Genomic DNA, 57,671 nt, shown 5'->3' with positions numbered 1-57,671 from the left:
TCCTTGGCCTGCAGGTCCGTCTTGCCCGGGATGAGCCGCAGCGTGCCGCCCTCCCACTTGCCCGCCAGCGGGGGCGCCTCGGTCTCTCCGGCGGCCTCCCGGAAGATCTCCATCAGCTCTTCGCGCGTCATGTTCAGGTCTCCAAGGTCGACGATCTCGTTCGGATCACTCTTGCGCCGCACCACCGGGGCCACGCTGCGCACCGCCCTGGCGCGAGCGGCCGGCGCGGCCTCTGGAACGCTCACCCCGCCGCGCGGCGTGAACTTGTCACACAGGGGCGCCGAGGGCGGGAACAGCCCGCGCCCCGGGTAGATGCGGCACGGCCCCACCCACCCCCGGTGATCCACCGAGTGCGGGCTCCACATCTTGCAGTTGCCGCAGACCCGCTCCTCGGGCTTGAAGACGGGCAGCGCGGGCGTCGAGTCTTCCGACATCAGCGGTTCTCCTGGGCCACCGGCGGGCCCTTGCGGACGCCCAGCTCGCGCAGGAGCGCGTCCGCGTCCTCCACCTGATCCAGCATCCACAACACATAGCGCACGTCCACGCTGACGTTGCGCGCCACGTCCGGGTTGTAGCCGAAGTCGTTGGCCACATTCTCCCAGACGCGATCGAAGTTCACGCCCACCAGCTCGCCCTTGCCGTTCACCGTGGGGCTGCCCGAGTTGCCACCCGTGGTGTCCGCGTCCGCCAGGAAGTCCACCGGCACGTCCTTCAGCCCTGGATCCACCCACTTCCCGAAGTGCTTCGCCTGCACCGCGGCGAGCAGCTTGTCCGGCACGACGAAGGGCTCGGCGCCCGTGTTCTTGGCCAGCACACCCGCGAGGGTAGTCTGCGGCGTGTAGACGACTCCATCGCGCGGCGCGTAGCCCTGCACCTTGGCAAAAGTGACGCGCAGTGTGCCGTTGGCATCCGGAGCCACGGGCTTGCCCGCGTGGGCCAGCACCGCCCGGCGCCACTCGGGGCGCAGGCGCCTCGAGGCGCCATCCCGGCGGTCCTTCAGCTCGTCCAGCGCGGCCACCTCGGTGGCCAGATCGAGCCCGAAGGCCAGCAGCGGATCCTTGCGCGCCTGGAGCTGGGCCTCGGTCTCAGCGAACATGGCCATCCGCTCGGGGAGCGTGAGCAGCTTCGTGCCCGCGTACAGGGCGTCGATCTTCGCGGCCACCTCCTTGTCCGTGGCCTTGGCGCCGAAGTGCTTGTCCACGGCGGCGATGCGCGCCTCGGGTCCCAGCGCCTGGGCACGCCGCACGAAGGCCTGGAGCAGCCGCTTCTCCGCGGGCAGGAAGAGGTTCTTCTGCTCGCGCTCGAGCTGATCCTTGATCCGGGGGTGCTCGCGATCCATGAAGGCGGGCTCGCGCTCCAGGTCCGGCTTCGCCCGCTCGCGCGCCAGGCGCGACAGCGTCACCGCCATGGAGACGCCGCGCGCACCAGCCCGGAGGTTTCCGAGCAGGAACTCGCGCTCCCACGTCTTGTCCATGTCCTCCACGCGGGAGAGCAGCTCGACGCGCGCACTCAGCGCTGGGGCGAATTCGGGCTTCTTCTCGGCCCAGCGCACCACGGCCTCCTCGGCCTCGCGCTGCTTCTCGATGATGTGCCCACGCTTGAGCCCCGCGAGCTGCCCTTCGGCGTTCTTGTGCCAGTTGTGCAGGCCCTTGAGGATCGAGGCGACGGAGATCTTCCCGGCTGGGTCCTTCTCGCCTTCTTCCTCGAGGATGCGGATGGACTCGCCGACCGCGTCGATGATGCGCGGGTAGTAGCGCGACTGGCTCTTGGCCATCTCGTCCGCCAGCAGGGTGCGGAAGGTGATGCCCGGGTAGCCGAGCACCATCACGAAGTCCCCGGGCTTCACGCCCTGGGTGGCCAGCGGGAAGAAGAACTCCGCCTTGTAGGGCACGTTCTTCTCGCTGTACTGCGCCGCCGAGCCGTCTGGCGCGGTGTACGCCCGGACGATGGCGAAGTCGCCGGTGTGGCGCGGCCACATCCAGTTGTCCTCCTCGCCGCCGAACTCGCCCACCGCGCGAGGCGGCGCATACACGAGCCGCACGTCCGTCAACTCCACCGAGTCCACGAGCACGTACTGGACGCCGCCGTCGAAGGTGGCCACCTGGCAGCGCGTGGCGGGGCGCTTCTCGCACTCGGCGACGAGCTCCTTCTGCTTGTGCTCGATGGCCTTGTAACGCGCCAGGTCATCCGCGCCAGCGGGCACCGCGGCCAGCACGTCCTTGGTCACATCCGTGAAGCTGCGCGGCACCTGGATGCGAGCGCCCTTGCCGGGTAGCTCCGCCTCGCGGCTGGTGGCCAGATAGCCCTGGGTGATCAGATCGCGCTGCGGGGAGCTGTGCTCCTGGATGATGGAGAAGGCGCAGTGGTGGTTGGTGATGACGAGGCCGGTGGAGGAAATGAAGGCCCCAGTGCACCCACCCACGTTCACAGCGCCCGCCAGCAACCCCGTTCCCCGCTTGGGGTCCCACAGCCGCTGGGGAGGAACCTGGAGCCCCTGGGCCTTGAGCCAGGTTGGATTCAGTTCGAGGACCTGTTGAGGGGTCCACTTTCCCTCGCCGGCGAGCGCTGGGGCTGCAACCAGAGCCAGGAGCAGGAGCGTCTTCTTCATGGGGCCTTTCCCTACCCCGTCCGAGGCCCGCAGGCGACCGTTCGTGTGCGGACCGGGCTTTTTCGGCGGAAGATGGTGCGAGCAGGCGTGTTGCCAAGGCTGGAGGAAGACGCGATGCAGACCGCGAGTGGAGCCAGGCTGGACATGGGGCGAGTGCTGCTCCTGCTCGTCTTCCTGGGAGTCGGCTGGTTCTTCTGGGACTCGCCCGTCCTGCGGCCGGTCAAGCTGCTGGTGGTGATGATGCATGAGAGCGGGCATGCGATCGCCTCGCTGATCGTCGGGGGTTCGGTGCAGAGCATCACCCTGCGCTCCGACGAGTCCGGGGCGTGCCTCTCGGCGCTGCCGCCAGGGGTGGTGCGGCAGATCATCGTCTTCTCGGCGGGCTATCTGGGGAGCGCGGTAATGGGGGCGGTGCTGCTGCTGGCGACGTTCCGCTTCCGGCTGCGGCGGGTGGTGCTGGGCGCGGCGTGCGTGTGGCTGGCGGTGATGGGAGTGCTGTACGCGCGGGATTCCTTCACGCTGGCGTTCTGTGTGGGTACCTCGGTGGTGCTGGGGCTGGCGGCGAAGTTCCTGCCGGAGGGCGTGGTGGAGGTGGTGAACCTGTTCCTCGCGGCGTTCACCGCGCTCTACGCGCTGTTCGATTTCCGCAGTGACTTGTGGGACAGCCGGGTGCGCGCGGGCAGCGACGCGGCCCTGCTGGCGGGCCATACGTGGGTACCCGCCATTGTCTGGGCGGGGCTGTGGACGCTGCTGGGCATCTCGCTGCTCGGGTGGGCCGCGTACAAGTCGCTGCACGCGGACAGCCGGCCCACGCAGATGCGCATGCCTCCGCTGACCTCCGCCCGGCGGTCCTGACGCTCCTTCGCCGGGCGGCGAGTCACCGCCGTGCGCGCCTGAGCTGCTCTGAAGGCAGAGCGCCTCACTTCCGCGGGCGCATCCGGTAGGCCACGAACGAGGCCACGTCCGGGAACGCCAAGTACGGGTTGGTGCGGCGCACCTCGCCCATCGCCGCCACCGGCACCTGCCCGTAGTCGTGCCCTGGCCATAGCCGCGTCTTGTCCGGCACCTTCAGCAGCACCTGGCTCAGCGAGCGGTACATGTCCTCCGGACTGCCCCCTCGCAAGTCACACCGCCCGCACCCGTTGATGAAGAGCGTGTCCCCCGACACCAGCGAGTCCCCCGCCAGCAAACAGTGCGAGCCCGGCGTGTGCCCCGGCGTGTGCAGCGCCAGGAAGTTCCTCCCTCCCACCGGGACGACATCCCCTGGCCCCAGCGGCCGCAGCGCATCTCCCGCCAGCTGGCGCAGATCCTCCGAGAACTCCACCTCCTCGCGCTGCGCGTAGACGGGGAGATCGTGGCGCGCCAGCAGCTCCGTCAGCCCGTTGGTGTGGTCCTTGTGACAGTGCGAGACGAACGCCCCCACCAGCTGCTTGCCCTCCTCCGCTACCGCCCGCTCGATGGCCGCCACGTCCCAGGCCGGATCCACCACCAGCACCTCGGGCGAGCCCTCCATCCCCACCAGGTACACGAAGTTGTCCATCGGCCCCAACTTGAGCTGACGGACGTATGGCGTCTGCATGGGTATGTCTCCTCCCCCAGGTTTCCCCCAGGCGCGCCCCTACTCTAATGCGGGTAAGCTCGCCTTGAAGGTGTGAACCGCTTCGCTCTTGAATAGCCCGTCCGCCACGCCCCTGGAGGCCCTTCGTGAAGAGATCGCTGCTGACGCTCGCTTGTACCCTGATTGCCAGCACGAGCGCCGCCGCGCCCCCTCGCTCCACCTTCCGCTACACCGCGCCCAAGGATGAGGAGCGCCCCGTCATCGCCGACGCCCTCATCGCCCCCCAGGGCAGCGACTTCGCCATGCGCCTGCGCTTCGACAAGGAGCCCTGGGGCGAGCAGTGCAAGACGCACTGCGCCAACGCCATCGTCCTGCTCGACACCGACGCCAACACCACCACCGGCATCCAGCTCGGCAAGAACCACCCGGAGACCGGCGCCGACATGGCCGTCATCATCCAGGGCGTCCGCGAGTACAAGGGCACCAGCTCCAGCGCCCAGCTGCGCGTCAAGGTGCGCCAGCTCACCGGCGAGTCCAAGTCCGTGGAGGACGGTGACGCGCTGGCCGATCTCAACAACCACCAGGATCCCGAGCGCATCCAGCTCGACGAGAACACCGTCTACCTGCTCATCGACGCCACCGGCCCCACCCTGCCCTCGGCTCGCAAGGTGCGCGTCATCTACCACCCGCCCGCCGCCAAGCCGCTCCAGGCCACGATCGCCGGCACGCTCAGCGGAGGCTCGAGCTCCGGGGTCCGCATCTTCCGCGGCAGCGGCACCAGCAAGGGCTGGGGGAAGGCCAAGGAAGCCGGCACCCGCCTGGACGCCCCTCCGAAGACCGGCGACAACCACGGCTAGTCGCGCCTCTCCCACACGTTCCGTCCCGATCACCCACCGGCCAGGCAAGCAGCGCGGACATGTTTTCCTCGCCTCGGGAGTTGCTTCTCGTAGCGGAAACACCTGAACGCCTGTATAGATATTCGGATCACGAGAGGCCGCAAACCCTCGAATTCGTTCCCTTTGTCAGTCGGCCATGGTAGGCGGGCCGCCAGACACACACCGCGTCCGGGAGCGTGGAGTGCGCGAGGCGCGCGCCGCGTTCGGGAAACGGATGTCCCTTTGCCTGAACACATGAGCATGCTCGCACAAGCCGATTCCAAGACACGCAAGAAGCAGGGAGCCTCGGGCGACGGAGGCAATGGGGGAGGCACCGCCGCGGCCGGTGGTGGCGGCGGTGGCGACTTCACCGCGGCCCCGCTCGCCGAAGAGGCCCGCCGCCGGTACCTCAACTACGCCCTCTCGGTCATCACCTCGCGCGCCCTGCCGGACGTGCGTGACGGCCTCAAGCCGGTGCAGCGCCGCATCCTCTATGGGATGTACCACGACCACCGGCTCACCCAGGACGCCAAGTACCAGAAGTCGGCCAAGGTGGTCGGCACCATCATGGGCCAGTACCACCCGCACGGCGACACGGCGATCTACGACGCGCTGGTGCGCATGGCGCAGGACTTCTCGCTGCGCTACCCGCTGGTGGACGGCCACGGCAACTTCGGCTCGCTGGACGGCGACGCCGCGGCGGCCATGCGTTACACCGAGTGCCGCATGGCCGGCATCGCCAGCGAGCTGCTGGGCGAGCTGGGCAAGAAGACGGTGGGCTTCCGCCCCAACTACGACGGCACCCTGTTCGAGCCCATTGTCATCCCCGCCCGCGTGCCGCAGCTGCTGATGAACGGCACCACTGGCATCGCGGTGGGCATGGCCACCAACATCCCTCCGCACCACCTGGGCGAGCTGTGCGACGCGCTGGTGATGCTCATCCAGGACAAGGAGGCGACGGTCCGCGACTTGATGAAGTTCATCAAGGGCCCGGACTTCCCCACCGGTGGGCAGATCCTCAACTCCAAGCAGGAGCTGCGGGAGATCTACGAGACGGGCCAGGGCAGCATCCGCATCCGCGGCGAGTACAACACCGAGGAGAACAAGAAGGGCGCCCAGTTCATCATCATCACCTCCATCCCCTACACGGTGAACAAGAGCACCCTGGTGGCCAAGATCGGCGACCTGGTGCGCGAACGGAAGCTGCCGCTGCTGCTGGACGTGCGCGACGAGTCCACCAAGGAGGTGCGCATCGTCCTGGAGATCAAGAAGGAGGCCAGCGCCGAGCTGGTGATGGCGTACCTGTTCAAGCACACGCCGCTGCAGACGACGTTCGGCGTGAACCTCACCTGCCTGGTGCCCACGGAGAACCCGGAGGTGGGCGCGCCCCGCCGGTTGGATCTCAAGACCATCCTCCAGCACTTCCTGGACTTCCGCTTCGACGTCGTCACCAAGCGCTTCCAGCACGAGCTGGCCGAGCTGCAGAAGCGCGTCCACATCCTCGAGGGCTTCGAGAAGGTCTACGACGCGCTCGATGAGATGATCCGCATCATCCGCGCCTCCGAGGGCAAGCAGGACGCGGCCAAGAAGCTGATGGCCCGCTTCAAGCTGGATGAGGTCCAGGTGGACGCCATCCTGGAGATGAAGCTCTACAAGCTGGCCCGGCTGGAGATCCTGGTCGTCCAGGAGGAGCTCAAGGAGAAGCGCGCCGCGATCAAGCGGATCGAAAGCATCCTCAAGGACAAGAAGAAGATCTGGAGCACCGTCAAGGACGAGCTGGATCAGATCAAGGCCGCCTACGCGGACAAGCGCCGCACCCGCATCGGCGGCGCGGGCGCCGAGGAGGTGGAGTTCAACGAGGAGGCCTTCATCGCGGACGAGGACGCCCACGTGGTCCTCACGCGTGACGGCTGGATCAAGCGCGTGAAGGAGGTCAAGGATCCGTCCACCACCCGCCTGCGCGAGGGCGACGCGGTGATGACGGTGCTGGCCGGCAGCCTCAAGGCCAACCTGGTGCTCTTCAGCAACCTGGGCGCCGCCTACGTCACCCGCTTCAATGACGTGCCGGCCTCCACCGGCTACGGCGACCCGGTGCAGAAGCTGTTCAAGTTCGACGACAACGAGCGCATCGTCGGCGCGCTGTCGCTGGACGGGCGGCTTTCCCGGCCCGAGAAGCTCATCGCCGTCACCAGGGACGGCCTGGGCCTGCGCTTCGCGCTCGAGGGCCACACCGAGGTCTCCACCCGCTCCGGCCGCCGCTACGCCAAGACGGGCGAGAAGGACGAGATCATCGGCGTGCAGCCGGTGGGCGAGAAGGATCTGCTCGCGGTGCTCACCGAGAAGACCAACGCCCTGGTCTGCAAGGCCAACGAGGTGAACGAGCTGCAGGGCCCCGGCAAGGGCGTCATGGTCATCAAGGTGGAGGAGACCGACCGCGTGGTGGAGTTCCTCGCGGTGCCGCCGGGCCAGAAGGACAAGGCCATCGAGTTCGAGACGCAGAAGGGCCGCAAGCTGAGCCTGCACCCCGCCAAGTACGAGGTGACAGGCCGCGGCGGCAAGGGCCACGAGATGTCGCGGAAGGATGCGGTCAAGGAGGTGGCTCGGCCCGTCACCTTCATCCCGCTGCCCGAGCAGAAGAAGGAGTAGTCGAGGGACGCCATGGCGACGAAGAAGGAAACGTACACAGGTGCAGACATCCAGGTCCTCGAGGGCCTGGAGCCGGTGCGCAAGCGCCCGGCCATGTACATCGGAGGCACCGACAGCACGGGCTATCACCACCTGCTGTGGGAGATCCTCGACAACTCGGTGGACGAGGTCATCAACGGCTACGCCACCACCGTGGAAGTCACCCTCCACAAGGATGGGCGCACCATCACCGTGGTGGACAACGGGCGCGGCATCCCCGTGGACATCATGCCGAAGTACAAGAAGCCCGCGGTGGAGGTCATCCTCACCACGCTACACTCGGGCGGTAAGTTCGAGCAGGGCAACTACATCCACTCGGGCGGTCTGCACGGCGTGGGCAGCTCGGTGGTCAACGCCCTGTCGCGCAAGATGATCGTCGAGATCAAGCGCGATCAGAAGAAGCACGTGCAGACGTACGGGCGCGGCAAGCCCGCCAGCCCCCTGCGCGTGGAGGGCCCCGCCCGCGGCACCGGCACCTCCACCACCTTCGAGCCGGATCCGGAGATCTTCGGCGAGAAGCAGAAGTTCGACGCCGAGCTCATCCGCGAGCGCCTGGAGGCCAAGAGCTACCTCCACAAGGGCATGACGGTCGTCTGGAAGGACGACACCGCCCATCCGCACGTCCACATCACCTACAAGCACGACGGCGGCATCGCCGAGTACCTCAACAAGTGGGTGGCCGAGCGCGCCAAGCCCGTGGTGCCCGCCGGGAGCACCGGCTTCTACCACTCGCGTGACAACGGGGTGCGCCTGGAGGCCGCCCTGGTGTGGACCGAGGCCACGGACGAGAACATCCGCTCCTACGTCAACGGCATCCCCACCGCGCAGGGCGGCACGCACGAGGCGGGCCTGCGCGGCGCGGTGGTCAAGGCCGTGCGCAACTACATCGAGACGCATGAGCTGACGCCCAAGGGGGTCACCCTCACCGCGGAGGACATCCGCGAGGGCCTGACGGCCATCCTCTCCGTCTACGTGGTGGAGCCCCAGTTCCAGGGCCAGACCAAGGGCCGCCTCAACAACCCGGAAGTCACCGCCCAGGTGGACGGCGTGCTGCGCCCCGCGCTGGAGAAGTGGCTCAACGACAACAAGACCATCGCCGAGGCGGTGGTGGCTCGCATCATCCTCGCCGCCCGCGCCCGAGAGGCCAGCCGCGCCGCCTCCGCGGCCGTGAGCCGCAAGACGGCCGTCAGCCACCGGCTCAACCTCCCCGGCAAGCTCGCCGACTGCTCCTCCACGGATCCGGGCACCAGCGAGCTGTTCATCGTCGAGGGTGACTCGGCAGGTGGCAGCGCCAAGCAGGGCCGCGACAGGCGCACCCAGGCCATCCTCCCGCTGCGCGGCAAGGTGCTCAACGCCGAGCAGGCCTCCACCGACAAGGTGGCCGGCAACAAGGAGCTGCAGGACATCGTCAGCGCGCTGGGCTGCGGCATCGGCTCGGACTTCGACATCTCCAAGCTGCGCTACGGCCGCGTCTTCCTGATGATGGACGCCGACAGCGACGGTCACCACATCGCCACCCTGCTGCTCACCTTCTTCTACCGGCACCTGCGCCCGCTGATCGAGAGCGGCGCCGTCTACATCGCCCAGCCGCCGCTCTACAAAGTCGAGCTCGGCAAGGAGACGTACTGGGCGCTGGATGAGGCGGACCGCGACCGCATCATCAAGGAGAAGACCAAGGGCAACGCCAAGCCCAACATCATGCGCTTCAAGGGACTGGGCGAGATGACCGCCGACGAGCTGAAGACCACCACGCTCGATCCCAAGAACCGCAAGAGCCTCCGGGTGACCATCGACAACGCCCTGGAGACCGACCGGGTCATCAATGACCTGCTCGGCAAGGACGTGAGCGCGCGCTTCAAGTTCATCATGGATCGCGCCGGAGACGTCCAGGAGCTCGACGTCTGATCCGTTCCGGAGCGGGAGCCGGATCCCCTCCGGCTCCTCTCCGTCATCGGGAGGATGCTCTTCCGGCAGCCGGGAATGGTGTCCCGGGGGCAGGCTCGGGTAGCATCCGCCGCTGTGTCTACCGCACGCCTGCTCCTCGTCCTTGCGCTGGCCCTGAGTCTCAGCGCTGAAGCCTCCTCGTCCTCGCGCCGCTCCAAGAAGAAGCCGGGCCCCGCCGTCACCAAGCCCGCGCCCGCTCCGGAGCCCACGCCCGAGACCGAGCCTACCGCCACGACGCCGGAGCCCGCCGCCAAGCCGGAGCCCGCCGCCCAGGCTCCCGCGCCGAAGAAGCTCGAGGACGGGACCGTGGTGCTGGCCATCGCTCGCAGCAGCAACGCCGAGCCGGCCGCCGCCCAGATTCAGGAAGAGCTGACGCGCCGGCTGGGCAACCAGCCCGACGTGCAGCTCGTGGATCTGGCCGCCGCCTTCCCGCCGCCCGCGCCCGCCTCGCTCAAGGAGGCCGACGCGCTCTACGAGCAGGGCAAGACGGCCTACGACAACCTGGATCCGGACACCGCCGCCGCGAAGTTCAGCGCCGCCGCGGAGGCCTACGAGAAGCACCCCGGAGACATGAAGCCGCAGCGGCTCTCGAAGACCTTCGTCTACCTGGGCGCCTGCCAGTTCCTCAATGGCGACAAGCAGGGCGCGAAGGCGTCCTTCCTCCGCGCGCTGGCCGCGGATCCGAGCGCGCAGCCGGACACCAACCTGTTCGGCTCGGACGTGCAGACGTCCTTCACCGACGCGCAGCAGGAGTTCAACGCGCAGAAGCCGGGCACGCTCGTCATCGACTCGAAGCCCTCGGGCGCCCGGGTGACGGTGCGCGGCGAGGATGTGGGCGTCACCCCGCTCAAGGGCGTGGAGGTCCACCCCGGCCGCCAGCCCGTGGTCATCTCCCTGCCCGGCTACGTGCCCTATGCCTCCTATCCCCAGGTGGCCTCCGGCAAGGCCTCCGAGCTGAAGCCCCAGCTCGAGATGCTGCCCGCCCTGGCCGAGCTGCACACCGCCGCCACCCGCGCCACCTCCGAGAAGGCCTTTGACTCGAAGACCCTGCCTCCCGACGTGGCCACCCTCGCGGACAAGGTGGGCGCGCGCTACGTGGTGCTCGCCGCGGTGCAGCAGAAGAAGACCAACCCCGCCGAGGCCGAGCTGCAGGTGTGGGATGTGCGCACGAAGAACCGGCTGCGCGGCGTGGACCTGGAGATGAAGGCCCGGGAGGGCGAGTCCAGCATGGCGGGCGTGGCGGACCGGGTGCACGGCTTCCTGACGGGCAAGCTGGTAGCGGAGCCCTCCACTCCCTTGAACCTGCCCCCAGTAGTCAAGAAGCCCTGGTTCTGGGCGGCGGTGGTGGGAGGCGCGGCGGTCGTCACGGGTGGTATCCTCTACGCGACTCAGGATCACCGAGGCGGGCCGGTAGGTCCCATCTCCGGCCTTCCTGGGCTGGGCTTCTAGCGGCGGATTGAATGACTGTCCGCGCGCTCGCGTCCGGCAGCTATCGAGGTCTCCGCATGAAAGCCCTGGTGCTCGCACTCCTCCCCGCTGTTGCCCTGGCCGCCCCGCCGCCGACGGCCCGGCGCATCAGCGCACTGCTCATCCCCATGGATCAGGGGGCTGAAGGCAATACCGTGAAGCTCGAGACGTATATGAACGAGGCGCTCGAGCAGTTCTCCGGCTTCACCGTGAAGAAGCCCGAGGATCTCTTCGGCATGCCCGCGGATGACGAGGCCCAGGCCTCGCTCAAGCGCGGCGGCAAGGGGCTCGAGGAGAGCCTGGCGGCCTACGAGGCCCGCGACTACGAGGATGCGGAGCGCAAGCTGCGCGCCACCCTCAAGGAGCTGCAGGGCGCCGCCGGGGCGATGAAGGCCTGCGCCGAGCTGTGCGAGGCCACCGCCCTGTACGCCGCCGTGCTGTACCAGCGCGGGGACTCGGACGAGGCCAAGCTCAACCTGATTGACTTGATGGCGCTCAGCCCCACCTTCGAGCTGAACCCCAAGCGCTACAGCAAGGACTTCATCGCCCTGCGCGCCAATGTGGCCACCAGCCGCAGCTCGGCGCTGCGCGGCAGCGCGACGGTGAAGTCCCGGCCCGCCGGCGCTCGCGTCTACGTGGACGGCGAGTTCCAGGGCTACACGCCGATGACGGTGGGACCAATGCAGGTGGGCAAGCACCTGCTGCGGCTGGATCGGCCCGGCTTCCGCCAGCACGGCGAGCTGATGGAGATCACCCCGGACGACGTGGAGGTCAACGCCGAGCTCACCCCCACCTCCAACTATAAGAAATACGACGCGCAGCTGGACAAGGTGTCCGCCGAGATCATCAAGACGGAGACGAGCCCCTCCGCGGTGGCCATGGGCAAGGCGCTGTCGATCGACCGGGGCCTGCTGGGCACGGTGAAGGATCTGGGCCCCAACGGTACGGAGCTGGTGGTGGGCTTCTTCGATCTGCAGAGCGGCAAGAAGCTGGCGAACCGCCGCGTGGTGCTCCAGGGCGACGAGTACGGCCAGGCGAAGTCGGAGATGATCCGGCTGGTGAATTATCTGGTCAACAACGGTCTGGGCGGCGGGGAGAAGAAGGTGAAGGCCTCGGACCCGCTGGAGAACCGGCACGGCATGGAGGAGTGGAACTCCGACGACCAGGGCGGCCGGCGCCAGGTGACCGAGAAGAAGATCAAGGGCGATCCGCTGGACACAGTGAACGGTACTGAAGACTGGTGACGCGCGGCGCTTGTCCGCCAGGGGCGGGAGCGGCCTAGAGTCGGCGGCGTATGCGCCTTCCGGCTCTGCTCCTGCTGCTTCCCTGTCTCGCCCTCGCCCAGACCAACGCCATCGTCCGGCCGCTGGTGGGCTCACGCGGGGTGACGCTGCCCCCGGAGTCCACCGCGATCGTGGATGAGGTCACGGCCCTGTCCCTCAGCCCGGGCAGCCTGCGCTTCGTGGACGCTCCGGAGCTGTTCTTCCTCCACGAGCGCAACCGCCTCGAGGACCAGGTGGGCACCGGCCTGTTCGCCGGCACCAGCCTGCTGGGGGCGGTGGGGCTCGGCTTCGGCCTGGAGTGGATCAACAACCACGACGTGCCGGACTACCGCCGCACCTCGCTCGGCTTCTCGCTGGGCACGGACACGCTGGCGCTGGGAGCCACGTACCACGCGTTCGGCTCGTCGGATGCGTCCATCGAGAAGCTGTCGAGCTGGGACATCGGCCTGTCGGCGCGGCCCTGGCGCGAGTTCTCCTACAGCGTGGTGGCGCGGGACATCAACCAGCCGGAGCAAGGCGAGTACCAGCTCACCCGCAGCTTCGACGTGGGCATCGGCCTGCGGCCCTTCGACGAGCGGTACACCCTGGGAGTGGACTACCAGCTCCGCTCGGGCGGCCTGGACAAGGGCAGCCTCAACTACGCGCTGAAGGCGGAGGTGTGGCCGGGGCTGCGGCTGAGCGCGGGGCTCTCGCACGGCCTGAGCCCGGGGCAGGCGGTGGCGTTCCAGCTCGCCGCCACGGTGGACACCGCGCACTTCGGCTTCACCTACGCGGGGGGTGGCACGCACGACGGGGCGGATCACGTGCTCGCGGTGCGGCTGTCGAGCGACACCTACCGCGCCCTGGGGCTGTCCTCGGGCGTGGTGACGATGTTGGATCTCAACGATCGGCTCGCCCATGGGATCAACCCCGCGTTCGCCCTGTTCGGCGCCAGCGGGCCGGACCCGTACCTGGAGCTGATGCGCTTCCTGGAGCTGGCCACGAAGGATCCCCAGCTGCGCGGCGTGGTGCTGAAGATGGAGGGGCTGGATGGCGTGAGCTGGGGCCGCGCCGAGGAGCTGCGCCAGGCCGTGCTGCGCCTGCGCGGCGTGGGCAAGAAGGTGATGGCGGTGATGCTCTCGTGCGATGACAAGGACTACCTGGTGGCCTCGGGCGCGGATCAGATCTACGTGCTGCCGTCGTCCTCGCTGGTCATCAACGGCCTGTCGGCGAGCGTCATCAGCATCGGCGGGACGATGGAGAAGCTGGGCGTCACCTGGGACGTGGCCCGGGTGGGCGAGTACAAGACGGCGCCCGAGCAGCTCACTCGCAAGGAGATGAGCGCCGCGGAGCGGGAGACCGTGAACGCCTACCTGGACACCGAGGTGGCCTGGTACGAGGAGGCGGTGACTCGCGGGCGCAAGCTGCCCCCGGGGCGCCTGCGCGAGGCGTGGGCCGTGGGGCTGATTCCGGCTCGGAAGGCCCTGGAGCTGGGGCTCGTGGACGGCATCCTCCAGAGCCAGGAGGACCTGGAGAAGCAGGTCCGCAAGCTGGCCCCCGAGGCGCGCTACTCGCCGGACTACTCGCCGCGCGGCGAGCGGGAGACACGCTGGGGCCGCCGCCGCCGCATCGCCATCGTCCCGGTGCTGGGCACCATCGCCGGAGGCAAGAGCCGCGAGGATCCGCTCGGCGCCGCGCACATCGCCGGCGCGGAGACGGTGGTGCTCGCGCTGCAGCGGGCGCAGGAGGATCCGTCCGTGGTGGCCATCGTGCTGCGCGTGGACTCGGGCGGAGGGGACGTGCTCGCCTCGGATCTGATGTACCGGGCGGTGCTGGAGGCCAAGAAGCACAAGCCCGTCATCGCGTCCATGGGAGACGTGGCGGCCTCCGGTGGCTACTACGTGTCCGTGGCCGCGGATGAGATCTACGCCAACCCGACCACCATCACCGGCAGCATTGGCGTCTTCTACCTCAAGCCCGCGCTGCAGGGCCTGCTGCGGGACAAGCTGGGGGTCAACCAGGAGAACCTCCCGCGCGCTCCGCTGGCGGACCTGCTGGACCCGTGGCGCCCGTGGACGCCCGAGGAGCAGAACGCGGTGCAGTCCTGGGTGAACTCCACCTACGACGACTTCATCAGCTACGTGGGCGCGGCGCGGAAGATGGAGAAGGCGAAGGTGGACGCCATCGCCCGCGGGCGGGTGTGGTCCGGCAAGGACGCCCTGGCGCGCGGGCTGGTGGACAAGCTGGGGGGCTTCGTGGAGGCCGTGGAGGCGGCTCGGACCCGGGCCAAGGTGGAGCCCGGCGAGGAGGTGGACCTGGAGGTCTACGGCGAGCCGAGGGGGTTGCTCTCCTCCATGGGCGGGGAGCCGAGCGTGATGAGCCGGCTGCTCCCGCCGGCCCCGCCTGCCCTCCTCCCGGGGGTGCGGGCGCTCGTGAAGGAGACAGGGCTCACCTCGGAGGCGCTGGAGCCGGGGCTCAAGGCGGCCCTGCCCTTCACCCTGAAGGTGGAGTGAGTCGGCTGAAGGACACGGGGTGCGAAATTCTCCAAGCCCCCCGTGGGTCTCTGCTAATGTGAGTATTGCTCTCTGGTCGGCTCTCGGGCCGCCGGGGGGCTCCAGGGACCGGCGGTTTCGGTCTTCGAGGACCCGCGCATGGAGCGCAGGCCGCCTCGAAAACCCCGCGTCAGGCTTCCTGTCCCACATGTCGAGTCGTGCAGGCCCGGGCCGATCCGGGCTCCGTGCGTGCCGAGCCTTCGGAAATCCATGAGCGAGAACACCCCCGATAACAACGATCCGCGTCAGCCCCTCCCGCCCCCCGCCGAGGCCGCTCGGCCCGAGCCGTCCGGCATGGACGATGACGGTGGGGATGATGAGGGCGATGAGGGCCCCGACGAGGGCGGAGAGTCCGCCGCGCCCGGCCCTGGTGGACAGCCCGGCCCCGGTGGACAACCCGGCCCGGGCGGAGGCCGCCGCCGCCGCCGCCGCCGCCGCCGCCGTGGCGCCCAGGTGCACTTCACCCCGGAAGGCCAGGCCTACCGGATGCAGCCGGGGCCGGACGGGCAGATGCAGCAGGTGTTCCTCACGCCGCAGGAGCTCCAGCAGCACCAGCAGCGCCTGGCCCAGCAGCAACAGCAGCAGCAGCAGCAACAGCAGCAGCCCCAGGGGCCGCCGCAGGGCGGACAGCGGCAGCACCACGGCGGCCAGCAGGGACAGGCCGCGCCGCAGCAGAACCTGGTGGCCGTGGAGGGCGTGCTGGACACCGAGGCCAAGGGGCCCAACGCCTTCCTGCGCCAGGTGAAGAAGAACCTGCTTCCCTCGCCGGATGACCCGGAGCTGCCGAAGAACCTGGTGCAGAAGCTGCGGCTGCGTCAGGGCCAGTACGTGAACGCGTTCGCGCAAATGCGCGGCACCAAGGGGCTCATCCAGAAGGTGGACCTGGTGGACGGCCGGCCGCTGGAAGGCGCGCCGAAGCTGCCGCACTTCGCGGATCTCACCTCGGTGGACCCGCTCGAGCGCATCAAGCTGGAGAACGGCCACAAGGAGATGGTGACGCGGGTGCTGGATCTGATCTCGCCCATCGGCAAGGGGCAGCGAGCGCTGATCGTCGCCCCGCCGAAGACGGGTAAGACGATCATGCTCCAGCGGATCGCCCAGGCGGTGATCAGCAACCACCCCGAGATGCACGTGATGGTGCTGCTCATCGACGAGCGCCCCGAGGAAGTCACGGACATGCGCCGGAGCATCAAGGCCGAGGTGCTGGCCTCGAGCTCGGACCGGCCCACGGGCGATCACCTCAAGGTGGCGGAGCTGGCGCTGGAGCGGGCCCGGCGGCTGGTGGAGGCCGGCAAGGACGTGATGATCCTGCTGGACTCAATCACCCGTTTGGCGCGTGCCTACAACAAGGAGGTGGACAGCTCGGGCCGGACGCTCACGGGCGGCGTGGACAGCCGCGCGCTGGAGCGCCCCAAGCGCATCTTCGGCGCCGCGCGAGCCACCGAGGAGGCCGGCACGCTGACCATCATCGGCACGGCGCTGATTGATACGGGCAGCCGCATGGACGAAGTGATCTTCGAGGAGTTCAAGGGCACCGGTAACTCCGAGGTGACGCTGGACCGGCTGCTGGCCGAGAAGCGCATCTTCCCGGCCATCAACATCGCCCAGTCCGGCACGCGCAAGGAGGAGAAGCTCTTCACCCTGAAGGAGTACGAGAAGGTGAAGAAGCTTCGTCAGATGCTCTTCGCGGTGAAGCCCGTCGAGGCGATGGAGGCGCTCGTCAAACGCCTCAGCCGCTACACGTACAACGACGAGTTCCTCGACGAGCTGTAGGCCTCCAGGAAGGCAACGGCCCTCCCCCCTCGCAAGGGAGAGGGCCGCCGCTTCCTTCATTCGATAGGCATCAGGCCTGGAGCGAGCCCCTCTGCACGCTCGCCTCGGGCGTGGTGGGAGTCGGGGCCATCAACGCCTCGGCCAGCTTCGCCAGCTCCGCCAGGGGGAGGCCCTTGAAGTCCACCACCGTCTTGCCCTTGTGGTTGCGCACCTGCACTCGCACGGGGTCTGCCTTGGCGAAGCGGCTCGCCACCGAGTCGCGGACCTCATCCACGAGCGCCAGATCCTCGGCCGGCAGGGGCTTGCTGGAGGCCGGCTTCCGCTTGCGCTGCAGCGCCTTGCGCATCTCATCCACGGTGCACTCGGCGAAGCGCTTGGGCGTGACGGCGCCATTGTCCGCCGGCACCTCGATGAGGGTGTCGCCCGGCTCGTGCCGGCATGACGTCAAACCTCCTCGAACCTCGTGCCGGTGGCGCCCATCTTCTCCAAGCCGACCTTGATGGCCTCGGAGACGATCAGCGGGCCGGTCCACCCCTCGCACCGAAACACTTGAGCGCTTCCCACCGTGGACTTGTCGATGCGCAGTTCGTACATGATGGAAAACTTCCCAACCTTGTGAGGCATTCCGTCCTCGGGCGCCCAACGATCGAACCGGGACGCCTGTTCATCGATACAGCGGATGAGGCGTGAGGCCACGAGGATGAGGTACTGATCCGGTTGACCCTCTACGTCCACGGGCAGCAGTTGCACGTCGTCCGGGGCCAACTCCGCGAACAGGGAGGCGACCCGGACATGGACTAACGGGACGCCCACGTTCGCTTCCGTGAAGTCCAGCGGCTGGCCAGGGATCTCTACAGGGATTCTCAAACGTTCCTGGATTTGGACAGGAGCACCCAACTTGAACTGCCGGTAGTCCACCTCGTGACCGTGACGGTCCTTCGGTGTATCGAGGTGCCAGCGGTGTGGGACATTCACATCGTCGGCGAGTCTGAAAAACCGTTCGGGCATGGGCTCCATTGAGCGCGGAGGCTACTTGGTGACGAGTTGGTTCAGTTGGGTTCCCGGGGTTGCGATCTGCTTGGCCAGTTTTCGGAGTTGACTGATCAGCGCCTCCCGGCACTCCACGACGCTTCGGCAGGTGCCCGTTGCCTCTTCCAGTGCGTCGAGGACGATCTGGTGATACCGCTCGGGGTGCGGACCATAGTGCCCTTCCAGCGGCATCTTGTTGGCCGGGTCCTCCAGCGACATCCCCGCTTTGGCGAAGATCTTCCGGAACCTCGGCGTCCACGGGCCACCACGCGAGGCGTCCTTGTCGTTGCACACGGTGGCGATGTGGTGCGTCTCGACGCAGGGCTCCTTGCCGCCCCCCGTGCCCCGTGCCGTCATGGCCACCGCGTTGGCGGCTACCGTAACGGTGACGGCCTCATCTGCCAGCGCGATCTCCTCCACCGACCCCAGGTCCGGCAGAGAGAGTCCCACCTGCTCCTCGGCCTGCACGGCCACCTGCGCCGAGCCCGGCAGCGTCTCCACCGTCGCCGCGAATCCCTGCGCCGTTTGCCCGATAGCGGCGAGCAGCAGCATGGCCACAGCCTTGGCGGCTTCTTGCCCGAGAATCCTCCCGAAGCGCTCGCCCGCCTCGCGGATCTGCTCGAAGGTGGTGGCCACCCTCACCGCCTCCATCAACTCAAACCAGCCGGCCACCAGGTCATGCAGAGTGGCGTAACCCACGTAGAGAATGACCCCTACGCCCAGCGCCGCCACCAACGCCGGAGCGACCGGATTGAGTGCCAGGATCAAGAGCATGGAGCCCAACGTCCACAGGGCCGAGTTGATCAGCGCCTGGACGTTCACCATGTCTCCCAGCGCCTTCTTCATCTCCTCCAGCACCGGGCTCTTGCTCAGGGCCATGGCCCACATGTAGCGGCCCTGCATGTCCAGGTAGCGCCCCGCCACCAGCGCTCCGCCGAGGCAGTCTCCGTAGACGCCGTGCACTCGCTGGCACCACACCCGGTAGCGCTCGGCCGTTTCTACATCCTCCTTCGTCAACGTGCCGTCCCAGTCACCCGGCCCCGCGGGCACCAGCTTCTTGTCCTTCAGCAGGTACAGGTAGTTGCCGCTCAGCGGGTCTATCTGAAACGTCCGCTCGGCCGTCTGGCGCGGGGTGCCCGTCAGCCGTGCCCGGCGCGCCAACTGCCTCAGGGCCTGTTGGAACTCCTCTTGCTCCAACTCGACGGGTTGCACCTCAACGGTGCGGGGAATGTGGAGGAAGGCCCTGTCCCGCTCCGTCTCCACGCGGACACGAGGGACTCCCGCGCAGCCGATCATCACCGCCAGGAGCAAGGGGTTGAGCCGCCACAGGATGCGCCACAGCATGGGGTAACTCTCTTCAAGGTGAGCAATGGCTGGGTACTCCAGCAGCAGAACGGCAATGCCTCACATTGAAAAGCCTCGCCCCGGCTCCTCAGACAGAGCTCAGGGCGAGGCCTGGTCAGGATGAAGCAGGAGGCGCTCGTTACGCCGCGTTGCTGCTGCTCACGGCAGGCGCGGCGTCCGCCGGAGCCTCCGGCTGCATGGCCTTCTTCAGCGGCTTGTTGAAGAGCGCGATCGCGATGCCCGCGGCGATGCCCATCACCATGAGCAGCAGGAAGAAGGCATCCTTCGACCACACCGTGTAGTACCGGCCGATGTAGCCCGAGAGGAAGTTGCCTCCCATGCTCGACAGGTACCAGATGCCCACCATCAGCGAGACGATGCGCACGGGCGCCACCTTGGTCACCAGCGACAGGCCCACGGGCGACAGGTAGAGCTCACCCACGGTCAGCAGCATGGTGCAGAAGATGGGCCAGAACAGGCTGCCCTTCCCGTCGCCAATGATGCGAGCACCGATCACCATCACGATGAAGGAGCCGCCGAGGATCACGCAGCCAATGGCCATCTTCGCCACGGAGGACGGCTCGGAGCCTTTCTTGTTCTGCCAGCGCCAGAAGATGTCGAGGAAGGGCGCGAACAGGAAGATGAAGAACGGGTTCACGGACTGGAACCACGTCGAGTGCGCCCAGGACGGCCAGATCGATTTCTCGTCCGCCCACGTCTGCATCGTGTTGCCCTGCTGCTCGTAGACGGCCCAGAAGACCACGTTGAGCAGGCACAGCGCCACGAGCGCCAACACGCGCTTCCACTCGCCGGCGGTCAGCGGCTGCTTCTCGGGCGGGGCCGCGGCCGCGGCCGCCTGGCGCTCCTGCCGCGTATCCGGCGCAAGGGTCTTCTGGCCCAGGATCTGCACCAGAAGACCAATGCACATGCCGATACCCGCGGACAGGAAGCCGTACCGCCACCCGAACACGGCCGCCAGCGTGCCGCAGATGAAGTTGCAGATGAACGCGCCGAGGTTGACGCCCATATAGAAGATGGTGAAGGCACCATCCCGGCGATTGTCCCCCGGGGGGTAGAGGCTGCCGACCTGAGTGGCGATGTTCGGCTTGAAGAAGCCGTTTCCCACGATGAGCAGCAGCAGCCCGACGAAGAACAGGTTGTCGGCCCCAAAGAGCGCGAACTGGCCGAGCGCCATGACGATGGCGCCGACATAGACCGCCCGCTTCTGCCCCAGGTAACGGTCCGCCATGAAGCCTCCGATTACGGGGGTCAGATAGACAAGGCTCGTATAAACGCCATAGAGCAGCGAAGCGTTGGGCTCGATGTTGCACTTCTGGGTGGCAATGCTCTGAAGGACGTCGGCGGCCAGGCTCGCGTTCGCGGCTTGCAGGCCCGGCAACTTCTCTGCCACGCACTGCTGAAGCGCCGCCGGGCTGATCGAGGGGAGGAGCGACTTGATGAAGCTCCAGCCGATGACCGCATCCGGGTTGCCCGCGCCGTCGTACCCCTTGCCCTGGAGCGTCTGGCGCACGGTGATGAACAGGTAGTTCACCATGTAGAGCTTCAGCAGCCCGCGCATGCCGTAGTACGAGAAGCGCTCCCACATCTCGGTCATGAAGAGGACGAAGAGACCTACGGGGTGCCCCAGAAACTGGCGCTTCGAGGCGGGTCCCTTCCATTCAGCAGGTGCAGCAGATGACATGAAGTCTCCTTGGGCCCTACGGCGTCGGGGGCGCAACTCAACACTGCCTTGCCCACCCCGGCAAGCCAGGACGACTCGGCCCCTCCTCCCACGTAGGGCGCTCCTCCGAGCGCCTCCCAGGGTGCCGAGCCGCCCCGCGTCGCGCACCGGTGGTGAACTCGTGGAGAACTCGGGCACGGCGCGGTAGCGTCCCCTGCTCTATGCGTACCTTGCCTTACCCAGCGGCGCTCGCTGTCGCCCTGCTCACCGCTTGTGCGAGCACGCCACGGACTCCGACAGAGACGGCTCCTTCCGCTCCCGTCTCCTCCGTGGCCAGAGCTCCGGCGCCGACGGCCTCGGCCGGGGGCAGCCCGGAGCAGCCGGATGTGCCCAGCGGCGCTGACGCGGCGCGTGACGCCGAGCTCCGGCGGAAGGCGGCGCCGCTCGTGGATGCGTTCACCAACTCCGAGGCGATGCTCTCGCGAGACGGCAAGCGTGTGCTCTTCACCTCGAACCGCGACGGGCTCCCGCAGATCTACGTCGCGGACGCGGCACGCCTCGATTCGCCGGCGAAGCGCCTGGTGGAGTGGCCCGAGCGCATGACCCTCTCCACGACCACGCCCGACGGTCAGTCGCTCCTCTTCCTCTCCGACAAGGGCGCGGACGAGAACTGGTCGATCTGGAAGGTGGGGCTCGACGGCTCGGCGCCCGTGGAGCTCACTCCGGGAGAGAAGCTGAACCGTGACGGCGCGTTCCTGCCCGATCTCGCACCGGACACCGTCTACTTCAGCGGCCGCCCCATGAATGAGAAGGCCTCGACGGTGTACGCCGTGCCCGCGAGCGGAGGAGCGGCCCGGGTGATCCACCGAGACGACAAGCCGGGCTACCTCACCGACGTGAGCCGTGACGGCAAGCAGGCCCTGTTCCAGCGACAGCTGTCGAACACGGACAACTCCCTCCAGCATCTGGATCTGGCGACCGGAGAGAGCCGCCCGCTGTACCCCCTGTCCGCTGGAAAGGTCAGCATCTTCGCGGCCCGGTTCTCGGCGGACGGAAAGACCGTGTACGTGGCGACGGATGGAGGGGGTGAACAGACATGGCTGCTCGCGCTCGACGCGCAGAGCGGCAAGGAGCTGGCGCGGTATGTGGAGCAGAAGCCCGCGGTGTCCCTCGTCAGCTCCATGGTGGTGGCCAAGACGGGCGATGCGATCGCGTTCGCGCTCGACGCAGGGAACCACAACGAGCTCCGGCTGCTCGATGCGCGCACGCTGAAGCCACGAGCCCCGGTCACCATGCCGCTCGGCCAGGGAGAGGTGCAGGACTTCTCCGAGGATGGCCGACAGCTCACCGCCATCTGGTCGACGCCCTCCTCGCCCACGGACGCGTGGGTGATCGACGCCAAGACAGGCAAGGAGGCTCCGTTGCGCGGCGAACCGCGTCCTTCACTGAAGGATGTTCCCGCCATCGAGGCGAGCATCGTCGAGATCCGCGCGCACGATGGGCTGACCCTGCCCATCAACGTCTACCTGCCGAAGAACCGCACGGGGAAGCTGCCGGTCATCGTCTGCTACCACGGTGGGCCCGCGAACAATTACAAGATCCGGTGGTCCGCCAATGCCGCCTTCTTCATCTCGCAGGGCTACGCGTGGGTGGAGCCGAACGTCCGCGGCTCGGAGGGGTTTGGCCGCGCGTATGAGGAGGCGGACAACGGGCCCAAGCGCCCCGAGGCCTTCAAGGACATCGAGACCACGGGCCGCTGGGCCGCCTCGCAGCCCTGGGCGGATCCCAGCCGCGTCATCATCTATGGCGGCAGCTATGGCGGCTACACCGTGCTGGTGGGGCTCACGCGCATGCCCGATCTGTGGCGCGCGGGCGTGGAGCTGTTCGGCGTGGTGAACATGAAGACCTTCATGGCCACCACCAGCGGCTACATCCGGGAGATCTTCCTGGTCGAGATGGGGGACCCCGGCAAGGACGCGGCCTTCCTCGAGTCGATCTCTCCCATCAAGGACGTGAACAAGATCGTCGATCCGCTCTTCGTCTACGCGGGAGCCAATGATCCGCGAGTGCCTCGCAGCGAGTCGGATCAGATCGTCCACGCGCTGCGGGAGCGCAAGGTCCCAGTCGAGTACATGGTCGCGGAGAACGAGGGGCACTCACTCTCGCGCAAGGAGAACCAGATCGAGTTCCTCGCACGGGCGGCGCGGTTCCTGGAGCAGCACGCGGGCCCGACGCAGTCCTCACAGCCGTGAGCGGGGCCCGGCGCATCGCCGCGCTCGTCGCCGTGCTGCCACTCGGGCTGTCTCTGGGCTGCATGTCGACGCCGATTCTCAAGTACAGCCTCGATGTCCCCGCCCAGACGCTGATCGTCCCCGGGGCACCGCCGGTGCGAGATGGGCGCCCGCGCTTCCGCGAGCTCTTCTGCGCGTTGATCGCCCGAGAGCCGGGAGACCGTACACGGCCCTGTGACTCGGGGCTCCACCGCTTGAGCGATGAGGCTGACACAGCGCGTCTTGTGCGGCCCCTGCCCGCTCATGATTCGAAGCTGGCGGTGCTCTTCGTGCCCGGGCTGCTCGGCGAGTGTGCGTACGGGCTTGCTCCTCCCTTCGAGTCCACCGTGAAGCGCTTGCGGAACCTGGGCTATGACGCTCGGGTCTCCCAGGTGAATGCCGCCTCGACCAGCCGTGCCAATGCCGAACGTCTCGCCCAGGAGATCGAGACGATGGGCTCGGAGCATCTCGTGCTCATCGGCCATGCCCGGGGCGCCGTGGACATCCTGGAGCTCCTCGTGACGAAGCCCACCGTGGCCTCGCGAGTGGAGGCCGTGCTGAGCGTGGCCGGCGCCATCAACGGCTCTCCGCTCGCGAGCGACTCCACGGGGGCCGGCCTGCTCTTCTCTCGCGGGGACAACACGCGGTGCACCCTGGGCGAGCGCGAGGCCCTGTCGGACCTGAGCCCCGCCCACCGCCTGCGCTGGCTCATGGCCCATCCGCTGCCCGAGCGGCCCCGGTACTTCTCGCTCGTGGCCTTCGCGCCCCTCTCGGAGATCACCCCGCCGCTGCGGCCCCGCGCCGCCGCGCTGTCGCGGATCGATCCGCGCAACGATGGCCTGCTCCCGTTCTTCGATCAGGTGATCCCGGGCTCGGAGCTGCTCGGCTATGCGAACGCTGACCACTGGTCCATTGCCACCGAGCCGTTGGGGACAGCTCAGGGTTCCCCGGTCCCCCGGGACGTGTTGATCGAAGCGGCGCTCCTGCGCATCTCCGAGGTGCTCGCCAGCGAGGCCACGAGATGAGCCTCCTGTCGCTCTCCTTCGTGGCCGCTCTCGCCGGCCTCATGCTGGGGCTCGCGAGCTGCGCCTCCCCGCTCCTCGAGTACCGCGCCTCCGACGTCCCCCCGCTGCAGCTCGCCGTGGTGGGACAGCCCTCCGTGCATGATGGGCGGGCTCGCTTCCGGACGATCTTCTGCGGGCTTGCCCGTGAGCGCTCTCCCGAAGCGGACTGCGAGAAGCTGCTCGCCCACTTCGCCAACGAGCCTGGAGTGACAGGCGATGCTCCGCTGCCCCAGCATGACCCGCGCCTGCGCATCCTCCTCGTCCCAGGGGGCTTCGCGGAGTGCTTCAAGGACGCGGAGCTCTTCCCGGAGGCCCTGCCCCGGCTCCACGCGCTGGGCTACTCGGTGGACACGGTGCCCATCAGTGGACGCTCGAGCAGCGCCTTCAACGCCTGGCGCATCGCCGTGGCGGTCGCGCACACGCCGGTCCCTCCCGACGGGCGGCTCGTGCTCATGGGCTACTCGAAGGGCATCGTGGACATCCTCGAGTTCCTGAGCCAGTACCCGAGCCTCGCCCCCCGAGTGCACGCCGTGGTCAGCATCGCGGGCAGCGTGAATGGCTCGCCGGCCGCCAACCGCTACACCTTCGTCTACCAGGCCATGAAGGACTGGCCCATCAAAGGCTGTCCCCCGGGCGATCGCGGCGTCGCCGTGGATCTGCAGCGCGAGCCGAGGATGCGGTGGCTGGCGCGGCACCGGCTGCCGGAGAACATCCGCTACTTCTCGATTGCCTCCATCGCCCCTGACGAGGAGAGCGCTCGCGCGATGGGCCTCATGAAGGCCCCGCTGAACTACGTCGATCCGCTCAACGATGGCCAGTTGCTCTTCTATGACCAACTGCTGCCGGGGAGCGAGCTGCTCGGCTACGTGCGCGCCGACCACTGGGCGGTCGCCCTGCCCTTGCAGGACCGGTGGCCCGTGCTGGCGGGCAACCCGGCGGGAGCGCACTTCCCGCGCGACCTGATGCTGGAGGCCATCGTGCTCCGCATGGCCGAGGACCTGCGCGACGGCTCCTGACAGGAGCCCCGAGATTTCGTAGGCTGCGGACATGCTCCAGGGCTCGGGCCGCTGCCACTACCACCCGGATCGCGCGGGGCTCGGCATCTGCGTCGAGTGCCGGCGGGTCATCTGCCGCGAGTGCACCACCCAGTTCGAGGGCATCAACCGCTGCGCGAGCTGCCTCGAGAAGCGCCTCAAGGTGCTGGAGGGGCCCGCGGCGCGCAAGGACTGGTCGGTGGGAAACGTGGTGCTCGCGCTGATGAGCGGGGCCATCGTCTATGGCGGGTTCCGCCTGCTGGCCCAACTGGTGGAGCGCTGAATGGCCGTCTCTGCTCTCGAGCTGCGCCCCCGGGGCGCCGTCGCCATCCTGGATGCGGCCTTGCGGCTGTGCTCGCGCAACACCGGCGTGTGGGCGCTGACGCTGCCCGGAGGGGCGCTCGTCACCGCGGCGGTTCTCCATGGAGCGGACGCGGTGACGCACCGCCGCGCGCTGGCGCTGCCCACGCTGTGGCTCACGCTCGCGTGGCTCGCCCGCGGAGTGTTCCAGGGCGCCACCTGCCACTACGTCCAGGAGCTGCTCCTTGGACAGAAGGAGCCCGGCGTGCTCTCCAGCCTCCGCGCCGCGCTGGCCCGGATGCCCAGCCTCATCATCGCGGCGGGCTTCCTGCTCGTCTTCAACGCCGTCACCATCACCTTCTCGCTGGGGGTTGCGTTCTTCCTGCTCTCGGCGCACCTCGTCGGCTACGCCGCGACGATGCAGGGCCGAGGCAGTCCCCTGCGGCTCTACGGCTTGTGCTCGCGGCTGCTCGGTCCGGCGCGGGGCACCGCCGCGGGGGTGCGGCTGATGCTGCTCGTGCAGGTGCTCACCTTCTTCAACCTCCACATCGCCATCAACGTCCTGCTCATGCTGGGCCGGAAGCTGCTGGCCATCGACTTCACCTTCGCCGAGCGCTTTGCCTCGCTCGACAACCCGCCGTGGCTGATCTTCCTGGCCGCCCTCACCTTCACCCTCTTCGAGCCCATCAAGGCCGCCTCCGCCACGCTGCTCTTGGTTGATGGGCGCGTGCGCCAGGAGGGGTTGGATCTGCTCGCGTCCGTCCAGCAGCTCCCCGCTCGGGGCAAGGCCCGCGCGGTCCAGAGCGCGGCGCTCATCTTCCTGTGCGTCCTCTTCGGCGGGACGGCGGCGCGGGCGGAAGAGGCGGAGAGCATCCCTCGCCCGGAGCTGCACCAGCGCCTGAAGGCGGTGGCCCACCAGTGCGAGTACTCAGGCGCCGAGCTGAAGGCGGGGCTCGAGGCCGTGGACTCGTTGAGCGACGCCGAGGCGGCCAAGCTCCAGCGCCTGCTGCGCACCGTGGAGTATCAGGCCCACCACACCGAGGACTGCGAGGTCACCACGGCGACGCTGAAGCAGGGGCTGGCGCAGGCTCGGGAGACGGCGAAGCTCGAGCAGGCCGCGCCGAACGCTCGGGCGGCCTCGGCGCGGGCTCGGGACATCCTCTCCCGGCCGGAGTTCTCCGAGGCGCCCTCCGTGGACAAGGAGAAGGAGGAGCCGGAGGCCACCGTGCCGCCGGAGCCTCCGGGCTGGTGGAAGCGCTTCATGGACTGGCTGGGAGAGCTGCTCAAGAAGCTCTTCAAACGGAAGGATGATCCCATCCGGCCCTCGGCCTTCTCGGATGCCAGCGGCGCGGGCGCGGCCAACGTGCTGGTGGTGCTCGTCATCGGGCTGGTGCTGGCGGTGCTGGCCGCCGTGCTGCTGCGAGCCCTGGGCAAGCGGCAACAGGAGGAGAGCGCCCAGTTGGAGGTGAGCACGCTGGACTCCCAGGCGCTCGCGCAGGATCCCATGAGCGCCCTGGCCCGCCCGCCCGAGGGCTGGGCCCACCTCGCCGACGAGCTGGCCGCCAAGGGCGAGTACCGCGAGGCGGTGCGCAGCCTCTACCTGGCGCTGCTGTCCCGCCTGCACCGCGAGGGCGCCATCCTCTACGACTCGACCCTGAGCAACTGGGACTACCTGCGCCAGTTCAAGGGCCGCCGCGAGTGGCTGCCCCCCTTCCGCGAGCTGACGCGCCGCTTCGACTTCACCTGGTACGGCAACCTGCACGTGGGGCCGGACGGCTACCGCGACTTCCGCGCCCTCACCGAGCCGCTGCTCACCGCCCCCGTGCAGCCGGAGGCCGCCGGTGCGTGACCGTTTCCCGATGCTCATGGTGGGGGGCCTGCTGTTCTCCGTCATCCTCGGCAGCTTCCTGCTGCGCGGAGCCTCTCGCGGTGGCTTCGCGGACACCCTGTCCACCTACCGCTCCTCGGAGAACGGCGCGCGGGCGCTCTACCTGCTCGCCCAGGAGAGCGGGCTGCCCGTCATCCGGCGCTCCGCGGATCTCCAGATCCTGGATGAGAAGTCCAGCGCCGCGGTGGTCCTGCTCGCGGTGGAGGTGGAGGGCGCGCGAGAGGATGATCCAGACGAGACGCTGCTGGCCGAGGAGCGCGACGCCGGCGTGGCCGACGAGGACGTGCCCCACGAGGGCTTCAACGCCCTGCAAGCCACCGAGCTGAGCGCCACCGAGCGGGAGAAGCTGCTCTCGCACGTGAAGGCCGGACACGCGCTGATCTACGTGCCGTGGGGCTCTCGGGAGAACCCGCTGCTGGACGCCCTGGGGGTGAAGCTCTCCAAGGTGGAGACCACGCTGCCCATGCGTACGCTCGTGCCGCCCATGCCCACGCCGTACACGCTGGGCGTGGAGCGCGTGGAGGCCAAGGTGCAGGCGCTGCTGAAGCTGCCCTCGGACGCCGTGCCGGTGCTGCAGGATGCCCAGTTCGAGCGCCCCGTGGCCGCGGTGGTGCCATACGGCCTGGGCAAGGTGCTGGTGGTGGGCGCCCCCGAGCTGGCGATGAACCAGGCGCTCGCGCGAGCCGACAACGCCCAGTTCTGGCTGAGCGCTTTTCACGCCCTGAGCTCCGGCCCGTACGAGTTCAGCGAGTACCACCACGGCTTCACCAACGAGCGCTCCATCGTGGACTTCGCCAAGCGCTACGGCCTGCACTTCGCCGTGGCGCAGCTGCTGCTGGGCGTGGCGCTGTGGTCCGTGTCGCTCAAGCGCTTCGGCCGGCCGCACCCGCCGCCCGAGTCCGCCCGCGTGGGCGCCACAGACGCCCTGTTCGCCATGAGCCGCCTCTACCGCGAGGGCCGCCACCACGCCTTCGCCGCGGGGCTCATCGCCAAGGGGCTGACGCAGGAGCTGGCGCTGTACTCCGGGCTGCCCGCGCACGCGCAGCCTGCCGCCGTCGCCGAGGGGCTGCTGGCTCGAGGCCGGGAGGATCTCTCCCAGGGCCTGCGCGCCATCGTCCGCCGCGCCGAGGAGTCGCAGAGCGACAAGGATCTCCAGCAGCTGGCCGCGCGCGCCGCGGAGCTGCGCAACCGCATCCACCCCACCGGGCTCAAGCGAGTGCCCGCCGTATCCGCCGAGGAGTCATGAACGTCCCTCCCGTCCCCGCCCCTTCCTTCAACCTTCCGGGCAACGCGGTGCAGACCGCCAACGCCATCCGCGAGGGCGTGCTGAGCGAGGTGCGCAAGGCCGTCGTCGGCCAGGACGAGGCGCTGGAGCTGATGCTCTGCGGCCTCATCGCCGGCGGCCACGTGCTGCTGGAGGGCGTGCCCGGCGTGGCCAAGACGCTGATGGCCAAGGCCCTGGCGCGCAGCGTCAGCTCGGACTTCAAGCGCATCCAGTTCACGCCGGACCTGATGCCCGCGGACATCCTGGGCACCAGCGTGTTCGACTTGAAGTCGCAGTCCTTCGTGCTGGTGCGAGGCCCCATCTTCACGGACCTGCTGCTGGCGGACGAGATCAACCGCGCCCCGGCCAAGACGCAGTCCGCGCTGCTGGAGGCGATGCAGGAGCGCGCCGTGTCGCTGGAGGGCCGCAACATCACCCTCTCGCCGCTGTTCACGGTGTTCGCCACGCAGAACCCCGTGGAGTCCGAGGGCACCTACCCGCTGCCCGAGGCCCAGCTGGACCGCTTCCTGTTCAAGATCGAGGTGGGCTACCCCGCCCCCGAGGAGGAGGACGCCATCCTCGCCTCGGTGCACCGCGGCTTCGACGCGGGAGATCTGGCCCGCGCGGGCGTGGGCGCGGCGGTGACGAAGGACGGGCTGATGGGGGCGCGCACGGCGCTCAACGAGGTGACGGTGGAGCCGCCGGTGCTCGCGTATATCCGCAAGCTGGTGTCGGCCACGCGCTCGTCGAGCCGCATCCGCCTGGGCGCGGGGCCTCGCGCCGGGGTGCACCTGCTGATGGCGGCCAAGGCGCTCGCCGCGCTGCGTGGACGGGGGTTCGTCACTCCGGATGACGTGCGCTTCCTGGCGGGCCCCGTGCTCAAGCACCGGCTGCTGCTGTCGCCGGACGCGGAGCTGGATGGCGCCACCCCCTCGGACGTGCTGCGCGAGGTGGTGCAGTCCGTCGAGGTCCCCCGGTGATTCCCACCACGCGCCTGTGGGCGCTGCTCGCCCTGCTGGCGCTGCCCATGATGGCGGCGGGCTTCTTTCCGGGGCTGGGCGGGCTCGTGCTGGCGCTGGACCTGTTGGTGGTAGGGCTGGCCGCGGTGGATTACATCCTGGCCCGCCGCGTGCGGCTCGAGGTGCACCGGCACCTGCCCCAGAAGCTGTCCGTGGGTGTGGCCAACCGGGTGGAGGTGCAGCTCATCCACCGCTCACGGCAGGCCGTGCAGGTGCGGGTGCGGGACGACGTGCCGGACGCCTTCAGCGCCACGCCCGAGGAGGCCCCGCTGAGCCTCCCGCCCGAGAGCCAGACGCGCTGGGTGTACCGGGTGGCGCCCTCGAAGCGAGGCAAGTTCAGCTTCGGGGACGTGCACGTGCGGGTGCAGGGACCGATGGGGCTCGTCTTCCACGAGCGCGCGTACAAGGCGGCGCAGGGGGCCTCGGTGTTTCCGGATCTGCGCGGGGCCAGCCGGCTGCTGCTCTCCGGCGCGGCGTTGGATCTGGTGAACCTGGGCCTGCGCCAGCTCCGGCGGGATGGCCGGGGCAGCGAGTTCGCCCGCCTGCGCGACTACGCCCAGGGAGACTCAGTGCGCGAGGTGGACTGGAAGGCCACCGCCCGCAGAGGCAAGCCCGTCACCCGGGTCATGGAGTCCGAGCGCTCTCAGTCGCTGCTCATCTGCGTGGATGCGGGGCGCTCCATGGCCGCGCAGGTGGATGGGCTGACCAAGCTGGATCACGCGGTGAACGCGGCGCTCTTCCTGGCGTTCGTGGCGGTGCGCAATGGGGACCGGGTGGGGCTGGTGGTCTTCGCGGACGGAGTGAAGACGTACCTGCCACCGGCGGCGGGGCGTGGGCAGTACCGGAAGATCGTGGACGCGCTCTACTCGGCCAGCCCGAGCCTCACCTACGTGGACTACCTGGCGCTCTTCAAGGAGCTGAACCTCCGGCTCACGCGGCGCAGCCTGCTGTGCGTCTTCACGGACTTCCTCGACGAGGAGCAGGCCTCGACGATGATCGATCCGCTGCACCGGCTGGCGCGCCGCCACGTGCCGCTGTGCCTCTCGGTGAAGGACACGGCGCTGCTGGGCCTGCTGCGCCAGCCACCGCCGGGTCCGGAGGAGGCCTTCCAGCAAGCGGTGGCCTCCGAGCTGCTCGCGGACCGAGAGACGCTCAAGGCCCGGGTGAGCATGGGCGGGGTGCAGATGATCGACGTGCAGCCAGACGAGCTGAGCCTGGCTGCCGTCAACCGCTACCTCGACATCAAGGCGCGCGGAGTGCTGTAGCAGGCACGGCAGCTCGAATCTGGAGGACAGGACATCCCATGACTGCTCGCCTGAGCATGGCGGTGCAGCTGCTGATGCTGCTCACCGCGTGCACCCCCGCGCACGTGATACGCCTCGACACGGGCCAAGGGACACCCCGAGAGTACAAGCCCCCCACCTGGAACAACTCCGTGCAGGTGGGCGCGAATGACTTCGAGCAAGCGCTGACGCGGCTGGTGCTAGAGATACCCCTGAGCCTCCGCCCTGTTTCGCAAGGCCGGCTGGTGCGAGCCTCCTACCCCACCAACGACGCGGATGCCCGCTGGCAGAGCCTCATGCGCAAGAGCTTCGGCGGGTTCTGCAAGCCAGGCCAGCGTCGGGAGGACTGCCTCTCGCTACTCGACGACGCCATGGGCTTGAGTCAGTGGGACAAACTGGGCGCGGCCCTGGGCCTGTCGTTCGAGCCCCTGAAAGAGAGCATCTCCAAGGCAGTGGAGAACACCCTGGCACCCCAGCTCTTCTACACGGTGATTGCCACGGGGCTGGTGACCTGGGTCGTCCTCGCGGCCAACCCCGAGCCCGTGTTCACCAAGGCAGCAGCCATCGTCTCTGCGCTGATGCTGATCTGGCTGGGGGTGGAGACCTTCCTGGAGATGGTGGATGCGAGCAGGGAGCTGAAGCGAGCCACCGACAAAGCCACCACCATCGAAGAGTTGGAGCAAGCCGGCCAGCGCTTCGCGAACCGGGTGGGACCGCAGGTGGCCCGCGTCTTCGTCCTCGCGGTAACGGTGGTGGTGAGCCAGGGCATGGCCGGGGGCGCCGCGCTGCTGGCCTCACGGCTGTCGATGCTGCCCAGCTTCTCGGAGGCAGCAGCGCTGGGAGCCTCGCAACTGGGCATCCGACTGGGCAACGTAGGCCAGGTAAGCACGGTGGCTGTGGCCGAAGGCAACCTCGCCATCACTCTGGCTCCCACGGCGGTGGCAATGGCCGCCCGGAGTACAACTGGTGGAGGAGCAACAGCTGGAGTCGGTCCTACCGGATTCAGATCCTGGGGCTCATTCAGTGGGTTGAAGAATGCCCTGGGCCCGGCAGGGGAAGGGATGCAGTGGCACCACATCGTCGAGCAGACGCCGAGCAACGTGGAGCGCTTCGGTCCCCATGCCATTCACAACACCGAGAACGTCATCCCGCTGGAAGAAGGGCTGCACAACCGCGTGAGCGCGTTCTATTCAAGAAAGAACTTGAGAATTACGGGTACGACCGACTTGACCGTGCGCCAATGGCTGAGCACGCAATCATACGAGGCACAGCGTGCATTCGGGCTCAAGGTCATCGAGAACATTCAGAAGGGGATCTGGTGATGACCCTGGAGGAACTCGTCGAGCAATTTGCCTACCACGTTCAAGCCGAGACCGAGGCAGGCTGGCGGGGAGACGTCAAGGCTGCGGACAAGCACGTCAAGAAGTACACGGCTGCGTTCAAGAAGCTCCGCGACCATGGCAATGCGGGGCGAGATGCACTGGCTGTTCTTCTCGAGCACCCGCGCATGGATGTCAGGGTCACGGCAGCGGCCTGCTTGCTCCGCCACCGCACGGCGGAGGCCAAGAGGGTTCTTGAAGAGGCCGCCAAGGGCGAGGGAATGATTCCTTTCGAGGCCCAGCAAGCCCTGCAGCGGTGGGAGGAAGGTACCTGGGCGTTGGATCCAGAATAGCCCCCTGGGCAGCCAGACGAGCTGAGCCTGGCTGCCGTCCACCGCTACCTCGATATCAGGGCGCGTGGAGTGCTGTAGCCGCGTGGGAAGCCTCACCGACACGGCTGAAACTCGGAACGGCATTCAGGACCGGGGGCTGAGCCAGCAGCTTCCGGCGCCGCTCCTCACGGAGGGGCTCGAGGCTCTCGCGGATGGCTTCCGCCACCCCCTCCAGTTCCTCCACCGTGAGATGACTCAAGGTGATCTGGAGCTTCCCCTGGCGAACGCGCGCGTTCGCGAAGGGAGCGGACTCACCGAACCGCTTCGCCAGGCCATCCCGGAGGACCTGCAGGCAGTGCAGCTCCGCGCGAGGAGCCTCCCCCGAGTCCGGAGCCGGGGGAAGACCGCCGGTCAGCGATCGCCCAAGCTCATCCCGGGTGCATCGAGCAAAAGGCTTCTGCGGCGCGGGGCCATCGGCGCCGGGGACCCGGATCAACATCAGCCCTGGATCCTTCCCCGACACAGAGACCTTGCGCTTCCGGGCGTAGGCCAGCAGGAGCCGCAAGGAGCGCATGCCGTACTTCCTGCAGACCGCTTCCGGGAACTCCCGGGCCACCATGCCGAACTCGGCCAGGACCGAGCCCGAGAACGCTTTGAGCCACGAGCTGAGATACCTTCGCGCGCTCTCTTCCGTGCGAGCCCCCGCCAGGCCCTGGTCCACCACGCGATTGAAGATGCGGCCAATGTGGTAGTGCTCAGCGTTGGCCTGGGCCTCGTGCTTCAAGATCATGACTCGCGCCTCCGCCAGGGTGGAGGGCACTGCCGTCGTCTCGGTTCCGTTCGTTCCTGCCATGCGCTGCTCCCGTTAGCGCCACTGGATTGTGGCGAGACGGGCACAGAGCAGGACTCGGGCCAGAACGAAGCCCCGGAAATTCAATGGCTTGGACGGCACCCCGGAAACGAGCAGTCTCTAACCAGAGACTCGGGAGTCCACGATCCGAGACGGTCGGCCCGCCGCCTCCTCGCGCCAGGCGCGCAGGAAGTCCGAGCACAGGTACGCGTAGACGCCCGTACCCACCGCCAGCGCGAAGGAGATCTTGAAGGCCACCGACAGCCTGGGCGGGTGGATCTGCGACACCGTGCCCTCGATGCACCCGGCGAGCACGAACAGCGCCAGCGTGCCGAACAGCAGCTTCACCGCCGTCACCGCCTCCTGGCGCAGCGCCACGCCCCGAGCCAGCCCCCGGGGCGCCGCCATCCCTCGGGCAATCACCAGCCCCGCCGCGCCCGCAATGCAGATGGCGGTGAGCTCGGGGATGCCGTGCGGGAGGATCCACGCCCAGAACCACCCCGCCATGCCCTTGGCCGTGTAGATCTGCGCCAGCGCCCCCAGGAACAGCCCGTTGACGAAGAGCATCACCGCCGTGCCCAGCCCCACGGTGATGCCCAGCGCGAACGCGAAGAAGGCCACCTCGATGTTGTGGGTGAACAGGAACGCGGAGAACGCCGCCTGCTGGTCCACCGGCAGCCCCTCGCCCTTGGCCTCCTTCTCGGCGCGCTCCTTCGGATCCAGCTTCTGGTGCTCCTCGGGCACCAGGTAGGGCGCCGCGTCCGGATCCATCACCATGCCCAGGTACCCGAAGCCCGTGCCCGCCAGCAGCAACAACACCGAGGCCAGGTACATGCGCCACTCGCGCCGCATCAGCGCCGGGAAGCCCCGCGAGACGAAGCTCCACACGTCCGCGAACCGGGGGCGCTTGCCCGGGTAGGTGATGGCGTAGGCGCGCCCCACCAGATCATTCAGGTAGGCGCTCACGTCCGCCGAGCCGCTGCGCGCGCGCACCCACAGCAGATCGCTCGACACGGCCCGGTACATCTTCCCCAGCGAGCGCGCCTCCTCGATGCTGAGCGCCCGCAGGCCCATGAACTCGGCCTTGTCGAGCAGGGACTCCAGCTTCTGCCAGCGGGGGCGCCGCGTCTCGATGAACTCCGCCACTTCCATGCGCTCGACTCTACTCTCCCAGTTCCAACTGAGAGCTGGGGCATAACGGACCCATCGTTGCATCTCAAAATCCATTTTTCTCAGAAACCGGGCGGCACCATTTGACGCTGAGAAATATCGGCTCCTACAACGGGCGAACCCCCCTAGCCCCCCGGAGTCGAGCGCATGCGTCTACGTCTGCCGTTCCTGGCTCAACTGGCCGTCTTCCTTCCCCTCCTGCTTCCTGGCCTCGCGCTCGCACAGAATCTGCGCTTCACGAGCATGGACATTGGCCAAGGAGATGCCGCAGTCCTCGTCGCGCCCGGAGGCTGTGCCGTGCTCTTCGATGGCGGCCCCACGGGCTCGGGTACCACCATCAAGGCCTACCTCAAGTCCATCGGCGTGACGCACGTGCAGATGGCCTTCGTCTCGCACCTGCACACCGACCACATGGGCGGCATCGACGAGGTGGACGTGGGCACGGACGCGGTCCCCATCGACGGCGTCTATGACAACGGCGGCACCTACTCCTCCACCGCGTATACCGAGTACGACTCCCACTTCGCCGGCAAGCGCCACGCCGTCACCGTCGGGCAGACCTTCTCCGTCTGCAACCAGGTGACGCTGAAGGTCCTCCACTCCAACGAGAACAACGCGGACGAGAACGCCAACTCGGTGGTGGTGAAGATCTCCTACGGCGCCTTCGACGCGCTCGTGGGAGGCGATCTCACGGGCGCCACGCCGGACCTCGAGACGGGCGTCGCCCCCAGCGTGGGCGAGGTCGAGGTCTACAAGGTCCACCACCACGGCTCGAAGTACTCGTCCAACGACACCTTCCTGAGCACGATCAAGCCGCTGGCCTCGTTCATCTCGGTGGGCGTGGGCAACACGTACGGCCACCCCGCTCCCGAGACGCTGGCCGCGCTGGGCAACATCGGCTCGGACGTGTGGCAGACCGAGGACCCCAGCCTCAGCGTCAAGAGAGGCCACATCGAGCTCACCAGCGCCACCGGCAGCAGCTTCACCGTGACGCAGGGCCCCACCTCCACCACCTATGCCTCCAAGGGCCAGAGCGGGGACATCCAGCCGCCCACCGCGCCGGGCTCGCTGGTGGCGAGCGCCGCCTCTACCTCGGAGATCGATCTGTCGTGGAGCGCCTCCTCGGACAACGTGGGCGTGACGGGCTACAACATCTATCGCAGCACCAATGGCACCAGCTTCTCGCTAGCGGGTAGCTCCACCACCACGGGCTTCTCGGATCTGGGGCTCGCCAACGCCACCACCTACTGGTACCGGGTGACGGCCACGGATGCCGCGGGCAACGAGTCCGCTGTGAGCAACACGGCCTCGGCCACCACGGGCTCGCTGACCCGGACGCTGGCAGTCACCTCGCCCAATGGCGGCGAGAGCTGGGCCGGCAGCAGCAGCCACGCCATCACCTGGAGCTCCTCCAACGTGTCCAACGTGAAGCTCGAGTACACGCTCAACAACGGCACCTCGTGGACGGTCATCGCCAGCAGCGTGGCGGCCTCCACGGGCAGCTACACGTGGACGGTGCCCAACTCCGCCTCCACCCAGGCGCGCGTGCGCATCACCGATGCCGTGAACGGCACGCCCACCGACACCAGCAACGCCGTCTTCACCATCACCACCGCCAGCCCGGGCCAGGTCATCCTCAACGAGATCATGGCCAACGAGCCCGGCTCCGACACCGGCGGCGAGTACATCGAGCTGGTGAACGTGGGCGGCTCGCCCGTGGACCTGAGCGGCTGGACGCTCTGGGATGCCACGTCGTCGCGGCACACCTTCGCCAGCGGCACCAGCCTGGCGGCGGGCAAGGCGATCGTGGTCTTCGCCAGCGCCGCGAACATCCCCACCGGGTTGAGCAACGCGGTGGCGGCCTCCACGGGCACGCTCTCCTTGAACAACACCGGTGACACCGTCACCCTCAAGAACGCGGCGGGGACGACCATCACCTCGTACACCTACGCCAGCTCGCTGGCCGGCACGGACGGCGTCTCCATGAACCGCAGCCCGGACGCCTCGGCCTCCGGCACGTTCGTGCTCCACACCTCCGTCTCGTCGCTGAGCGGCTCCCCGGGCAAGCGAGCCAACGGCACCGCGTTCTGACGGGCCACCTCCGGGCATGAAAAAAGGGGCGGGACCTGTCCATGGGTCCCGCCCCTCTTCTTTTTCAAAGCCTCGTGGCGCGAGCGCCGGGACTACTTGGGCAGCGACTTCTCGAGCGGCTTGGCCTCGGTGGACTTCTGGTTGCGCGTCCAGTCCACCACCGGCGTCTGCCAGGCCATGCCCGTCTCCTTCGGCTCGGGATCCAGCTTCTCGAACTCGAAGCCATCACCGCTGAAGTAGAGGTACTCGATGGTGCCCACCATGTAGTCCTTCTTCGGATCCAGCGGCTTGCCCTTGGCGTCCTTGAACTTGCCCTTGCCCGCCGACGTGAAGCCCGCGATCACCGCCTCCGGGTTGGACAGCTGCGTGGCCAGATCCGCGCCCTTCACCTTCACCAGCAGCAGCGAGTTCTCGTACGGCAGCACCGAGTAGACGCTGCCCACGGTGATGGGGCCCGCGGACAGATCCTGGCGGATGCCCTTGCGGTTGATCACCACCACGTCCGCGTTCGTCCCCTCGCGCATGGCGCCCGCCACCCAGCGCGTCATCTCCGGCGTGCCCTGCTTGATGCCCGTCTTGGTGAAGCCGATCTGCTCGCCGAGCTTCTGGTCGAGCTGCTTCTTCGCCTCGGCGATCATCTTCGCCGTCTCGGCGTCCGGCGTGCCGCTGCCGCCCTTGCCGTCGACCAGCTTCGCGTCGATGGAGGTGACCTTCTGGCCGGCCGGCTTGGCCGGATCGAAGGTGATGCGCGCGCGCAGGTAGTTCTGCAGGCCGCGGCTCAGCGAGACGACCTGCGTGTCACCCACCTTGGTGTCGATCTGCGCGGGGCAGCGGCCCCCGGCCACCAGCGCCAGCTTCCACTCGGGGTGCTTCTCGAGCGTGGGCTGCAGCTCGGTGGGGCACATGTCCGCCACCACCACCACCACGTCCGCGCCCGCCTTGCGCGCCTCGGGGATGGCGCTGGCGAGCGCATCCTCGGTGCCCACCAGATCCAGGCCCTCGGCCCGTCCGGCCATCGCGGAGGTGATCGTCTTCGGAGAGGTCAGCCCCACCACGCCCACCTTGAGGCCCTTGCGGTCGAACACCTTGAAGGCCGGCAGGTCCATGCCCTTGGCCACCGAGGCGTCCTTCACCTTCAGGTTGGCGGCCAGGAACGGGAAGCGGCCGTTGTTGGCGTTCTTGAGGAACTGCTCGCGCCCGAAGTCCAGCTCGTGGTTGCCCAGCGCCGAGGCGGCGTAGCCCATGCGGCTCATGACGTCCGCGGTCGGCGTCCCGAGGAAGAAGGACGAGATCGCCGGGCCGTTCCAGTGGTCGCCCGTGGCGAGCACCAGCGTGGGATCCTCCGCGCACGCCGGCTGGCCATCCGCCTTCACGGCGCCTGGGCAGTGCTTGTCCTCGGCCACCCAGCGGCCCAGCGTCTCCGCCGCGCCGGGGCTCTGGCTCTCGCCTCCCGGGACGAGCTGGCCGCCCAGGCCGCCGGTGATCAGCACCGTCACCACGGAGGGCTCGGCGGGCTTGGCCGGAGCGGCACCGGACTTGTCACCCGCGGCGGCCTCGGGGGCCTTCGCCGGCGGCTCAGCAGGCGCGTTGCCCTTGCCACAGGCCGCCAGGCCCGTGAAGAGCACCACGGCAAGGCCGGTGCGCAGCGGCCTCACGGCGCGCAGGCCGCGAGGGTACAGAGGGGACGACTCACGACGAGAGAAGGCTCGGAAAGGGATCGGGCTCACAGGCGCGCCTCTACCACATTCCCGAGGGGCCAGACAGGTTCAGAGCACCTCCGGGCCTTGTGCTACCTTCCGCGGCGTGTCGGAGCCGAACCGGAAGAGCGCCTCGGGCCAGAGGCCTGAGCCCCAGGGGCACAGCCAGCTCCAAGGCGAACCCCTGGTCCACTTCGTGTGGGAAGATGTGCGTGGCGGCGCGATGCACTTCCAGGAGCGGCGAGGCTCGGCGCCTACGCACCCGGTACGGCAGTTCTTTCACGGGCTGTTCTTGCCGTTTCACCTGTTCGTCGCGCTGTGGAAGGACCCGGTCGCACGGCGGCGCTTCCTCCGGGTGGGGTTCGTCCAGTCGCTGATCATCCTCGCGCTCGCCTTTGCCTACAGCCGGTGGAGCACCCGGAACGAGGATGACGCTCAGGAGCGGAGCGCCCCGGCGGGGCTCAAGACCGCCCGGCAGCTCGAGCGCGGACACTTCAAGCTCCAAATGAAGATCGCGGCGGAGAAAGCCACTCGCAAGGCCAAGGCCCTCGCGCAGAAGACAGGGGAGAAGGCGCCCGAGGTTGACGAGGAGGCCGATCCCGATGAGGCCGACGAGGCGGAGGGGGCCACCGAGGCGGAACAGGCCGAGGCCGCGGTGACGGCTCCCAAGCCCAAGCGATTCATCGACCATGATCTCGAGTTCTGGGCGGCGCTGTTCGCGGCGATGCACATGGCTCAGTGGGTGGTCATCGCCCTCTCGCGAGACTTCCACGACACCGTCTCGCGGGATGCGAGCCTGCTGACCGGGCTGGAGCCGGAGGACGAGCCCGTGGAGCCGCGCGTCCGGCTGGACCTGAAGTGGCTGCGCAGGAAGATCTCGCGCCGCTTCCGGGCCTTCATGGTCTTCACGGTGGGAGTGCCGATCCTCTACGGAATCTCCTCTCCCCTGCCCTTCCGGCACCCACTGGCCTCCATGCTCATCACCTCCTGGAGCGTGTACTGGATCGTGGTGTTCACCGCCTCCCAGAGCGGCCACGCGTGGCGCAACCCCGAGGCAGGCCCCCCTTGGTTCCTGCGCGGCTGGAGCTGGCTCACCACGCGCGTCCCCGGCTTCCGCTGGGCGGTGCCTCGGGCTTATGGCCGGTTCTGGGAGAACCAGACCCGCTCTCTCTTCTCGCCCGCCGCCGAGCTGGAGAAGCAGCCCTGGGCCTTCGCCGGGCTGGCGCTCACGGGGATGCTGTCGATGATCCCCCTGATGAAGTGCTTCCTGCGCCCGCTCATGCCGGTGGCCGCGGCCCACCTGCTCGTCGCGCGGCACACCGCCGAGCGCGCCGCTGCCTTGGCATCCGAGGCGCCCTCACGCCCTGCCGCGAGCTCCTCCGCCAACGCGGCGTGAGAGCACCAGGAACCGACCGTGAGCTCGTGTAGTCAGCTCCTGCGCTCGCGGTCGAGCCAGGCGATCAACCCCTGCGTGTTGAGTTCGAGATCCGTGCCGAGCAGCTCGTCAATCCGCTCGTCGGGCAGCGTGCAGCCGTGACGGCGTAGCAGCTCGAGCCACAGCGCGCGCATGTCGGCGGAGATGGCGGCATGGCGGTTCGCATCATCGCGGTGACTGCGCGCGATCGTCACGAACTGGCGGATCTGCAGCTTCAGCGACTCCGCGAGCCGGGGCGCGTCGGTGACGCGGCTGTAGTGCGTGAGATACAGCGCCTGCGGCTGATAGCCGAGCATTCGATCAATCGAAGCGACGAGCTGCTCCGGGTCGAACTGGGTCGGAGTCGTCGTGGGAACGATGAACGCGCCGCTCTCCGTGTCGAACTCGCGATAGGACAGCCCGAACGTATCGCCGGTGAAGATGCTCCGGTGCGCCAGATCGACAATCGAATGGTGATGAAGCGCATGCCCCGGCGTGTGCAAGAACTCGAACTCGCGGCCTGCCAGGCTCAGACGCTGCCCGTCGTGTGTCGTCACGACGCGATCGGCGGGAATTGGCACGAGCTCGCCATAGAGCTCGCGGTATCTGGCTTCGCCGTACACCGCCATGGATCCGGCGATGAGCTTTGTCGGATCGATCATGTGCGGGGCGCCGCGCGGATGGATGACCGCGCGCGCACGGGGCAGCGCCTGCATGAGCCGCCCGGCGCCTCCGGCGTGATCGAGATGCACGTGGGTCAAAATCACATAGTCGACCGCATCGCGCGCAATGCCGAGCTCCTCGAGAGCGGCGAGCAGCCGTGGCACCGAGTGCGTGGTGCCGGTGTCGACGAATGCGGCGCGCCCCGCGTGCGCGATGACGTGAGCCGCCGCGAGGCCGGAGTGCATGTACTCCGTGTCGACGGCCGTGATGCCGTCGGGATGGCGTTGCAAGCGAGGTCGTTCCATCGAATGTGTCCTGATCGCATTGAAGAGGTTTGATTCAGTAGACCTTGAGCAGGCGCGCCCGATATTCGAACCGCGGACGCTCTGGATCCGAGGGCTTGAGGAGGAGATCCACCGGGAGCATGAGCTGTCCCGAGGCCAGGGAGGAGACCGCCTCCATCAACTCCTTGCGCGTATAGAGCCAGCCTTCCACCTGCCACTGGGTCCTGAGGAAGTCTCGTCCCCGGAGCGCTTCACCCGGAGGAGGCGCCAGCGTTCCGAGCGCTCCTGGAACGACCCGTAACACGAAGGCATCGAACCGCGAATTGCCTGAGGGCTCGGTGAGCTTCGCCTCCAGCAACTCCCCACTTCGCGCCTGGCGCACTTCGAGGATGACGGTGAAGAGGGCAGCTCGGTTGTTCAGGGCATCGAGCGTCTCGCGCGCCTGGGCCGCCAGCCTCATCTGGCGTGCCGAGGGTTCATCCTTCAAGCGTTCTGCGAGTTGTTCACTGTGAAGGGGCCCCGAAGGCGGAGAGCCTCCTGGGTTTCCGGTGTGGCCGTATTCCTCGGCGGCCTGCTGGTAGTTCTTCAGGATGCCCGCCACGGGATTCTGGATCCCCAGCGCGTGAGCATCCCCGCCCTCTGTCCGAGCGAGGGCTCCCTCCAGCGAGCCTCGGACTTGTTCGAAGTAGGGGTGCTTTCCGATACCCCCTGCGCGCGCCCCCGCCGCTCCGTCATCCATCCAGTCCTGAACGCGTGCAGTGAGCCGCTCCGAGGTCTCGACCGTGGACTCGGGCTCGAGGGCAGCGTCTCCTGGATGCAAGGTCCGCCCTCGGGGCTCCGGCTCCCTCACGGGAGCGCCCGTGCCGGGAAGGCCGCCTGGCCACGCGGGAACGAGCACGAGCTTGTGTGGCGTGCCCTCCTCCCCTGCTCCAGCCACGGGCCGATCCTCCTGAGGAGGCTGGGAGGGCTCGGCGGGGCGCGGGCGCTCGGCGACAGGCTCGGCGGGCTTCTGCTTGCGAACAGGCTGGGTGACCGGGCGGGTCGCTCTCGCGGGACCGGCGGCGGGAGTCTTCGGGAGAGACTTGGAGGCTGGCGGTGCGTCAGTGAACTCCAGCTCCACGAGGCTCGATTTCGCGCCCTCGGGTCCCAGGCTCGGCCCAGGCGGAACTCGGGGCCCCGCGAGCCACAGCCACGCCGCGACCGCCAGATGCAAGAGCACCGAGGCCAAGAGCGCGGGGGCAAGCCTGTGACGAAGGAGACCGGGCTTCATGATCTTCATTCATGACCGAACTGGCTCGCTCTCGCCAGAGGCCCCTGGCGGCGTGTTCGATTCCCGCCGCCTCCTGGCCTCCGGAGGGGCCCGCCGCTCACGACTTCTCGACGGGGGCCTTTCCCGTGGTCGTGGTGACATCCTCGGGTTGGGAGTGGTCCACCTCGAGCAGCTCGCCGCTCTGACGAGTCGCTGGCAGATCGATGAGGGTGCGAAGCTGCTGGCTCACCGCGCGGAAGAAGCCGGTGAGCAGCTCCGGGCGGTCGGCGAGCAGATCCAGGAAGTCCCGGCGGTCGATGACGAGCACCCGCGTGTCCTCCACCGCGACGACGTCGGTGGGGCGCGGGGCGCCGTCCAGCAGGCTCACGTCGCCGAAGGTCTCCTTGGCCTGGCTGCGCAGCACGTGCTCGCCGTCGCGGAAGTGGTCCACCGTGCCCTCGACGATGACGTAGAGCGCGTCTCCCGGGTCTCCCTGGCTGAAGATGCGCTCGCCGGCGCGAAAGCGGACCTCGCGGGCCACCGCCGCCACCGCCGCGATGTCGTCCACGTCGCTCTGGGAGAAGACGCTGACGCCCTCCAGCGCGAACATCTTCTGCACAGTCCCTTCACTCATGTCGTTCTCCTGCGCGGAGGGCACCACCAGGGAGCTCCGGCGCTGCGTCACGTAGCGCGCACAGGCTCGCAGCACCACGTCCTCGCTCTGGATGAGCACCTCCAGGTGCGCCTCCAGCCGCCCCGCCGCGCCCGGGGGCAGCTCGCGGTGGTGGGCCTCGATCTGCTCCAGCACCAGCTCGCGATCCTCCTCGGCGACGACGGCGTCCATCAGCTCCAGCGCATAGGCCTTGCGGCGCGCGTCCTTGCCCACCACGTGCTGGTGCACGCGGCGCATCGTCTGCGGCGTGTAGAGCAGCCCGAGCAGGAAGAAGGACAGCTCCAGCGCCTGGTCCAACCGGTCTCCCACCGCTCGCGTCAGCAGTGAGTCGTCCCCGAGCGCCACGCGCAAGTCGCGGAAGGGCTCCACCAGCGAGCGATACGTCTCCCGCCGCCGGCCCAGTGCCTCCCGCACGCGCTCGGCGTCCACCGCGTACTCCGGGTGCTCGTCACGCAGGCGGGACATCTCCGCGCCGATCCGGTAGTGCAGGAACGGGTCATCGTGCACGGCGGAGAAGAGGAACGCGTGCAGCGCGTCCGACGTGCCGATGAGGCGCAGCACCCGAGGCAACTGCAGCCGCATGGCCAGCGGGGCGGAGCGGTTGTTGAGCGTCACCTCCAGCAGAGGCATCACCCGGTCCCCCAGCGCCGCGAGCGCCGTGCGCGCCCTGCGCCGCTCCTCGCGCCAGGTGAGGAAGGTCAGCAGCCGCGGGGCCAGCTGCAGGTATCCGCCCACGCCCGCCGCATCGATCGCCACTCGCCGCACGGAGAGGTCCGGATCCGCGAGGTAGCGCGCCAGCGGCTGGGCGAACCGCTCATCCTTCACCCGCCCGAGCAGCTTGGCCACCTCGCGCCGCTCGGACACCGGGGCCTGGGCCCCCCGCGCCAGCACCGCGCTGAGCGAGGCGAGCGCCTCACTGTTGCCCTGCGTGTGCAGCAACGCGCCAATGGCCGCACAGCGCAGCCCGATGTCCGGACTGTCCAGCAGCGCTGGCAGCAGCCGCTCAGCCCGCTCCGGGGACAGGCGCGCCAGTGCCCACACGGCCTGATCCCTCGGGCGCCGCGGCCCGGACTCCACCAGCCGCTCCAGGGTAGGAGCCGTCTCGTGGGCCTCGAGCTTGAGCGCCAGCTCCACGCCCCGCTCCACCACGCGCTCATGCGGGTGGCTCAGCAGTGCGGCCAGGTGCGGACGCAGGGGAACCTCGGCCTGCGCCATCAGGTCCACCGCGCGCAGCACGCGCTCCGGGGTGTTGGCGCCCAGCGAGTCCACGAGCAGCTTCTGTGTCTCGCCGCCCACCTGCACCTCTTCCTCGACGGGAGGAGCGCCCACCTGCTCCTCGAGCGCCTCCACGTACGCGGGCTTGAGCCGGAAGAGCAGCACGCCGAGCGCCACGCTCAACCCCACCACCGCCACGGCCATGGTGCTGCCGGTGGCCGCCCGGCCCGCGCCAATGAGCAGCACGCCCGCGAGCACCACGCCGCCCTTGCGCAGCAACCCATCCACCGCGGCGCGCACCGACTCACGCTGCTCGTCCGGCACCGCCGCGTAGAGCAGCTGGATGCCCACCGGGAGGATGGAGTAGCTCACCGCCGTCTCCACCAGCCGCAGCAGGTGGACGGGCCACAGCATGGGCGTGAAGAGCGTGGCGGCCGCCAGCGGCCCGAGCACCAACGGCACCATGGCCAGGTAGTGCAGCAGCCCGAGCTTCCCCAGCAGCTTCTGGGCCACGAGCAGCTGGAAGCCGACGCAGAACAAGCCAATCCACAGCTGCAGCGAGCCGAACAGCGCCGCCAGCCCGTCCTCGCTGAGCGTGCCCTCCACGCGCAGGCGGAACAGGTAGTCCACGAAGGAGGACAGCACGGCGAAGGCGACGCCCAGCGCGCCCAGCACCTGCGCATAGGGGCTGTGCGCGAAGTAGAGCCAGGGCTCCGCCGTGATCGCGGCATGGCGGGAGCGCGCGGGCATGGCCACCGCGCCCGTGTGGAAGCGGAAGACGACGCCAGCGAGGATCAACCCCACGGCGCCGCTGGCCACCACCACGGGAGTGCCGAGCCGCTCGGCCATGGCCTTCACCAGCAGCCCGCCGACGATGCCGCCGCCCATGCCGAAGCCATTGAGCGCGGTGAAGGCGCGCCGGGCCTCGCGCGCATCGAAGGCCGCCGACATCCGCCCCCAGAAGCGCAGGGAGACGAACGTGGTGAACGCATCCACGAACAGGTAGAGCGCGATGGCCGGCAGGCGCTGGCCGTGGGACACCCCCGCCGCCAGCCCTAGGGTGATGAGCCCGCCCAGGGCGGTGAGCACGCCGGGAGACTCCGTGGGGAAGTCCGGGCGCGGGCGAGGCAACACCGTGAGCGCGGCCGTGAGCAGCGCGCCCACCAGGTACAGGTAGGGCAGCGCCTGGGACTCGAAGCGCGACAAGACGAGCGCGTTCGCAGCCGTCTTCAGCTGCGTCACGCCGGCAATGAGGGCGAACTGGAAGGTCGCCGCGGGCCACAGGCGCTGGCCCCAGGAAGACTCGGAATCGGCCACGGTAGAGGGACGCAGCCTACCCCAGGAATGGGACTTTCCGGAATGATGCTCGGTTGTCCCCCCGGCAGGCATTGACTCTGGCCTAGACTGAGGCCCGTGACGCCCGCCTCCGACACGCTGCTCGACGGCAACCACACCGTCCTCACTCCCGAGTACGTGGAGTTCCGCTTCACCCTCGCGGGCATCTACTCGCGCTTCCTCGCCTGGCTGGCGGACACCGTCATCGTCGGGGTGGCCACGGTGGGGGTGCTCCTGGGGCTCAACCTGGCGATGTTCGCCTTCCCGGGCTTCGCCAGCGCGCTCAGCCTGGTCGTCTACTTCCTGGTGGACTGGGGCTACGGCATCGGCCTGGAGACGGCCTGGAGCGGGCAGACGGTGGGCAAGCGCATCATGTCCCTGCGAGTCATCCAGGAGAGCGGCGTCCGCATCGGCTTCTACCACGCGGCGCTGCGCAACCTGGCCCGGCCCGTGGACCGGCTGCCCCTGCTGTACCTGGTGGGCGGCATCTCCGCGCTCGTCTCCGGCTCGCACCAGCGGCTCGGGGACATGCTGGCGGGCACCATCGTCGTGCGCGAGCGCCGCCTGAAGGTGCCCTCCGCGCTGGGCACCACCGGAGAGGAGGGCCTGCTGGCCGATCCCCTCTTCGTCTCGCGGGTGAAGAAGCTCTCCACCGAGGAGCGGGACGTCATCCTCTCGGCCGCCCTGCGCCGCGAGGAGCTGCGCATGGAGGCGCGGCTCCAGCTCTTCGCCGCCCTCGGCGCCCGGCTGCAAGAGGCGCTGGCCATGGAGAAGCCCGCCCACCTCTCGGACGAGAAGTGGACGCTGCTGGTGGCCGCCGCCCTCGTGCCGCCGCCGAGCGCCCGGGTGAAGCTCCCCCGCTCCCGCCCGCGCGCCTCGCTGGGGGCCTGAGCCGAAGCACGAGGCCCCGGCCCCGCACCCCTCTGGCTCAGCTCCCGGGCTCGATGATGAGGCGGTACTTCGCCGCCGAGAAGGGTCCGCTGCGCATCTGCAGCGTCTGCACCGCCGAGGTCTCGAAGACGGCCCGGTGGGTGATCCCGGCGCAGGCCGAGCGGACCGGATCCTTGCTCACGACGAGCGGCGAGTTGGGAGTGGCGGGATCGGCCACCGTCAGGGGGACGTCGCCATCCATGAAGAAGGTGAAGACCGAGAGGGTGGGCAACTGCAGCTGGGTGTAGCCCGTGAAGCTGGTGCCGTTCGTGGGCAGGGTCAGCTCGTAGCGCGTGTGCTGCTGATCTGCTCGAGGCGAGGAGCCGCTGTAGCTCGTGGTGGCGGTGACGGCGAGGGGCTGCTGGAGCAGCGCATGCTCGCAGGCGTGGTCGAGCAGCTTGAAGTCAGGGAGCGTCTCGAAGTCGAGGTGGCCATCGCCCAGCACCGGCACGGCCGCATCCAGCGGATTGCCGGCGAGGTCCTTCAGCCCGGTGAGGTCCATGTAATAGTAGAAGTAGTCATCAATGAGCGGCAGCTGGCCCTGCGCAGGCGGGTAGACGGTGACCGTCATCGTCCGCTGGTCGGCGGACCACACTCCATCGAGGATGCGGTACGAGGAGGGGTTCTGCTTCTCGTGCAGCTCGACGCGGGTGATGGAGGTGTTCATCTGCTCGCTGAACTGGAAGGTGAAGATCTTCCGCCAGGCCGTCGCGGGATTGCCGCCGGTGGCGTACACCTCCACCGGGTAGATCTGCTCGCCCTCCGCCGGGGTGGAGCTGATGACATAGGGCTTCACGGTGTCCGCGCCCGTGGAGAACGTGAGCGCCCCATCCCCCAGGTATGGCGTGCCGTTGAGCGCATTGGCGGACTTGTCCTTGAAGCCGGTGAGCAGCACGCGCACGGCGGCGCTGTACTTCAGCTTGAACTGCACGTCGTAGGTGACGCTGAACCCATCGCTGGCCCACATCGGCGTGAGCGTCGTGCTCTTCGTCCCATTCAGGTACAGATCGGCGGTGCCCACCGTGGTGTTCATGGGCTCGCTGAAGGTGATCACCACGTACTGCGTGTTCTCGGGCAGCACCCCGGTGGCGCCCTCCGCCGGGCTGGCATCCACCACCGTGGGAGGCGTTTGGTCCGGCCCGGTGCCGAAGTTCAGCTTGCCGTCGCCCAGGTACTTCGTCCCATCGAGCGCCTTGCCCCTGGCGTTGCGGAAGCCGCTGAGCTGCACGGAGTAGTTGGCGTTGTTGACGAGCGTGGAGGTGATGGGCGCCTTGAGGTGCTGGTTGTCCGTCCACACCACCGCTCCCAACGTGAGGCCCGTGCCCGGCACCAGCGTGCCCACGGAGGTGTCCATGGGATCGCTGAAGGAGAAGGAGAGCTCGGAGGTGCTCAGCGGCACGCTGGCGGCGCCCTCCACGGGGAGCGAATCGGCGACGCTCGGCGGCTGCCCGTCGCTGACCGCGAAGCCAAACGTGTACGCCTGCCGCATCGGGTTGCCGGCCACGTCCGCGAAATTGGTGACGTTGATCGACAGGTTCGTCTTGACCGGCAACCCCTGCGCGAACGTGAACGTCGCCGTCGTCTTCGTGGCGTCCCAGTTCTGCGGAGTCACGTTGATCAGCCCGTTGTTCGGAAAGCCCGTGCTCGGGCTGATCTGCAGCAGGCCGCGGTCGGTCTGCATCTCCTCGTTGAAGGTCACCGAGATGGAGCTCTCCGGAGGCACGGCCAGGGTCTTGTCCGCGGGCGACACGGACAAAACGGTGGGCGGCTGCAGATCGATCGGCCCCGCATCCGGCTTGGGGCCCGCGTCCGGCGTCCCCGAGTCCGGCGGAGGCGGAGGCGGAGGCGGAGGCCCCGCGTCAGGGGTGTTTTCTCCCCCACCGCCGCAACCGATGGACAGCGGCAGGGCGAAGCAGGTGGCGCACAGGACCAGGACGGCAAGACGGCGCATGACGGTTCCACTCCTCACGAGCAGGCCGGGAACCCCGCACGAAGGCTGTGGAGGCGATCACCCGGCGCGCCCGGGGCCACCCTAGCAGCAATGGGCCCACCGCGTCCCCGGGGCCAGGGACGCCACGCGGGCCTCGGCACGCGGCCTCGTCAGAAGTACGCCGCCCCACCCACCGAGAAGGTGAGCGAGGACTGCGTCTTCTCGTTGAGCGCGATGTAGAAGTTGTACTGCCCTCGCACGCCCAGGCTCACCGTGTCGGTGATGAAGTAGTCGAACCCCACGTTGGGCCCCAGCCCCACGTACTGCGCCGTCTGGTCCTCCTTGAAGACGAACAGGTAGCTGATGTCCGCCCCCGCGTACGGCCGGAATGACTCCTCCAGCAGCAGGTAGCGGATACCGATCGAGGGGGCCATGCCCACCACCCGCTTGCCCGTCGCCGGGTCCTTCGGGAACGTCAGCTTCGTCAGGGACACCAGATCGAAGCCGCTCTCGATGTAGTAGCTGGCGTCGAACCCCACGAAGTAGCCGCCTTCCAGGCCCCCCGTGCGGTTGAAGTCCATGTAGCCGAGTGACAAGCCCAGACTGCGGTTGGCGAACTGGGCGTGAGCCGGTGAAGCCCCCAAGAGGGCCACGGCAAGACCAAGGGCACAGAGGAGCGTACGCATGGAACCCCGGACTTTACCGACGTAACCCTTGGAAAACAGCTTGGATTTTACATCAAGGGGACGTTGATCCTCCTACACTTCCTCCCCTACACTCGCGCGGTCATGCGTCCGCTCCATGCCCTCTGTGCGATTCCCCTGCTTACCTCTCTTGCCTGTCTCTCCACGCCGCCGGTGCACGAGCGCGCGCTGCTCAACAACGAGCTGTGCGTGCAGCAGCTCGCCGCGCACGATCTGGAGAAAGCCGAGGTGTACTGCGATCTGGGCCTGGAGTTCTCGCCCACGTACGCGGACCTCTGGGTGAACAAGGGCCTCATCCGGCTCAACCAGGGGAAGATGAGCGAGGCCAAGGACTTCTTCATCAAGGCGCTGCGCTACAACAACGAGCAGGCCCAGGCCTACCAGAACCTCGGCTACATCTACTTGCAGGAGGGCTCCTACGGGAAGGCGCACGACAACTTCCAGCGCGCCCTGAAGGTCAACCCGGACTACACCCAGGCCCGCTACAACCTGGCGCTCACCTACATCAAGCTGGACAAGCCCACCGAGGCCATCAAGGAGCTGCGCACCATCCTCGCGGTGGATCCCAACATCGCGGACGTGCACCACAGCCTGGGCACCGTCTTCTACGGCCAGGGCAAGTTCGAGGAGGCCGCCGAGGAGATTGGCAAGGCGACGCAGCTGTCCCCGGACGTGCCGGACTACTGGCACGACTACGGCGCCACCCTCATGGAGCTCAGCCGCTTCGCCGAGGCCAAGGACGCCTTCGCCACCTGTGTCACCCTGGACCAGAAGAATCCCCAGTGCCTCAACAACCTGGCCATCGCCCAGCGCAAGGCGGCCCTCACCGACTCGGCCCTCAAGGAGATGAAGGACACGCAGTCGGCCGAGAACACCGCCCCCGCGCTCTACACGCTCGCCCACGAGTACAGCGAGAAGGGCCTCACCGCCGAGGAGGAGAAGACCTACAAGAAGTGCCTGCGGGTGGACGGCAAGTACGCGCCCTGCCACTTTGGCCTCTTCAAGATCTACGCGGAGGCCAAGAAGCGCGACGCGGCCATCATCGCCTGCAAGAACTTCATCAAGTTCGGCACCGCCGAGGAGTTCCCCACCGAGACCGAAACGTGCGAGAAGTTCCTCGCCAACGACACCTACTGACCCCTGCCCCCTGCTCCCTGAACCTTCCCCACTTCCGCTGATGTCCTCGCGATGAGCGTCCGGCTGACCGTTACGCAACGCAGCGAGGCCGGCAGTGCCGCCAAGCCTGTCGAGCACGTACTCGACGAGGCGAGCATCACCCTGGGCCGCGACAAGGCCTGCCAGGTGGTGCTGGCGCAGCAGGCCGTCTCTCGCAACCACGCGCGCATTTCCCAGGAGGGAAACCTCTTCTTCCTGGAGGACCTGGGCAGCGCCTATGGCACCCAGATCAATGGCAAGCCCTTGCCCAAGGGCGAGAAGCACCGCCTGCGCAACGGGGACGTCATCGTCATTGCCCAGTTCGACGTGACGTTCACCCAGATCGCGGATGTGCCGGCCGACGTGCGCTCGGAGAAGACGTCCTTCGTGGCCCGCAGCCTGGTGAAGGACGCGGTGCGAGGCATCAAGAGCGGCGAGGGCCCCTACTTCCGCATCATGAACGGCCCTCGCGAGAGCGAGCGGATCGAGATCAACGACGCCCAGGAGATCATCATCGGGCGCGACGAGACGGCGGACATCGTCTTCAAGGATGATCTGGTGTCCCGGCGGCACGTGAAGTTCCGCCGCGACTGGGCCGGCACGCACGTGGAGGACCTGGGCAGCCGCAACGGCATCAAGGTCAACAAGAAGAAGGTCAACCGCAAGACGCTCAAGGACGGGGACGAGGTGGAGGTGGGCAACATCCGCCTGCTCTACGTGGACCCCTCCGACATGGCCGAGCCCTCCGTGGTCATGCCGGACGAGCCCGTGGACAGCGGCGGAGACGACGAGGAGGAGAACACGCAGAACGTCCCGGCGGTGAAGGTCAGCTCGAAGCGAGCCAAGCCCGCTCCGCCCAAGGAGGAGCCGCCGAAGGAGGAGGCCCCACCGCCCGAGCCCGCGCCCGAGCCCGCACCGGAGCCTGCGCCCGCGCCAGAGCCCGTGGCCGCCGAGCCTCCTCCGGAGGAGCCCCCTCCCCCGCCCATGCCCTCCAGGCCCTACGTGCCCGACGAGCCGGTGGAGAGCAGGGCCAACAAGCTGGGCGGGTTCGACAAGCAGAAGATGGTGCCGCTGCTGCTGATGGGCGTGTTCGCCCTGTTCGCCCTCGGCCTCATCATCGCGGTGCTCGCCGGCGCCTGAGCCACGTCCAGCATGCGGCGGTGGCAGCGGCCAGAGGCGTTGGCTAGGCTGCCGCCCCATGGAACTGCCGCAGGTTGAAGAGATCCTCACCCGCCTCTACTCCCAGTTCTCCGGGCATGCCATCGCCCGCTCGGAGAAGAAGCGGATGGGCCGAGAGGAGGACTCCACCACCTACGGAGAGGTGAAGCCCGCCTCCTTCCAGCAGCTGGTGAGCGCGGCCTCCCCCCAGGAGGGCGAGGTCTTCATCGATCTCGGCTCGGGCATGGGCCAGCCGGTCCTGATGGCGGCGATGCTGTTCCCGTTCCGCCGCGTGGTGGGCGTGGAGCTGCTCACGGGGCTGGGCGACGCGGCCCGGCAGGCCCTGAGCCGCTACGACACGGAGATCCGCCCCACTCTGCCCGCCGAGCACCAGGCCCAGCGCATCGAGTTCCTCGATGGGGACATGCTGGAGGTGGATCTCTCGGAGGTCGACGTCGCGTTCGCGCAAGCCCCCTGCTTCGAGCCCGGGCTGATGGCGAAGCTGGCCGTGAAGCTGGAGGGGCTCAAGCCTGGAGCGCGGGTGATCATCGCCGGCCAGCCGCTCCCGTCGGGCGAGTTCAACCAGATCGGCATGAAGGTCATGAAGGCGAACTGGGGCACTGCCCTGACCTACCTGTACCAGCGCCGCTAACGCCCACGGAGCCCTCGCGGGCTCGACGCGGCCAGCTCCTCGCCTCACCCAGAGCGCCAGCCATGGGCGCTCCGAGAAGGCCCTCGGCTCAGCGCGTGGAGATGCGGGCCACCGGCTGGATGTTGAGGTCCGGCGCGAGCTCCTGGTAGCTGAGCACGGAGAACGGCGGGTTGAACTCGTACTCCAGCAGCTTGCGCACGTAGCGGCGGATGTCCATCGCCGTGAGGATGACGGGGCGCTGCGCGCTGGGCGGCAGGTGGCCGCACTCGGACTTCACGGCCTGGACGATCTCCTGGGCGATCTCCGGCTCCAGGGCCAAGTGGGTGCCCGCCGAGGTGCGCTTGATGGAGCCGCGGATGGCCTCCTCGATCTGCGGATCCAGCAGGTAGACCACCAGGGTGCCGGTGCCACGCGCGTACTTGTGCGAGATGTAGCGCCGCATGGCCGAGCGCACGTGCTCGGTGAGCATCACGTTGTCGGCCTCGACCTGGCCCTGCTCGGCCAGCGACTGGAGGATGCCGCGCAAGTCACGCACGGAGATCTCCTCCTCCACGAGCCGCTGGAGGATGTCCGTGAGCTTGAGCACGTTGACGACCTTCGGCACCACCTCCTTGATGATGGCGGGGAAGGCCTTCTCGAGCTGATCCAGCATCGTCTGGGATTCCTGCACGCCGACGAACTCGCGCGCGTTGCGGCGGAGGATGGCCGCCAGGTGCAGGATGATGTAGCCGGGCACGTCCCAGGTGGTGAGCCCCGCGGCCTCGAGCGTGTCCTTGAACTGCTCGGGCACCCAGGCGGCCGGCTGGCGCGTGGCGGGGTTGATGGCCTCGAAGCCCTGGATGTTCATCAGCTTCAGGCGATCCACCGTGTCGTTCACCAGCACGTGGCCCAGCGTGGCCTGGCCGGTGACGACGGGCACCTCGTTGATCTGGATCTGGTAGGAGCCGGGCGGCAGGCTCGAGTTGCCGCGAGCACGCACGCCCGGGAAGCGCACGCCCAGCTCCACGAAGAGGCCGTCTCGCATGAACGGGATGAGCTCGAAGAGGAACTTCCCGTTGTCCTGCCGCGAGTCCACGTAGGGCACCAGCGCGTCGCTCACCTCCAGGACAATGGGGGTGACGACGGGGACGAACACCTCGGAGTCCGGGTTGATGGGCTCCTTGGGCGGAGGCTCGGTGGAGGCCGGCGTGCCGTTCTCGGTCTCGGTGGGCACCATGCCCCCGCCCTCCTCTGCCACCGCCGCGGCATTCTCCTTCTTCAGCATGCGCCAGGCGCCGAAGCCGGCCGCGCCGCCCAGGGCCATGAAGGGGATGGTCGGCAGGCCGGGGATCGCCGCCAGCGCCAGGAGCATGCCTCCCGCGATACCGATGGCCTTCGGGTAGGCGAACAGCTGCATGCCCACGTCCTTGCCCAGGTGGTTGCCCTCCTCGGCGCCGCCCACGCGCGTCACGATGATACCGGCGCAGGTGGAGATGAGGATGGCGGGGATCATGCCCACCAGACCGTCACCGATGGTCAGCAGCGAGTACTTCTGCGCCGCCGCGCCCACGTCCATGCCCTTCTGCATCACGCCGATGATCAGGCCGCCGACGATGTTGATGACGGTGATGATGATGGAGGCGATGGCGTCGCCCTTCACGAACTTCATCGCGCCGTCCATGGCGCCGAACAGCTGGCTCTCGCGCTCGAGATCCCTGCGCTTGCGCTTGCCCTCCTCCATGTCCATGGAGCCGGCGCGCAGGTCCGCGTCGATGGACATCTGCTTGCCGGGCATGGCGTCCAGGGTGAAGCGCGCGGCCACTTCGGCCACACGCTCCGAGCCCTTGGAGATCACGATGAAGTTCACCACCACGAGGATGACGAAGATGATGGCGCCGACGACGAAGTTGCCCTGAACCACGAACTTTCCGAAGGCGACCACCACCTCTCCCGGGTCACCCGTCAGCAGGATGAGCCGCGTGGTGGAGATGGTGAGCGCCAGCCGGTACATCGTCGTGATCAGCAGCAGCGTCGGGAACACCGACAGCTGGAGCGCCGCTGGCACGTAGAGCGAGATGAGCAGCAGGACGACGCCGATGCTGATGTTGAAGGTCAGCAGCACGTCCAGCAGGTGCGTGGGCAGCGGGACGATCATCATGCCCACGATCGCCACAACCACGAGCGCGAGGACGATGTCGGAGTACTTAGAGAGGAAGCTATTCGGATCGGAGGAGGCGGCCATCGGCGGGAGTCATCCTAGTCTGCCCCAGGCTCTCGCCCCAAGCCCCCGGGAGCCTGCTGGCTTCATTGACGCTTGCGGTCACCCTGCTCTTTGGCGCGCTGTAGGAGTTGCTGCGCTCTCTCGACGAGCGGGCTGCCAGCCGTCCCCATGTCCAGGACGCGCTGGAGATCCTCCCGGGCCAGGCGCAGATCCCCGCGCCCCAGCCGGGCCTCCCCCCGGCACACCCGGGCGAAGAGATCCATCGGCTCCAGGTGCAGCGCATCCTCGAAGCGCTCCAGCGCGCGCTCGATGGAGCCCTGGGCCATGTAGATGGCGCCCAGCTCGGTATGCACCGGGCCCGAGGCCACCCCCAGCGTCACCAGCCGCTCCAGGATGACGCGCGCCTCGCCGAACCGGCCCTCGGAGATGAGCCGGCGCGAGGTGTTGAGGCGCTCGGCGACGGAGCCCGGAGGCGGTTCCTCCTCCTCCTCATCGTCCGCGGCCCTGCGGGACATCGAGCCGCCACGGGACTTGCGCGAGCCCCGCTCGTCCGCCTCCGCGGCAGCCGAGCCAGCACGCGACTTGCCCCGAGACGCCATCTCCGGCCGGGCGGAACCGCTGGAGCGGACAGGCTCCTCCTCCACCTCCTCCTCCGCCTCATCCTCCACCTCCTCGGGCGGCTCCTCGAGGGACATCTCGGGCAGCGTGGGGTGCTCGAGCTCGAGCGTACGCCGGCCCCCGTCGCGTCCCCGGGGCTCGTCCTTCGAGCGCGGAGCACGCTTTTGGAAGTGGTGGATCTTCACGGGGGCAGGAGGTGATTTCCTGCCGGACCCCTGAGAGCTGGCCATGGTTCGGGGGGCGTCGGCACTGCCGGCGCCAGGGGCCTACTTACTTCTTGAGTTCGGAGTGGGCGGCGTTCCGCTGGACAGCCTCGACAGTCTCGATGGCCGCGGCAGCCAGCAGGCGCGCACGCATGGTAAGCGGATCCTTGTTCTCGGGATCCAGGTCGACAGCGCGAGCGAAGTCCTGAGCGGCCTCCATGATGCTACCCAGCCGCAGGTAGACCTCTCCTCGGTTCACCAGGGCGGCGGAGTCCTTCGGGTTGAGATCGAGCGCCTGGTTGAAGGCCTCCAGTGCGGGATCCAGCTCATCCTCCGCCAGGAAGATGGCGCCCAGCGCCGTGCGGTAATAGGCCTCTTTCGGATCGCGCTCGCACAGCTCCTCGAAGATGAGGCGAGCATCCGTGTATTCACCCAGCTCGTAGAGCTGGAAGCCCTCCATGGCCCTCTCCAGCAACTCGGGGCCGGTCGCGCCCGCCTGCTGTGCGGAGGTGGCGTCGTTGGAGTTCGCCATGGGGGTGAGATCCTCGAACCAGGAACGGAGCCCACGCTACCCGCGGGCGGTCGCGAACCTAACACGGGCGGCCAGAGCCGCGAAAGCCGAGGATTCCGCTCACCGCGAGGCTCCTGTGCCCAAGCACTCGGGTCTTCACCCAGAGCGAGGATCATCTCCTCGCTCCGGGCATAAGGAGAACCGCGTGTGAACGCGGCGGACGAATCTCAGGCCCACCCGTCCGAGCTCATGTCCTTGATCTTCTGCATGATCTGGCTGGACATGCGGTCCGTGGTGAACTTCATGATGTTCTGCTTGAACATCTCGTTGGTGGCGGCCTTCTTGACGTCCGCCTCCTTGGGGTTGGGACCGAGCTTGTCGATCGCGCCCTGAAGGTTCTTGGTGAAGTTCTTGTAGTAGCCGCTGTTCTCACCGAGCAGCGCCTTGGCCGACTTGATCTCGTCGCCGTTCTGCATGAAGTTCTGGACGTCGAACTTGGTGTCCGTGGCAGCGGGGGCCTGCGCGGGGGCCGTACCGGCCGTGCGGTTGATCGTGGTCATGTGCGGAGTCTCCTTGAAAAGCCAAGTAACACTCTGATTATCGCTGATCCGGCGGGGGAGTTGCTACCACCTGCATTTTTGCGGTGAGGGACGCGGCGAGGAGCGCTGGATCAGAACGGCCCCGCCCCGGGCGCCTCGAGCCCGCAAAAGCCGAAGCCGGGCTTGCAGAGGGCCACTTCGCCCACGCAAGTCCGGCTCCGAGTGCTGCCTGCCTAGGATCAGGCCAGGTTGCGGATGACCGCGGAGGACATTTCGTCCAGCTTCTTCAGGATGTTGGAGATCTGCTGGGTGGCCTGCGACTCGTTCTCCAGCTTGAACTGAGCCTGCAGGTAGGGGCGCTGCTCCTCGGGAGCCGCGTTCACCATCTCCTGCTGGGTGCTGGTCAGACCCTGACGCTGGCTGGTCACGATGTCCGAAATGCTCTTGATGCTCGACATGGCTCGCTCTCCGGGGGCTGCGGGTAAAGGGACGAAAGAAGCTTACAAGCAGATTATCGGGCTTTGCAGGGGGGTGTTTCCTCTGATCTGCATTTTTCTTCTGGAAGCGGCGCGTCAGGGGCTCAGGACAGAGAGGAAGCCTCGGGTGACGCCACTGCTGACGGTGGCCGAGCCGCAGGCGGGCATGTCCGTGGGCTTGAACTCGAAGACGGTCTCGCTGGAGGTGGTGGTGTTGGAGGGGCCCAGGCGGGCGGACACCCGCGTCCCATCGGTCTTCACGCGCGAGGCGGAGATCTTGTAGACGCCGACGGGGATGTCCAACGCGTACTGGGTCTTGCCCAGATCCACGGTGCGGGTGAGCACCTCCCCGGTGCTGCCGTCGATCAGGGGCTCGGTGGGAGTCAGCTGCAGCTCGATGGTGGACTTGTAGTCCCCGTCATCGAACTCGGGGAAGAGCTTGATGGTTCCTCCGTACCAGGCGCCATCCTCGTCCGGAGCGGCGGGAGAGTCGTCCATCCGGCCCTGCAGCCTCCAGTGGAAGTTGCGGATCGCCCCATCCTTGGGAAGGAAGACCTCGTTGCCGCTCGCATCCTCGGGAGAGATCCGGAGGCAGAAGCTCTTGCCCCGATAGGTCAGCGGCAGCCAGGCGAGGGCCTTGTAGGTGACGGAGCCGGCCATGTCGCTGAGCTTGTAGGTGCCCTGAGCGTCCGTGGTGGTCTTGCTGGGCACGCCGTTGGTGCCCGTGATGGCGGCGTAGATCACCGCTCCCGAGAGGGGTTGGCCCTTGGTGTCCACGACGCGGCCCTTGAGCGCCCCGGCCTGGACGGTCCCAGTGCCGCCGGTGTCTCCGCTGTCGGGTCCTCCTCCGCTGCTCTTGTTGCCACAGGAGGTGAGCATCCCCGCGAGGCCCGCGGTCACTACCCATTTGAGCATCGTCCTCATGTTCACGTCCTTCTGGAGGCTTCGGCGCGAGGAGCCGCGATCGCGCGTCCGATGGCGCGGCAGCCTACCTCCGCGGCATCCCCCAGGCACCACGTTCCAGCGAGCCTGTCTGCTGGCCCGCAAAAGCCGAAGCCGGGCTTGCAGAGGGCTCCTTCGCCCACGCAAGTCCGGCTCCGAGTGCTTCAGTTGCTGCCTGCCTGGTATTAGGCCAGGTTGCGGATGACCGCGGAGGACATTTCGTCCAGCTTCTTCAGGATGTTGGAGATCTGCTGGGTGGCCTGCGACTCGTTCTCCAGCTTGAACTGAGCCTGCAGGTAGGGGCGCTGCTCCTCGGGAGCCGCGTTCACCATCTCCTGCTGGGTGCTGGTCAGGCCCTGACGCTGGCTGGTCACGATGTCCGAGATGCTCTTGATGCTCGACATGGTTTTGTCCTCCGAAATTTCGTTCGCGGAAAAAGTAGCGTTACACCCTGATTATCG

The 57,671-nt window shown here is 68.2% G+C and carries 46 protein-coding genes (1 of these 46 running past the window's edge); 24 read left to right on the top strand and 22 right to left on the bottom strand.

The window, feature by feature from the left end; genetic code table 11:
* A protein-coding gene (locus ACJ8AT_RS20915; protein ID WP_407739546.1) for a hypothetical protein crosses the window boundary here: on the bottom strand, positions 1–434 show its 5' portion. The gene continues 214 nt to the left of window position 1, outside the view; only the first 434 of its 648 coding nucleotides appear in the window; the start codon lies at positions 432–434; its stop codon lies beyond the left edge, outside the window.
* Positions 434–2,608 carry a S46 family peptidase gene (locus ACJ8AT_RS20910; RefSeq protein ID WP_407739545.1) on the bottom strand — a complete coding sequence of 725 codons (2,175 nt, stop codon included), beginning with the start codon at positions 2,606–2,608 and terminating at the stop codon, positions 434–436. The genes ACJ8AT_RS20915 and ACJ8AT_RS20910 overlap by 1 nt, the downstream gene beginning before the upstream one ends.
* Positions 2,609–2,722: 114 nt before the next feature.
* Between ACJ8AT_RS20910 and ACJ8AT_RS20905 the strand changes: the two genes are divergently transcribed.
* Positions 2,723–3,463 (top strand): M50 family metallopeptidase, encoded by a 741-nt coding sequence (locus ACJ8AT_RS20905; protein WP_407739544.1) that lies wholly within the window; start codon positions 2,723–2,725, stop codon positions 3,461–3,463.
* 64 nt (positions 3,464–3,527) lie between these two features.
* On the opposite strand, the gene ACJ8AT_RS20900 is transcribed toward ACJ8AT_RS20905, so the two are convergent.
* A complete protein-coding gene (locus ACJ8AT_RS20900; protein ID WP_407739543.1) occupies positions 3,528–4,187 on the bottom strand; it encodes an MBL fold metallo-hydrolase in 660 nt (219 codons plus the stop codon).
* A gap of 125 nt (positions 4,188–4,312) precedes the next feature.
* On the opposite strand from ACJ8AT_RS20900, the gene ACJ8AT_RS20895 reads away from it, so the two are divergent.
* The 7 genes from ACJ8AT_RS20895 to rho all read left to right on the top strand — a co-directional run bounded on the left by ACJ8AT_RS20895 (position 4,313) and on the right by rho (position 16,724).
* A complete protein-coding gene (locus ACJ8AT_RS20895) occupies positions 4,313–5,023 on the top strand; it encodes a hypothetical protein (RefSeq protein ID WP_407739542.1) in 711 nt (236 codons plus the stop codon).
* 279 nt (positions 5,024–5,302) lie between these two features.
* Positions 5,303–7,687: a DNA topoisomerase (ATP-hydrolyzing) subunit A gene (locus tag ACJ8AT_RS20890; protein ID WP_407739585.1), complete on the top strand. Its 2,385-nt coding sequence runs from the start codon at positions 5,303–5,305 to the stop codon at positions 7,685–7,687.
* 12 nt (positions 7,688–7,699) lie between these two features.
* Positions 7,700–9,631, top strand: coding sequence for a type IIA DNA topoisomerase subunit B (locus ACJ8AT_RS20885; RefSeq protein WP_407739541.1), 1,932 nt, complete (start codon positions 7,700–7,702; stop codon positions 9,629–9,631).
* A gap of 114 nt (positions 9,632–9,745) precedes the next feature.
* Positions 9,746–11,119: a PEGA domain-containing protein gene (locus ACJ8AT_RS20880; RefSeq protein ID WP_407739540.1), complete on the top strand. Its 1,374-nt coding sequence runs from the start codon at positions 9,746–9,748 to the stop codon at positions 11,117–11,119.
* 56 nt (positions 11,120–11,175) lie between these two features.
* Positions 11,176–12,381 (top strand): PEGA domain-containing protein, encoded by a 1,206-nt coding sequence (locus ACJ8AT_RS20875; RefSeq protein ID WP_407739539.1) that lies wholly within the window; start codon positions 11,176–11,178, stop codon positions 12,379–12,381.
* A 50-nt stretch (positions 12,382–12,431) separates the two neighbouring features.
* Positions 12,432–14,912, top strand: coding sequence for a signal peptide peptidase SppA (gene sppA, locus ACJ8AT_RS20870; protein ID WP_407739538.1), 2,481 nt, complete (start codon positions 12,432–12,434; stop codon positions 14,910–14,912).
* Between the two features lie 249 nt (positions 14,913–15,161).
* Positions 15,162–16,724, top strand: coding sequence for a transcription termination factor Rho (gene rho, locus ACJ8AT_RS20865; protein WP_407739537.1), 1,563 nt, complete (start codon positions 15,162–15,164; stop codon positions 16,722–16,724).
* Positions 16,725–16,794: 70 nt separating this feature from the next.
* Here rho and ACJ8AT_RS20860 read toward each other — a convergent pair whose 3' ends face one another.
* The 4 genes from ACJ8AT_RS20860 to ACJ8AT_RS20845 form a co-directional block, all read right to left on the bottom strand.
* Positions 16,795–17,172 carry a hypothetical protein gene (locus ACJ8AT_RS20860; RefSeq protein WP_407739536.1) on the bottom strand — a complete coding sequence of 126 codons (378 nt, stop codon included), beginning with the start codon at positions 17,170–17,172 and terminating at the stop codon, positions 16,795–16,797.
* A complete protein-coding gene (locus ACJ8AT_RS20855) occupies positions 17,169–17,732 on the bottom strand; it encodes an imm11 family protein (RefSeq protein ID WP_407739584.1) in 564 nt (187 codons plus the stop codon). Before ACJ8AT_RS20855 ends, ACJ8AT_RS20860 begins: the two co-directional genes overlap by 4 nt.
* Positions 17,733–17,753: 21 nt before the next feature.
* On the bottom strand, positions 17,754–19,097 hold the full coding sequence (locus ACJ8AT_RS20850; RefSeq protein ID WP_407739535.1) for an AHH domain-containing protein: 1,344 nt from the start codon (positions 19,095–19,097) through the stop codon (positions 17,754–17,756).
* 139 nt (positions 19,098–19,236) lie between these two features.
* Positions 19,237–20,712, bottom strand: a complete 1,476-nt coding sequence (locus ACJ8AT_RS20845) for a peptide MFS transporter (RefSeq protein ID WP_407739534.1) — start codon at positions 20,710–20,712, stop codon at positions 19,237–19,239.
* Positions 20,713–21,107: 395 nt separating this feature from the next.
* Between ACJ8AT_RS20845 and ACJ8AT_RS20840 the strand changes: the two genes are divergently transcribed.
* From ACJ8AT_RS20840 to ACJ8AT_RS20795, 10 genes are read left to right on the top strand one after another with little or no spacing between them, the layout of a single operon-like run.
* The gene (locus tag ACJ8AT_RS20840; RefSeq protein ID WP_407739533.1) at positions 21,108–23,030 is read left to right on the top strand and encodes a prolyl oligopeptidase family serine peptidase; all 1,923 of its coding nucleotides are present in this window, start codon (positions 21,108–21,110) and stop codon (positions 23,028–23,030) included.
* Positions 23,027–24,073: a hypothetical protein gene (locus ACJ8AT_RS20835; protein WP_407739532.1), complete on the top strand. Its 1,047-nt coding sequence runs from the start codon at positions 23,027–23,029 to the stop codon at positions 24,071–24,073. Before ACJ8AT_RS20840 ends, ACJ8AT_RS20835 begins: the two co-directional genes overlap by 4 nt.
* A complete protein-coding gene (locus tag ACJ8AT_RS20830) occupies positions 24,070–25,128 on the top strand; it encodes a hypothetical protein (protein ID WP_407739531.1) in 1,059 nt (352 codons plus the stop codon). The genes ACJ8AT_RS20835 and ACJ8AT_RS20830 overlap by 4 nt, the downstream gene beginning before the upstream one ends.
* A 31-nt stretch (positions 25,129–25,159) precedes the next feature.
* A complete protein-coding gene (locus tag ACJ8AT_RS20825) occupies positions 25,160–25,429 on the top strand; it encodes a hypothetical protein (RefSeq protein ID WP_407739530.1) in 270 nt (89 codons plus the stop codon).
* A complete protein-coding gene (locus tag ACJ8AT_RS20820) occupies positions 25,430–27,295 on the top strand; it encodes a DUF4129 domain-containing protein (protein WP_407739529.1) in 1,866 nt (621 codons plus the stop codon).
* The gene (locus ACJ8AT_RS20815; RefSeq protein ID WP_407739528.1) at positions 27,288–28,580 is read left to right on the top strand and encodes a DUF4350 domain-containing protein; all 1,293 of its coding nucleotides are present in this window, start codon (positions 27,288–27,290) and stop codon (positions 28,578–28,580) included. The genes ACJ8AT_RS20820 and ACJ8AT_RS20815 overlap by 8 nt, the downstream gene beginning before the upstream one ends.
* On the top strand, positions 28,577–29,578 hold the full coding sequence (locus ACJ8AT_RS20810) for an AAA family ATPase (RefSeq protein WP_407739527.1): 1,002 nt from the start codon (positions 28,577–28,579) through the stop codon (positions 29,576–29,578). The genes ACJ8AT_RS20815 and ACJ8AT_RS20810 overlap by 4 nt, the downstream gene beginning before the upstream one ends.
* The gene (locus ACJ8AT_RS20805) at positions 29,575–30,882 is read left to right on the top strand and encodes a DUF58 domain-containing protein (RefSeq protein WP_407739526.1); all 1,308 of its coding nucleotides are present in this window, start codon (positions 29,575–29,577) and stop codon (positions 30,880–30,882) included. Before ACJ8AT_RS20810 ends, ACJ8AT_RS20805 begins: the two co-directional genes overlap by 4 nt.
* Positions 30,883–30,920: 38 nt before the next feature.
* Positions 30,921–32,222: a hypothetical protein gene (locus ACJ8AT_RS20800; protein WP_407739525.1), complete on the top strand. Its 1,302-nt coding sequence runs from the start codon at positions 30,921–30,923 to the stop codon at positions 32,220–32,222.
* Positions 32,222–32,572 (top strand): DUF2019 domain-containing protein, encoded by a 351-nt coding sequence (locus tag ACJ8AT_RS20795; RefSeq protein ID WP_407739583.1) that lies wholly within the window; start codon positions 32,222–32,224, stop codon positions 32,570–32,572. The genes ACJ8AT_RS20800 and ACJ8AT_RS20795 overlap by 1 nt, the downstream gene beginning before the upstream one ends.
* 55 nt (positions 32,573–32,627) lie before the next feature.
* On the opposite strand, the gene ACJ8AT_RS20790 is transcribed toward ACJ8AT_RS20795, so the two are convergent.
* The gene (locus ACJ8AT_RS20790; protein WP_407739524.1) at positions 32,628–33,404 is read right to left on the bottom strand and encodes a hypothetical protein; all 777 of its coding nucleotides are present in this window, start codon (positions 33,402–33,404) and stop codon (positions 32,628–32,630) included.
* 117 nt (positions 33,405–33,521) lie between these two features.
* Positions 33,522–34,553, bottom strand: coding sequence for a stage II sporulation protein M (locus ACJ8AT_RS20785; RefSeq protein WP_407739523.1), 1,032 nt, complete (start codon positions 34,551–34,553; stop codon positions 33,522–33,524).
* Positions 34,554–34,718: 165 nt separating this feature from the next.
* On the opposite strand from ACJ8AT_RS20785, the gene ACJ8AT_RS20780 reads away from it, so the two are divergent.
* Positions 34,719–36,662, top strand: a complete 1,944-nt coding sequence (locus tag ACJ8AT_RS20780; RefSeq protein WP_407739522.1) for a lamin tail domain-containing protein — start codon at positions 34,719–34,721, stop codon at positions 36,660–36,662.
* A 92-nt stretch (positions 36,663–36,754) separates the two neighbouring features.
* Here ACJ8AT_RS20780 and ACJ8AT_RS20775 read toward each other — a convergent pair whose 3' ends face one another.
* Positions 36,755–38,317, bottom strand: a complete 1,563-nt coding sequence (locus ACJ8AT_RS20775) for a bifunctional metallophosphatase/5'-nucleotidase (protein ID WP_407739521.1) — start codon at positions 38,315–38,317, stop codon at positions 36,755–36,757.
* A gap of 148 nt (positions 38,318–38,465) precedes the next feature.
* Here ACJ8AT_RS20775 and ACJ8AT_RS20770 point away from each other — a divergent pair, with 148 nt between their 5' ends.
* Complete coding sequence (locus tag ACJ8AT_RS20770) at positions 38,466–39,755, top strand: hypothetical protein (RefSeq protein ID WP_407739520.1); 1,290 nt, start codon at positions 38,466–38,468, stop codon at positions 39,753–39,755.
* Between the two features lie 32 nt (positions 39,756–39,787).
* On the opposite strand, the gene ACJ8AT_RS20765 is transcribed toward ACJ8AT_RS20770, so the two are convergent.
* The 3 genes from ACJ8AT_RS20765 to ACJ8AT_RS20755 form a co-directional block, all read right to left on the bottom strand.
* Complete coding sequence (locus ACJ8AT_RS20765) at positions 39,788–40,741, bottom strand: MBL fold metallo-hydrolase (protein WP_407739519.1); 954 nt, start codon at positions 40,739–40,741, stop codon at positions 39,788–39,790.
* Positions 40,742–40,775: 34 nt separating this feature from the next.
* The gene (locus ACJ8AT_RS20760) at positions 40,776–41,540 is read right to left on the bottom strand and encodes a TonB C-terminal domain-containing protein (RefSeq protein WP_407739518.1); all 765 of its coding nucleotides are present in this window, start codon (positions 41,538–41,540) and stop codon (positions 40,776–40,778) included.
* Positions 41,541–42,087: 547 nt separating this feature from the next.
* A complete protein-coding gene (locus tag ACJ8AT_RS20755) occupies positions 42,088–45,174 on the bottom strand; it encodes a cyclic nucleotide-binding domain-containing protein (protein WP_407739517.1) in 3,087 nt (1,028 codons plus the stop codon).
* A 96-nt stretch (positions 45,175–45,270) separates the two neighbouring features.
* Here ACJ8AT_RS20755 and ACJ8AT_RS20750 point away from each other — a divergent pair, with 96 nt between their 5' ends.
* Complete coding sequence (locus ACJ8AT_RS20750; protein WP_407739516.1) at positions 45,271–46,083, top strand: RDD family protein; 813 nt, start codon at positions 45,271–45,273, stop codon at positions 46,081–46,083.
* Between the two features lie 37 nt (positions 46,084–46,120).
* Here the strand turns inward: ACJ8AT_RS20750 and ACJ8AT_RS20745 are convergent, their stop codons facing one another.
* Positions 46,121–48,073, bottom strand: coding sequence for an Ig-like domain-containing protein (locus ACJ8AT_RS20745; protein WP_407739515.1), 1,953 nt, complete (start codon positions 48,071–48,073; stop codon positions 46,121–46,123).
* Between the two features lie 149 nt (positions 48,074–48,222).
* Entirely contained in the window at positions 48,223–48,738 is a 516-nt protein-coding gene (locus ACJ8AT_RS20740) for an outer membrane beta-barrel protein (RefSeq protein ID WP_407739514.1), read from the bottom strand.
* A gap of 102 nt (positions 48,739–48,840) precedes the next feature.
* Here ACJ8AT_RS20740 and ACJ8AT_RS20735 point away from each other — a divergent pair, with 102 nt between their 5' ends.
* From ACJ8AT_RS20735 to ACJ8AT_RS20725, 3 genes are read left to right on the top strand one after another with little or no spacing between them, the layout of a single operon-like run.
* Positions 48,841–49,893, top strand: coding sequence for a tetratricopeptide repeat protein (locus ACJ8AT_RS20735; protein ID WP_407739513.1), 1,053 nt, complete (start codon positions 48,841–48,843; stop codon positions 49,891–49,893).
* 51 nt (positions 49,894–49,944) lie between these two features.
* Complete coding sequence (locus ACJ8AT_RS20730; RefSeq protein WP_407739512.1) at positions 49,945–51,051, top strand: FHA domain-containing protein; 1,107 nt, start codon at positions 49,945–49,947, stop codon at positions 51,049–51,051.
* A gap of 58 nt (positions 51,052–51,109) precedes the next feature.
* Positions 51,110–51,721, top strand: coding sequence for an SAM-dependent methyltransferase (locus tag ACJ8AT_RS20725; protein WP_407739511.1), 612 nt, complete (start codon positions 51,110–51,112; stop codon positions 51,719–51,721).
* Positions 51,722–51,809: 88 nt separating this feature from the next.
* Here ACJ8AT_RS20725 and sctV read toward each other — a convergent pair whose 3' ends face one another.
* From sctV to ACJ8AT_RS20690, 7 genes are all read right to left on the bottom strand, one after another.
* Positions 51,810–53,942 (bottom strand): type III secretion system export apparatus subunit SctV, encoded by a 2,133-nt coding sequence (gene sctV / locus ACJ8AT_RS20720; protein WP_407739510.1) that lies wholly within the window; start codon positions 53,940–53,942, stop codon positions 51,810–51,812.
* Between the two features lie 62 nt (positions 53,943–54,004).
* Complete coding sequence (locus tag ACJ8AT_RS20715; protein ID WP_407739509.1) at positions 54,005–54,724, bottom strand: tetratricopeptide repeat protein; 720 nt, start codon at positions 54,722–54,724, stop codon at positions 54,005–54,007.
* A gap of 85 nt (positions 54,725–54,809) precedes the next feature.
* Complete coding sequence (locus ACJ8AT_RS20710; protein WP_407739508.1) at positions 54,810–55,274, bottom strand: tetratricopeptide repeat protein; 465 nt, start codon at positions 55,272–55,274, stop codon at positions 54,810–54,812.
* Between the two features lie 206 nt (positions 55,275–55,480).
* The gene (locus ACJ8AT_RS20705; protein ID WP_407739507.1) at positions 55,481–55,813 is read right to left on the bottom strand and encodes a hypothetical protein; all 333 of its coding nucleotides are present in this window, start codon (positions 55,811–55,813) and stop codon (positions 55,481–55,483) included.
* 218 nt (positions 55,814–56,031) lie between these two features.
* Positions 56,032–56,250 carry a hypothetical protein gene (locus tag ACJ8AT_RS20700; protein ID WP_407739505.1) on the bottom strand — a complete coding sequence of 73 codons (219 nt, stop codon included), beginning with the start codon at positions 56,248–56,250 and terminating at the stop codon, positions 56,032–56,034.
* Between the two features lie 114 nt (positions 56,251–56,364).
* Positions 56,365–57,192, bottom strand: coding sequence for a carboxypeptidase-like regulatory domain-containing protein (locus ACJ8AT_RS20695; protein WP_407739506.1), 828 nt, complete (start codon positions 57,190–57,192; stop codon positions 56,365–56,367).
* 203 nt (positions 57,193–57,395) lie between these two features.
* Positions 57,396–57,614, bottom strand: a complete 219-nt coding sequence (locus ACJ8AT_RS20690) for a hypothetical protein (protein WP_407739505.1) — start codon at positions 57,612–57,614, stop codon at positions 57,396–57,398.
* Positions 57,615–57,671 lie beyond the last annotated feature (57 nt).

Origin of the sequence: Hyalangium sp. (assembly GCF_045802625.1) — a bacterium.
In the GTDB taxonomy this organism is placed as follows: domain Bacteria; phylum Myxococcota; class Myxococcia; order Myxococcales; family Myxococcaceae; genus Hyalangium.
This window is presented reverse-complemented; position numbering and strand designations above follow the sequence as displayed.

Bases quoted from the DNA above. Each gene is read 5' to 3' on its own strand.
- ACJ8AT_RS20765 (WP_407739519.1), bottom strand. From the start codon at position 40,741: ATGGAACGACCTCGCTTGCAACGCCATCCCGACGGCATCACGGCCGTC.
- ACJ8AT_RS20850 (WP_407739535.1), bottom strand. From the start codon at position 19,097: ATGCTGTGGCGCATCCTGTGGCGGCTCAACCCCTTGCTCCTGGCGGTG.
- ACJ8AT_RS20910 (WP_407739545.1), bottom strand. From the start codon at position 2,608: ATGAAGAAGACGCTCCTGCTCCTGGCTCTGGTTGCAGCCCCAGCGCTC.
- ACJ8AT_RS20905 (WP_407739544.1), top strand. From the start codon at position 2,723: ATGCAGACCGCGAGTGGAGCCAGGCTGGACATGGGGCGAGTGCTGCTC.
- ACJ8AT_RS20890 (WP_407739585.1), top strand. From the start codon at position 5,303: ATGCTCGCACAAGCCGATTCCAAGACACGCAAGAAGCAGGGAGCCTCG.
- ACJ8AT_RS20785 (WP_407739523.1), bottom strand. From the start codon at position 34,553: ATGGAAGTGGCGGAGTTCATCGAGACGCGGCGCCCCCGCTGGCAGAAG.
- ACJ8AT_RS20740 (WP_407739514.1), bottom strand. From the start codon at position 48,738: ATGCGTACGCTCCTCTGTGCCCTTGGTCTTGCCGTGGCCCTCTTGGGG.
- ACJ8AT_RS20825 (WP_407739530.1), top strand. From the start codon at position 25,160: ATGCTCCAGGGCTCGGGCCGCTGCCACTACCACCCGGATCGCGCGGGG.
- ACJ8AT_RS20900 (WP_407739543.1), bottom strand. From the start codon at position 4,187: ATGCAGACGCCATACGTCCGTCAGCTCAAGTTGGGGCCGATGGACAAC.
- ACJ8AT_RS20845 (WP_407739534.1), bottom strand. From the start codon at position 20,712: ATGACCGAGATGTGGGAGCGCTTCTCGTACTACGGCATGCGCGGGCTG.
- ACJ8AT_RS20725 (WP_407739511.1), top strand. From the start codon at position 51,110: ATGGAACTGCCGCAGGTTGAAGAGATCCTCACCCGCCTCTACTCCCAG.
- ACJ8AT_RS20830 (WP_407739531.1), top strand. From the start codon at position 24,070: ATGAGCCTCCTGTCGCTCTCCTTCGTGGCCGCTCTCGCCGGCCTCATG.
- ACJ8AT_RS20700 (WP_407739505.1), bottom strand. From the start codon at position 56,250: ATGTCGAGCATCAAGAGCATTTCGGACATCGTGACCAGCCAGCGTCAG.
- ACJ8AT_RS20885 (WP_407739541.1), top strand. From the start codon at position 7,700: ATGGCGACGAAGAAGGAAACGTACACAGGTGCAGACATCCAGGTCCTC.
- ACJ8AT_RS20735 (WP_407739513.1), top strand. From the start codon at position 48,841: ATGCGTCCGCTCCATGCCCTCTGTGCGATTCCCCTGCTTACCTCTCTT.
- ACJ8AT_RS20695 (WP_407739506.1), bottom strand. From the start codon at position 57,192: ATGAGGACGATGCTCAAATGGGTAGTGACCGCGGGCCTCGCGGGGATG.
- ACJ8AT_RS20730 (WP_407739512.1), top strand. From the start codon at position 49,945: ATGAGCGTCCGGCTGACCGTTACGCAACGCAGCGAGGCCGGCAGTGCC.
- ACJ8AT_RS20790 (WP_407739524.1), bottom strand. From the start codon at position 33,404: ATGGCAGGAACGAACGGAACCGAGACGACGGCAGTGCCCTCCACCCTG.
- ACJ8AT_RS20875 (WP_407739539.1), top strand. From the start codon at position 11,176: ATGAAAGCCCTGGTGCTCGCACTCCTCCCCGCTGTTGCCCTGGCCGCC.
- ACJ8AT_RS20795 (WP_407739583.1), top strand. From the start codon at position 32,222: ATGACCCTGGAGGAACTCGTCGAGCAATTTGCCTACCACGTTCAAGCC.
- ACJ8AT_RS20690 (WP_407739505.1), bottom strand. From the start codon at position 57,614: ATGTCGAGCATCAAGAGCATCTCGGACATCGTGACCAGCCAGCGTCAG.
- ACJ8AT_RS20745 (WP_407739515.1), bottom strand. From the start codon at position 48,073: ATGCGCCGTCTTGCCGTCCTGGTCCTGTGCGCCACCTGCTTCGCCCTG.
- ACJ8AT_RS20800 (WP_407739525.1), top strand. From the start codon at position 30,921: ATGACTGCTCGCCTGAGCATGGCGGTGCAGCTGCTGATGCTGCTCACC.
- ACJ8AT_RS20810 (WP_407739527.1), top strand. From the start codon at position 28,577: ATGAACGTCCCTCCCGTCCCCGCCCCTTCCTTCAACCTTCCGGGCAAC.
- rho (WP_407739537.1), top strand. From the start codon at position 15,162: ATGAGCGAGAACACCCCCGATAACAACGATCCGCGTCAGCCCCTCCCG.
- ACJ8AT_RS20820 (WP_407739529.1), top strand. From the start codon at position 25,430: ATGGCCGTCTCTGCTCTCGAGCTGCGCCCCCGGGGCGCCGTCGCCATC.
- ACJ8AT_RS20710 (WP_407739508.1), bottom strand. From the start codon at position 55,274: ATGGCGAACTCCAACGACGCCACCTCCGCACAGCAGGCGGGCGCGACC.
- sctV (WP_407739510.1), bottom strand. From the start codon at position 53,942: ATGGCCGCCTCCTCCGATCCGAATAGCTTCCTCTCTAAGTACTCCGAC.
- ACJ8AT_RS20780 (WP_407739522.1), top strand. From the start codon at position 34,719: ATGCGTCTACGTCTGCCGTTCCTGGCTCAACTGGCCGTCTTCCTTCCC.
- ACJ8AT_RS20705 (WP_407739507.1), bottom strand. From the start codon at position 55,813: ATGACCACGATCAACCGCACGGCCGGTACGGCCCCCGCGCAGGCCCCC.
- ACJ8AT_RS20855 (WP_407739584.1), bottom strand. From the start codon at position 17,732: ATGCCCGAACGGTTTTTCAGACTCGCCGACGATGTGAATGTCCCACAC.
- sppA (WP_407739538.1), top strand. From the start codon at position 12,432: ATGCGCCTTCCGGCTCTGCTCCTGCTGCTTCCCTGTCTCGCCCTCGCC.